Source organism: Enterococcus sp. (assembly GCF_032555305.1).
Classification (GTDB): domain Bacteria; phylum Bacillota; class Bacilli; order Lactobacillales; family Enterococcaceae; genus Enterococcus_A.
Genome location: NZ_JAWGOQ010000002.1, coordinates 230,685 through 284,691 on the forward strand (window position 1 = coordinate 230,685; position 54,007 = coordinate 284,691).

Consider the following 54,007-nt stretch of genomic DNA (forward strand, 5'->3'; position numbering starts at 1 on the left):
AAGAAAAACGGCACTATGAAACTGCCAATGCTCAACGTCCAGTTCCACAACTGCTTACGTTCTTTCGGCATATGACTGCGGAACTCAAAAGAAACACCACGAATAATCAAGCCGAATAAAATGATAAACAAAATCAGATAGTACCCGCTGAACAATGACGCATACCAATACGGGAATGATGCGAACATCGCCCCGCCGGCTGTCAGCAACCAAACTTCATTGCCATCCCAAACGGGTCCAATTGTCTGAACAATCTGATCTTTTTCATGCTCATCATGAGCTAATGTCTGTACGGACATCCCAACACCGAAGTCAAAGCCTTCTAAAAAGAAGAAACCGGAAAACAAGACGCCGATCAATAGGAACCATAATAATTGTAAGCTACTCATGAGTGAATGCCCCCCTGTCGAAAGGATCAACGGAATCATTTTCTTTTGAAATCTGATCCAATTCAGGTCCTATGTTTAATTGCCGTTTCACTAGATAGATCATCGTTACCGCTAAGCCTGAGAACAATAGGAAGTAAATGATGTTTGAAGTTAACAATGAAGCAACCGAAACATTTGGCGAAACACTGTCTTCAATCGTAAATAGACCATACACTGTCCAAGGATAGCGTCCTAATTCAGTCACCAGCCACCCAGCTGTATTTGCCAAAAACGGTGCGAAGGTACAAAGTGCCATCACCCAAAGCATCCAGCGTTTCTCATACAAGACTGGTTTCTTTTTCCGAGTAAAGAACAAGCCAAGAACCGCTACCAAGAGCATTAACATACCGAAGCCTGCCATGATCCGGAAATTCCAGAACAAAACATTCACTGGCGGATAGTAATTCCGTTCGCCATATTTTTTGACTAATTCTTTATTGACGGTATCCATCCCTTTAATCGAGCCAGACGGTTTATTATAAGAAAGAATACTTAACATATACGGAATTTGTACACCAAAGACCTGCTTATGCTCCCGCTCATTATCCCAAGCGATCAAGGTCCAAGCTGCCGGATCACCGGTATCCTCATAGGTTCCTTCCATCGCCGCAAACTTCATTGGTTGACCTTCAATCAAGGCCTTCATTTGCGCATCACCTGCACCTAGAACCATGATTGAACCAAATAAAGTAATTACAAGTCCCATACGCATCGACTTCATAAAGAATTCTCGCATTGGTTTGTCTTTGCGTTTTAACAATTGGAACGCCGCAAGTCCTGCCGCGATCATTCCGCCCATGGTAATTGCTGCTGCCAGCACATGGCCAAATTCATACAGCACTTTGGGATTAGTGATAACCGCGCCAAAATCTGTCATCTCTGCCCGCCCATTACGAATAGCGTAGCCGACTGGGTGCTGCATAAAACTATTTGCCGCTAAAATCCAGAAAGCTGATAGCATCGAAGCAATCGTCACTAACCAAATAAAGAGCACATGGACCTTTGGCTTCACACGATCCCACGTAAACATCCAGAGTCCTAAGAATGTCGACTCCATAAAGAAAGCTAATAATGCCTCAATTGCTAATGGCGCGCCAAAAATATCTCCGACGAACCGTGAATAATCTGACCAGTTCATCCCAAATTGAAACTCTTGGATGATCCCAGTCACGACGCCCACCGCAAAACTCAATAGGAATATCTTTCCCCAGAATTTCGCCAGCTGCAGGTATTTTTCATTTTTCGTTTTAACATATAACGTTTCCATAATGGCAACAACCAATACCATCCCAATCGAGAATGGCACAAAGAAAAAGTGAAAAACCGTCGTCATAGCGAACTGAAAACGGGCCAACGTCACTATATCCATTTTAATTCCTCCCCTACTATTGTGAATAACAAAACTAAAATAAATCTCTTTCTGTAATAACTATAATCCTTAAGAAATAAATTGCCAAATGTTCAGCTTAAGCGCTTTTTATTCACGAAAGTTGATGAAAGAGGAAAATAACTATTTAGAAGAAAATAATTGATGATTTTTGCGAATAATACAAGTGTTGTTGTTTTTCTTGAAAAAAGAATCACTTAATCAGCCCTGTATGACACATTTTTCTAGGAAGAATTCGAAAGATAAGCAAAAAGACCACCATCACAGGTGATCTTTTCTACTAATTTTTCTGTTCATTTCCATAATAGACTTCTAAATGCTGAGGCAATACTTTGAATGACAGTGGCAGTGCCGGTCCTTCATCGCCGTCGACACTAGGATGCAGCTCGACTTCTTCTTTCACTGTCAGACGTCCTTCCGTAAATGGTGTGTAACCGATGTTTTCAGTCGATTGATCCACACCCTTAATGATATCAGGCAGGCTTTTCAATCGATCTGTAATACTTTGATCCTTCAAATATAGCAGATACAAATTGCCATCATTATTTTTAGCCTCAGGCACGATATGAGTAAATCCGCCAATTGTCCTTGTTAAAACTATGACAACTGCACTGCTTTCTATCTCGGTCTTTTCTCCATCGATCTTTAAGGTGAAGTGATAATTTTCATCGTTGAAGACCTCTTTAACACCATTCACAAAATAGGCTAACTTGCCGAACTTGGTCTTCTCTTCTACATCCACATCGCTGATGGCTTCGGGAATACTTCCGACCGAGACGATATTCATGAAATAATCATCGTTGATCTTGCCAATATCCAGTGATGTCTTTCGTTCAGGGTTAAATGATGCGATTGCTTCTTCTGGGGCCATCGAAATATTTAGCGAACGTCCTAAATCATTCACTGTGCCTAATGGGAAAAAACCGAAATTCGGTCGATAATCTTGTTCGGCTAAACCGCTGATGGCTTCATTGACTGTACCATCGCCACCCATCGCAAAGACACTATGCGCTTTTTCTTCTGCTGCTTTTCGTGCAAAATTCGTTGCATCGCCTTCTTTTTCGGTTTCTTTTACTTCGACTTCGTCAAAAAATTGTTCCAATTTTTCTCTTGCTTGACTAGTATATTTTTTCGCTTCTTCATTCCCAGAACTGGGATTGACAATCAATACTGCTTTTTTCATTGTTTCGCTCTCCCCTTTTCGCTTTTCTGGAAAAATACGTTTAAGTATCCGTTTTCTATTTCTTTTTCAGTATAACAGGGAAAGGCGGAATATTTGTTGGAGATGCTTTACACAGAATATTCAACTGATTTCAAAACAAAACTGGCCTTCCCTTCCAGAAATGACCATAGTTAAAACAATAATCCAACAAAAAATGTCACAAAAACAAAACATTTCAGAACTTATTTAAGAAACGAAAGCGAAATATATTGACAAAACCCTAGGGATCATTGTTATCCTATTAATGAAAAACATTATAATTAAGCAAACATCAGAGAGGAGTCCTAATGAAAGTCCAAAAACAAATAATAGAATACATTACCAAACGGGGAGAAAGATTAGCTAATGAAATTGATTTAATCGTGTGCTACGGTTCTTATGTGACAGGAAATGCTACCGCACTTTCTGATGTTGATTTGTTCTACATTCCTCGCACAGATAATCATGAACTGTCGGAGACATTCATTCTGAATGGTGTCGGCTACGATATTTTTCCTTTATCTTGGGATATTCTGCAAGATATCGCCGACTTCCACAATCATCTATCCCCTTTACTAGGTGATTCAATCATTCTTTTCAGCCATTCGGATGAAGAGCGGCAGCGCTATGAGGAACTAAAGGAACGAATGGAACGAAATATGAATGATGAAGACTTAATGAAGAATCGTGCGATTAAAAGATTGAAAAAGGCAGTGTTGTACAATTCACAAATCCAGCAAGCCACTGATTTGAGCTTGGCACGAGAATTAGCAGTTAAACATTTAAATACGCTAACAACCTGTATCGCCTATCAAAATCAAACGTATTTCCATAAAGGTCTCAAAGCACAATATCAAGAATTGCAGATGTTCACTCGACTACCGGAAGATTTTTTGGCTCTTTATCAGGAAGTTCCACAAGCACAAAATTTGTCCGCACTTCAGTCTGCTACTGGTAAACTATTCTCAACAGCTACTGCTTTTTCTTATCAGCCAACCGATTACTACATCAAACCGGATTCACCCAAAGAAATGAGCGCAGCCACACCCGACTACCATCAAGCAGCCACTTGGTACGAGGAGGTTTGTTCAAGCTTCAATAAGATATATGCCTGCGAACTATCAGGCAATTATATCTTAGCCTTCTTGACCGCTGGCAGTTTGCAGAGCTCATTGAAGGAAGATTTATCGATTAGTATCGCAACGAAAGAACTACTAAGTGTATTCGATTGGAAGAATCTGGCGCCATTATGCCAACGTGCCCGTGAGATCGAACGAGATATCACCATCAGCTTTATTACTGCTGGCATCACCTTGCATCGTTATAAGACGATTGATGAGCTATATCAATACCATGGATTATTAATGAAATGAAAAAACTGTAATCTCTCGTTTTCGCGAAAGATTACAGTTTTTAATCTAGTCATTTAAATTATAACGTAATTTCATGTGTTCTGAACCGGAAATGACCATGTCGCCGAATAGTTTGGTTTGACGTTTAAAGGATTCGTCAGCCAATTTTTCGTTAGCTTCTTCTAAGAATTTTTGGACGTCTGATTGGTCTCCAACGACTTTATCTGTTTCATTTTGGATGACATGATAAGCGGACATGGCTTCTAATTCAAAGGTGTTACGGAAATCAACGTAGAAATTGTAATCCGTATCGCCTAAAAGCGCGGTCGCACAGCTTAACCAGTACATATTGTTCATATCGAACGTTCCTGTCGCGTCTTTGTAGCAAGCTGGTGTGTCGTTAACATTTGAATAGAATGGAACAACTGTGTTAAATGTGTTGGCACCATAAGCCAACCAATGAACACCGGCAATTTCAGCGGGTACATTATTGCGAATTTGCAGGATGTGTACATTATGGTTGCGGTTGATTCCGATTGGACGAATCAATGTTTTTTCTGCTTCTGTACCGTCACCGTAAGGATCGTATTTCGTATTTTCAAAGTGAGAACTCAAGACGAATTTCACGTCTTCAATCGAAATTTTGCGGTTTGCTCGACAAATGAATGGCAAGTCTTGATCCATTGGATCTTGTTCTACTTCAGGAGTAAAGTATTTTTGACCGTACCAAGCACGTGGATTGTTATAAACAGTATCCTTAATGGAAGAGCTGCCAAAAATATGACGCAGGTTGTAGCCTTCAAAATCTGGATTCAAATGGTTGTCTTCAATCAATGCTTTTAAATCAGCTGAGCAAAGCGTATCTGCTGAATCAAAATCAAAGTCGTCAATATTCATACGGTTTGGCGCAACCACATAAGCATCGTCTGGAATGCGGACCGCTGCCCAATGATGACCACCGATGGTTTCCAACCACCAAACTTCATCCTTGTCAGAAAAAGCAATACCGTTTGGTTCATATGTTCCGTATTCGTTCAATAATGCACCTAGACGTTCGACGCCTTCTTTGGCGCTATGAATGTAAGGTAAAACCAACGTAACGATATCTTCTTCGCCGATGCCGCCTTCAACATAAGGATCAAGTCCTTGAATACGTGGATTTGTCGTGATCGTTTCTGTCGCAGACATCGCAACATTTTCACTATTGATTCCCGCTGCTGGCCAAATACCATTGGTTAAAATCGAGTTTGGCATTGAGGTATAGCGCATTGGATTGTCAGGCAGCTCAACTTTCACGCCGCTAATGACTGCTTGATAGTGTTTTGGTTGATCTTCTGGTTGAACTACCACAAAACGTTGTGGGTCTAACGCTTCATGCCCATCATCGTTCCTTGAAATAATAGTTGAGCCATCAATTGATGCATTCTTTCCGACTAGTACAGTGGTACATGAACCTTTTACTCTTTTTGTCATACTTGAAACACTCTCCCTTTTCATGGTAATTCAAGTATAACGCTAATAAAAATAAACACCAAACGAAATCCTATTGAAAGATCTCCGCTAACAGTTCTCCAGTTTTTTCAGTGCCCTGTTCTTCCAAAGAACTGACGATTTTAGAACCAATCACCACACCATCGCAAACTTGCTGGAATTTTTTTACGTGTTCACTGGTTGAAATACCAAAGCCAGCTAATACAGGAATCTTACTAATCGCCTTGACCTTTGCCAAATGTTCCATTAAGTCATTGCGGAAATTTTGATCTGTTCCAGTGATTCCATTGACTGTGACAGCATAGATAAAGCCTTCCGCATCAGAAACCAATTCTTCGATACGTTCAGTCGGACTAGTCAAGGAGACCAAGGTCAGTAAGGCCATACTCCCTAGATCCGACAGCACCAAATCACGATGTTCGTATGGCAGATCAGGGATAATAAAACCTTGAACATCCGTGCCCTCTAAATCTTCAACTAATTCCTTGATCCCATAATGGAAAAAGGAATTACTATAGCCCATCAAAATCAATGGAGCTCCTGAGCGAATTTCATGCAGTTTTTCCACCAGCTTCTTCAACGTCACCTGTTGAGCAAATGCCCGTAACCCTGCCGCTTGAATCGTTGGACCATCCGCAACCGGATCAGAAAAAGGGACCCCCAATTCGATTGCCGCTGTTCCTTGATCAACCAACATCGCAATTTCTTCCTCTAATTTATCTAAGCCTTGAGCCCCGGCCATGATATAAGGGACAAATAATTTTTCGGTCTCTGCTCTGCTTTTTAAAGTCTCTGTCAATGGCTTCATTTTACTGCCTCCATTCGTTCTTTGATTTGTTGAACATCCTTGTCACCACGGCCGGAAAGGTTCATGACAATTATTTGATCTTTATTCATTGTCGGTGCCACTTTCATCACTTGAGCCAAGGCGTGTGAACTTTCCAAGGCTGGAATAATGCCTTCTAAGCGTGATAAATAATGGAAGGCTTCCACCGCTTCCTCGTCATTGATTGCGGCATATTCAGCCCGACCGATATCATGTAAGAAAGAATGCTCTGGACCTATTCCCGGATAATCTAAACCAGCCGAAATTGAGAATGCCTCTAAGACCTGACCATCATCATCCTGTAGTAAATGCATTTTGGCACCATGTAAAATCCCAACACTGCCCTTGTTGATAGATGCCGCATGTTCCTCTGTATCCAAACCATGACCCGAAGCCTCCACGCCCATCAAACGAACCTCGTCATCTTCAATAAAAGGATAGAACATACCCATCGCGTTGCTGCCGCCGCCAACACAGGCCATCACTAAGTCAGGTAATCGACCTTCTGCTTCCAAAATCTGTCTGCGAGTCTCAATCCCGATCACGCTTTGATAATCGCGAACGATCTCAGGAAACGGATGCGGACCTAACACAGAGCCCATCACATAATGAGTATCCTCCACCGTTGCAACCCAATAACGCAGTGCTTCATTCACTGCATCCTTCAGTGTTCTACTTCCAGAGGTCACGCTTTCCACCTTTGCTCCTAACAGCTCCATTCGGAAAACATTCAGAGCTTGCCGCTTCACATCAATCTCCCCCATGAAAATGGTACACTCCATGCCGAATAGTGCAGCCGCTGTTGCTGTTGCTACGCCGTGTTGCCCAGCTCCTGTTTCTGCCACAACTTTGCGTTTGCCCATTTTTTTAGCCAAGAGTACTTGGCCTAATGCGTTATTAATCTTGTGAGCCCCTGTATGATTCAAATCCTCTCGTTTCAAGTAAATCTTGGCCCCACCCAAATCGGTGGTTAAGCGTTCCGCGAAGTAAAGAGGATTTTCTCTGCCTACATATTGCTTCAAATAATAATTCAGTTCTTCTTGAAATTCCGGGTCTTTTTTCGATTCCTCATACGTTTTTTCTAATTCTTGAACGGCGTACATCAAAGTCTCAGGGACAAACTTCCCGCCGTATTCTCCGTAAAAACCTGCTTTATTGGGTTCTTGATACATGTAATCGCTCCTCATTCATATTATTGTATTCATTCCTATTCACTTAAACATGGAAATCTGCTTGACTATCTGTAAATTTAACTGCTTGGCAAAAAGCTTGAATTTTCACTAGATCTTTTTCGCCATTTGTTTCAACTCCGCTTGAAACATCTACTACACGAGGTTGAAAATAATGGATAGCTTCATTAACATTTTCTGCATTTAATCCGCCCGCAAGCCAAAGTTTTTCTTTAGGCAGATGACGCTGATCCACTAAATGCCAGTCGAAGGTACGTCCATTTCCGCCCATCAGCTTGGCAGGCGGCGCGTCTAACAAGAGATGCGGATACTGAAAAAAATAAAAGGAATCGCGATCCTTAATACTGAAAGCCCGGATGATCGGACGTGAAAGTTCGGTTAGTTTGGTATTACCGTGAATTTGAATCAGATCTAAACCCGCAATCTCAGCTGTTTCCTCGACTTCTTCCTGTAGCGGTGAAACAAAAACGCCAACCTTCTTAATACTTTGCGGAAGACCCTGCGTCAAATTGCGAACCTCTTCTGGATTTACCTTACGAGGGCTTTCCGCAAAGACAAAACCAAGATAGTTTGCACCAGACGTTACTGCTGCTTCAATCGCCGAACGATTTTTCAGTCCACAGATTTTTATTTGAGTCATTCTCTTCTCACCCGCAATTCAGAAATTTTTTCCGCCGGATTCACCGCTCTCATCAAGGTTTCTCCTACTAAAACACCGTGATAGGATTGTTTGACCTTTTCAACATCCTCAGCAGTTTTGAACCCTGATTCGCTAATATAGATTGTTTCACCTGCTGGTTGAGCCAAATTCAGACTAGTCTGCAATGAAACATTGAAGGTTTTCAAGTTGCGATTGTTGATGCCGATAATCTTAGCTCCAATTGCCTGCGCCTGTCTCAATTCATCTTCATCATGTACTTCTACCAGAACTTCTAAGCCGCGATCTTTTGCTCCTTGATAGAGTTCTGACAATCTGGCAACAGAAAGCGCCGCGACGATCAGAAGAACGATGCTTGCCCCCGCTTGCTTGGCTCGATCCAGTTGACGTTCATCAATAATAAAATCTTTACATAGAACAGGAACGTCTACGACTTGAGAGACCGCCGCCAGATCGCTGATTCGCCCCTTGAAGAACACGGGATCAGTCAAAACAGAAATAGCACTTACTCCGGCTTCTTCATAACTCTTTGCCTGCTGAAGGATATCGACGTCCTCGTTGATGACCCCTTTCGAAGGAGAAGCTCGCTTGATTTCACCGATCACATGCATTTTTTCAGGATGCTCTTTAACTATTTGATAAAAAGAGGGGCGTCGTTTCGTCTGAACGGCTTGAACAGCAGTTAAATGCTCAACCTCGCGTTCCTTTTCCAGTAAGATTCTAGTTAAAAAATCCAACTATGCCACCTCCTGTTGCTTGGTGATCAATTGCTGTAGCCGATCATAGGCCGCTCCAGAAAGGATTGATTGTTCTGCTTCTGCAATCCCATCATTCAGCGAGTTGACCCGACCACTGGCCAAGAACCCCAAGCCCGCGTTCAATAAAACAGTCTCGTAATATGCAGAGGGCACACCGCGAAGGACGGAAAGTAAAATATCCTTGTTTTTCTCGACCGAACCACCGATGATGCCTGCTAACGGCACTCGTTTGAAGCCGACTTCTTCGGGATTAAAGGAAAATTCTTTGACCTCTCCGTCTCGATACATTGCACAATGAGTCGTTCCAGCCAAGTTGGCTTCATCCATTCCACCATGTCCATGCAAGACAATCGCTCGTTCTCGGCCCAATTGCCCTAGTGTTTTTGCAGTCTCCACAATCGAATCACCCGCATATGTCCCCATCAATTGATGTTCTAAAGGGTAAGGATTAATGATTGGTCCAAGCAAATTAAAAATCGTTGGTGTCGCTAACTCTTTACGAATATGCATCACCGCGCCCATCGCTGGATGCAATGTTGGAGCGAATAGAAAAGCAATTCCTGCCTCTTTCAATAAGTAATCAATTTTCCCAGGACTGACGGTCAGTGAAATTCCTAGTGCTTCTAATACATCGGCGCTTCCGGATTTACTGGAGATACTACGATTGCCATGTTTTGCCATCGGAATTCCGCCGCCAGCTAAAACAAAGGCAGCCGTCGTGCTGATATTAAAACTATGAGAATGATCACCACCGGTTCCGCAATTATCCATCACTCCAGCTGGGGCCGCTAACATCGGTGTCCCTTTCCCTTGCATGACTTGTGCTAATCCGGTTAGTTCCGCAGCTGCGACACCTTTTACTTTCAACCCTACTAGTAATCCGCTGATCTGGCTATCCGTTAACTCCTGCTCAAAGATCGCCTTTCCAACCTGTTGCATTTCATTAACAGATAAATCGTTCCCACGATAAACTTTTTCAAATAATTCTTGCATTTAAACCCCTGCTTTCTGTAAAAAATGAGTAAGATAACTTGCACCGTTTTCCGTTCCGATCGATTCTGGATGAAATTGCAGTCCGAAGACCGGATAACGTTTGTGACGAATCGCCATGATGCAGCCCTCTGCTTCATCAGTAACTTCTAAATCCTGCGGAACATCCTCAGGATCAATCATCAGCGAATGGTAACGCATGACTTGTCTTTCTGTCTCTCCCTGCAAGCATGATTGCTTGCCGTGCATGATTGTCGGGGCACTGATAATCTTGCCGCCGAAAACTTCACCGATTGCTTGATGTCCAAGACAGATCCCTAAAATCGGCTTGCTACGATAAAAGCGTCGTATCAGCATTTCGATCATTCCCGCTTCCGCCGGTCTTCCTGGTCCTGGGGAGAGAACAATTGCCGATGCTTCTTCTGCAATGGTAAACAACTCCGGGTCATCGTTTCGTAATATCCTTAGATTGTCTGGCAAAAGCTGGACCAAATTATAGGTAAATGAATCGTAATTATCGACAAGTAAAATCATTGTCCCACCTCCATCAGTACTTTGGCTTTCTGTAGCGTCTCAAAATATTCACTGGTAGGTTCAGAATCATAAACGATTCCGGCACCTGCTTGTACATGTGCTTGTTTGTCTTTGATCACCATCGTGCGAATCGCGATTGCGAAATCAGCTTGATCGTTTTGTCCTAGAAATCCAACCGCTCCAGCATAGATCGAACGTTTGACCGTTTCCCATTGGTAGATGCGGGTCATCGCTCGAATCTTCGGTGCTCCGCTGACCGTTCCGGCTGGTAATGTCGCCTTTAGTGCGTCCATTGCGGTCAACTCTGGTTTTAACTTGCCAGTCACAACTGATACGAGATGCATCACGTATCGGTAGCGTTCAATTGTTAAATACGTCGGTACCGTTACAGAACCGCGAACAGCAACTTTGCCTAGATCATTTCTGCCAAGGTCGACTAACATCCTGTGTTCAGCGATCTCTTTCGGATCATTTTTTAACTCGTTAGCCAACGCTTCATCTTCATGTTTATCCGCCCCGCGTTTTCTAGTTCCTGCGATTGGATTGGTTGTAACCAAATCACCTTCCACTGTGACTAAGCTTTCCGGCGAACTGCCGATAACCTGCACATCTGGAAAATCAAGATAATAGAGATACGCTGATAGGTTGCTTGGCCTCAACAAACGAAAGTAATCAAAAGGATCAATCAAAAATTCAGCGGACAACCGTTGGGATGGCACGACTTGGAATAAATCTCCCTCAACAATTCGTTCTTTTGCCTTTGTTACTACTGCTTCAAATTCTGTTTGAGAAAAATTACTTGTAAATTTTAAAGGTTTCATTTCCAAAACCGACAGCTTGATTTCCTGTTGGAGCTTTTGCTCTAAATCTTTCATCCGCCTGTTCAATTGCTCCTCTGAGTCCTTGCTGTAGCTGTTACCAACGACTAGCGTGCAGGTTTGCTTCTGTCTATCATAGATCACGTAAGACTCATATAAATAAAATTGCATATCTGGCACATCCAGTTCATCTTTAGGAATCTCACCGATGTTTTCGTAACATGCTGCGACGTCATAACCGACATAACCAAGCGCCCCACCTTGAAAAATCAACTCTTCCTGATCCTCATCATCTATCCGTACATATTTCTCTAACTCTTTTAATGGATCAGTACAAGGATATCCGTCACCATTGATTTGAAACTCTCCATTTTTAAAAGTCAGATGTCTAATCGGATCAAAAGTGATGATCGCATAATCCTGCGTTTCCGATTTTCGCTCGAATAAGCAGGTTCCATGATCTCTTAAGCTGTAATAGATTGTTAATGGATTTAACTTATTATTGGATAGCTCTTTTGTTTTCTTCATCATATGACCTCATTTCCAAAATATTATTATCTGTAAAACGCACAAAAGCCCTCAAACCAAAATAAACTTTGGTCTGAGGGCGCAAGTAGCACGGTACCACCTCTTTTTTTACTGTTCGCAAACAGCAACTCTAATCGTCCATCAACGATCGTACTCTATAACGGGAGCTCCCGTCGTTCCCTACTATAATTCAAGAACGCTCCAACAAGTCCATTCACTAGGGAAAAAATGTTTCTTCTCATCAGCCGAAACTTTCTGTGATTTTTTCTATCCTAACTACTTCTCTTGTTTATGATTTTATGATTGATTGAATTTTTTGAGTAAAATCATTTCTACCGAAGACTTATATACTTTGTTTGAGAGCATAAGAAAAGCCCTCAAACCAAATAAACTTGGTTTGAGGGCGGATAATCCACGGTGCCACCTCAATGGTATGCCGAATAAGGCATTTCTCACTCAGTCGTCCAACAACGACCTTACTCTATATCGGGAGTTCCCGGAAGTTCCTACTGACAGTTCAAAACTTCGTCCAAAAGTCCATTCGCATAATAATCCCTGCTGATTCGCAGCGCCATCAGCTCTCTGAAAAGGTTCATTTATGTTACTTCTCTTTTGTAAGACTCTTATTTTTTTGAATATTACTCGTTTTTTTTCATCTTGTCAACAATTTTTGGTAAATAAATCGATTTTTCTAAATTCCTATGACTGTTCGCATTGGCAATAAATTGCTAAAATAGAGATATTGGAGGCGAAATCGATGAAGAACTTTTTTTATAAATTAATTATTTGGTTACGCCAATTTTTAACAGGAAGCTTTTACAACCATAAAAATGTTTGGGAAGCTTTTCCCGAGTTTTTCGATGCGATATTGGAGACGAGCTTTCCCGTTCCTGGTCTAAAGAAAATCATCTCCCTCACTGATAGAAATGAAAGACAGCGCTGTAATGCTATGACTCCTCAAGGATTGACTTTGACAGAAGACTATTTGTTGATATCTGCTTACTGCCATGATCATCAGCACCGTTCAATTATTTATGTTTTGGACCGCATCACAGGGGTTCGGATAAAAACGGTTATTTTGCCCGATCTGCCTCATGCTGGCGGATTGGCCTATGATCCGCTGCATAAAAAAATTTGGATCAGTAACACAGCAGGAAAACACGCTGCCGTAGCGACTATTGCTCTTGATGATATCGAGAAATATGACAAAGATCCAATAACGATCGCCTATCAACAAAAGATTGTTCTAAAGGAATTACCTCGAGCTTCCGCTTTGACTTATGATCAAGGCTATCTTTACGTTGCTCTGTTTACCTTGAACGAACGGGGAAAATTCTGCTGCTACCCAATTGATTACCAAGGAAACCTAGAAACGATTGTTGAGGACACCTTAGTGAAATCCCCTTTCGATACATTGAATATCCCGCAAAAAATTCAAGGTGTGGCTATCTACAAAAATTTGCTCCTGCTTTCTCAATCCTGGGGGAAACAGTCAGGGAAAATCTTTGTGTTTGATATCAATTCAACAGCTGATTTTTCCAATCTCGATGAAGCATTAAAAATCATTGAAACACCACCATACTTGGAACAGATATATGTCGACGGCGATCAGCTATACGCTTTATTCGAAAGTGGGGCATCTGCCTATCGCAAAAAAACTCCTTATGTAATGAAGAATGTCTTACAAGCGGATCTGAAAAAACTGCTAAATGAAACTACTAATGAAGCGTTTCTCCAATCAAAAAGTGCTTAACAAAACCCTCAAACAAGCGTTTGAGGGTTTTGTTATTTCACTGTTCCTATATAGAGATGACCCTCCGGAGCTCCTGGGGCTCCCTTACTGTTCACGAACTCAAACGGTTTGCCGCTGTGTTCAGTGGCTACTGCTAAATGACAAAGAGCGATCCCAACATCCAGCTCTGTCATCTTATACATCATACCGGGTAATCCATTGATTTTCTTCTTGCGATAGATATAGATTGCGCCATTGTTCGCGATAAAGTACCACGGCTGCCCATTCAACCCGGACGGCGCTAATCTTGCTGCTTCGAGCCGTGGATCTTTTCCCTCTGATATCTCATTTAAAGGCTTCCGTTCAAAATCTGCTAGTGTCCTCGCTTCCGGATCGGCTGGTTCTCCGAAGGCCAGCCCAATAATATAGTTGGGATTAGGTTCAGCCGGCTTCATCATCCCCACCCAGCGAGCCGCATAGCCTTTAGAATACAGAAATAAATCGACATGTTGAAACAAGAATCCGGCACAGGTGGCGCGTAATGGCTGCTCTTCGGCATAGATCAGCAGATAATGTGGAGCTTTGGGTGCGCCCATCCCCTTTATTCCCTCTGGCCCGACGATCTTATAAGTAACTCGAGTATCAGGTAAAAGCGGGCGAACTGACTTAATAAAGGATTCAATTTCTTTGAGCATGCTTTCAGGCAATGGTTTCGATTTAAAATTTCGAGTCGACTTTCTGGTAAAAATACTAGAAAATAAATCCATACTAAAAACCTCCCAACTTTTATTGTTAGTCTTACTATATGTCTAGGATAGTCTATTGGCAATAAGGAAAGCTAAAAAATAAAACACTCTTTTATTAACGTTGCAGCTGATAAATAAAAAAACGCCGAGGAAAATTCCCCAACGCTAATCAACATATTTTGAATCAGTTTTGTTCAACCATGCGTAGCCTAGTCCCATGACCAATCCCCCGCCGATAAAGTTTCCGATCAACGTGAAGAATAAGTTATGAGCGACATTTCCCGCCGTCATTTCAGCGATCGTTCCATGAGAAGCGAAGTACGCTAGAGAAAAGGCTGGGAAATTGGCGATCACGTGTTCAAAGCCTAAGAAAGCAAAGATGAAAATGATAAAGATGATTGCCATGACTTTCGCTGCATCATCTTTCATACGCAAGCTCACCAATACAGCTGTGTTTACTACAATATTAGCGAACATACCTTCCACTAAAATCTGACTTGTTGATTTAGTCAGCTTTGATGCAATCCCGGTGAACATGTAGTTATCCGGTTCTAAGTGTCCAAATGGTGCGGTCAAGGATAATAAGTAGCCGCAAAGTACGCCACCAATCAGATTGAATAAAATACAAGTAAACAATAACTTGAGAGCAAAAGATACAGACATTTTTTTCTTGTAGACACCAATCGTGGTGTACAACATATTAGATGTTCCTAATTCTGCATTCATGAATAGGATCATGACCAGTGACCAGCTAAACATAAAGGCATAAGCCATTTTTTCCAAACCTGGAATCGCTTCTTGCATACGAATGGCGATATAAAAAGCAATAGCCGTTCCTAACGCTAAAAATAAACACGCGAACATTGAACGTACTGCATAACGAGGCAAACTCGAATTAAACAAATCAATTTTTTTACTGATCGAATACTCCAGCTGAGACATTAAACTTGAATTAGATTTCACATGCTTTTCGTTTTCAGTCGCAGGTGTTTCTTCAATTTCCATAAATAAATCCGATTTCATAAGGTTCCTTCCTTCTCGGGCCAAGCCCATAATGTATTGGTATCATACAAGATTTCCATACTATTTTCAATGAAAATCTGGAAAAAAATGAAATATTGAGAAAAATTGCACAAGTTATTTAATTTTTTGACTAAAAATCGTATGATTGGGTAAATGATTAGGGGGAATGTTCAATGTCAAAACAACTTTTAAAAGCAGAAGTGGAATCCTTAGGCGGCTTGCAGCTGAAATGCACCGCTCGCGGCTTTGAATTTATGATCGATGAACCGGAAACAGTTGGTGGGACAAATGAAGCGATGAATCCATTAGAAGCCCTGCTCTGTTCCTTAGGCGCTTGCAAAATGATGGTAGTTCGGTTCTTTTATCAAGCCAAACAAATCAAGCTCAAGTCTATGCGTGTGGAAATACTAGGCGAAATCGACTCTGATCGATTAAAAGGCAAGCCTGATGTCAAGGTAGGCTTTTCCAAAATCATTACGAACTATTATATTGAAGCAGATAATACAGAAAAAGAGATCCAAAATTTCGTGGCTTTCATTGAAAAAACTTGTCCAGTGAAGGATACGATCGTCAATACTCCCGAAATGGAGCTGCATATCAATCCGTAATCAACAAACCTAACGTAAAGCCGAGGACCGATTTACTTTCAATAGTAAATCGGTCCTCGGCTTTTAACAATTTATTTTCTAACAATCCATTTTCATTTCATATTGATCACAAAAATGATTAAACCCTAGTTCCTCCAAATGCTCGATTAACGCTTGATCGGCAAACGTGATATTATGCAAACGTATATCTTGGAAACGTCGGCTGAGATTGACTATTAACTGTCCTAATCTAGTCAACTCGCCTTCCTTTCTGCCCCATTGTTTGATATGACCATTATTCTTTTGATAAAGGATAAAAGCATCACAATTTTCAGGTGTACCAGTATACATTACGAGATAATCTTCAGGAAATGCTTGGATGACCTCGCTTCTATTTTCAAATGAAGGAGTGTCATACATCAGTGATTCTAACTTTTCCAGAGGAAACTCAAGAATGGCTTGTTCACGAAAACTGCTGGTTCCCTGCGCTGATTTTCTTGCATTTCCGCGAAAGCATGCATACTCTTTGACGACCTCCAATCCCATTTTCCGATACGTGACAACGGCTGGTTCATTGGTCTGGATCACCTCTAACCCATAATAGGCGAAATCTTGTTGCCTCAACAAAACCATACAAAAATCCATCATTTTAGTATAGAGCCCCTTGCGCCGGTGCTTCGGCACAACTCCTGTCGCGGCATCAAAAGCGACTTTTTCCCCATTGTATTCACCTACCGCATTCAATAGAAGCGCCACCAGCTCTTCTTCGACAAATACTCCGCAAGACAAATCATAGCGAACATTCTCCCCTGTAAAACGATGGTTGAGCGCTTCATCTCCTAATTCCATTTTCACATAATAATCGGAGAAGGCTTTCCGCATACATGCGGTGATATCAGAAAATGGCACTTCTGACAAATCTTTGACTTCGTACATCTCATACCCCTTTCAGTACGCAAAAATAGTCGAGCATTTCACTCAACTATTTTGCTTCTTTTCAACTACTGTCATCATAGCATGTTACCGTTCCAGATGAGAACAAATGAGAAGCTTTTTCTCATCCGAAAGATTGAATCAAACAGCTTCTTTCTCAGTCATTCCCGCTGGTGTGTTACTCTTTTTTGACGCAAAGGACAAAATGATTCCCAACGCGATTGAACAGAAAGCAGCGACGATCACCCGAATGTTTTCCGGTAGTAAAAAGACGATCGTATGGACTGGAATCCAGAAAAAGATCCCGACTTTCAGCCAATTAAAGGTTACAAAACTTACCCAGTCGATTTTTTCTAGGATCTTTTTCAGCGTCACAGGTTCCTTTGCTGCCGCAGCTTCGATCCACATGTCCATCACTCGATGAAAAGTGTTCATCGCTGGAGCAAAGGTCAGGTTCATAATGCTGCTTCCGCACAGCGCTTGAACAAAGGAAACTCCTGCAAACGGCAGGAGACCGCCTGACTGTGCTGCTCCGGCTCCCCCCATGAAAACAGGGAATACCAATGTCACCATACAGCCGATAATCCCCCAAACAATTGAGCGCAATAAGACCTGCGTCGATAATTGATATACACCTGAAGCGATCCGCTTGCCAAGAATATCGCCCATCGTTGCTAAAATCGCAAACTTAATGAAACCGCCAATATAAGGATGGGTTTCACTAGCTGATAAAATTGGATCTCTAGTAAATGGAATCAAGAACAACGCCAGCAAACCCGCTAGCAGAACGCCCCAAACAATATCCCCTTTCTTCATTTCATCCTCCTCCTATCATTTGGGCGGCTGATACTCTTTATCCATCACAACGACTGCTTTAATCACTTCCCCGCTAATAGAATCTGCTTCCGCTTGATTGATATTTTCGAAATCATAGTATTTAATAAATTGGTCAAAAGGAAATTCACCACGTTTATAGAACTCGATCAAGTTTGGTAAATGATATTTGGCGATGGTATCACCAATCAGAACACCCCGAACTTTTTTATTACCGAAAACTAAATCAAAGAAGGTATTCACTTCAAAATTTTTCTGAGTTACAGCCAATGGCACGAAGGTTCCTGAATTGCTGACAGAGTGCAAAGCCTTTGTCATGACTGGGCCAACGCCGGTGGAGTCAATCACGTAGTCCAAGCCGCGTCCGTCGGTTAAATCTTTAATGTATTTTTCCGGATCTGCTTCTTTGCTGTTAAAGATGTGGCTGGCACCAAGTTCTTTCGCCTTTTCCAGACGCTGATCGTTGATATCGATGGCTACGATTGGATAACAGCCAGCAATTTTTGCCGCCATCACCGCAGCAAACCCTACCGCACCAGTACCGAAAACAGCGATGCCTTCCCCCACTTTTGGCTGTAGGACGCTTAAAACTGCGCCACTTCCGGTTCCAAGCCCGCAGCCTAACGGCCCAAGCAATCTTAAATCGACATCCTTATCTACTTTTACAACATTTGATTCTTCGGTCAAACTGTATGTTGAGAACGAAGATTGATTGAAGAAGTTGTTAACCTCGGTACCATCATCTGTATGCAGAATAAACTCTCCTCGTGGATTTTTTCCGAGATTATTGACAGTGAACCATTTTTCGCAGGAAGATGGATGACCTTCCACACAATGCTTGCATTCACCGCAATAAGCGTATGACAAAATAACATGATCTCCCGCTTCGACCGAGGTTACCGCATTACCGACTTTTTCCACGATCCCGGCTCCTTCATGTCCTAAGACATTAGGAAAATTGATACTATTGCCATTTCTTTCTCCATAATCTGAACGACACAATCCTGACGCTACAATCTTCACCAGAACATCCTTTGATCCAACTTCTGCTAGCTCCAATTCAGTGATTTCGTATGGCGCCCCTTTTTCCTTTACTAATGCCGCTTTGATTTTCATCATGTTTCCCCTTTCTTATTTAACAAGTTTTATTGTTTAACTCACGGATGCGGAATGGTAAATTCCTTTAGCTCTTCTTCACCAAGTACTACACGTTCGGCTCCTTTTGACAGTGCGATCATTTCATGTTCTCCTGGTACCGCGATGATTGGTGCAATAAAACCAACTCTTTTCCTTAGTTCGGATACGACCATTTGGGAATGCGCTACGCCACCTGTCAAGGCGATTCGATCAACAGCCCCGCTAGTGACAGTCGCTAGGCTCCCAATTCCTTTGGCAATTTGATAAATGTAGCCATCATAAACTATTTTCAACTCGTTATCGCCAACAAGAACGCGCTCCTCAATCTCTTTGGCGTTACTAGTTCCGGCATAGGATTTCAAGCCGCCTTCTCGTTTATAGAGCCTCAGCATTTCCTTTAACGAATGTTCATAGCATAACGGCATCAGATATTTCAACGGCAATCCACCCGTCCGTTCTGTTGAGAATGGTCCTTCATCATCAGAGATCAAGTCGATCATTTTGCCATTGTGATGAATGCTGATAGTATTTCCCCCGCCTAAATGCGCGACGATTAAAGTTGAATGTTGATACTCCAGCCCTTCATCCTTTGAAACTTTCATGGCTACTGCTCGCATATTCAATGCGTGACCGATGCTCTTGCGTTCGATCCCTTTCAGACCTGAAATACGGGCGACTTCTTCAAATTCATCAACCGAAACCGGATCATAGATCAAAGCGATCGTTTTTTCACTACCTTGTTCTTTGATTTCATTGGCTAGGATCGCGCCTAGATTCGATGGATGCTCAATCTGTGTGATGTTTTTCAAGTAATCGATCATGACATCATTAACTTCATAAGCCCCTGATGAGACTGGCGGTAAGCTTCCGCCACGACCAGCTATGGCATCTAATTCTTTGGGATCAATTCCTTCTTCTTCCATGAACGATAATAAGATATCCCGCCGAAACTCCATTTGATCTACGACATTGTGAAACTTTCTTAATTCTTCTGTTGAATGAGAAATCCCCTGTTCTTTGACAATCTCACCATCCACGTAATAAGAAACTTTTGTCGAAGTTGAGCCAGGATTAATTGCTAAAATTTTCATCTGCTATCACCTCTTGCTGCAATACATGGCGATTAGAATCGAATATGCTTTTTCCTCTTCTGTGGAACCACGAGAAACCATGACGATCGGTACGCTGGCTCCCATGATTAATCCAGCCATCTTTGCTCCTGCTAAAATTGTCAAACTTTTGCCTAGAACATTCATTGTAGTAATATCTGGTCCAATAACGATATCAGCATCGCCAGCGACTGGACTTTCATAATGCTTAATGTCCGCCACCTTTTTGCTTAAAGAAAGATCTAGTGAAATCGGTCCATCGATCCAACAGCTGTCAGACATCTCTGTTTGCAGCTCCTGCATAATTTCTTCTGCTTCTACACTGGACGCAATCTTTGGATTGACCTTCTCCGCAGCTGCCAGTATGCCGACTTTCGGTTTTGCTATGCCGATTTTTTTCATTACTTCGAGCCCATGCTGTATCAAGATCTTTTTGTCTTCCTTACTGGGAGCGGTGACCATCCCTCCGTCAGTCGTCAGCAATAATTTATGGTAGGCAGGAATCTCATTGAGCGCCACATGGCTCAACAAACCACTAGTGGCGATCCCCTTTTCACGATCTACCACCGCTTTTAAGAAAGTCCGTGTTTGAATATGACCCTTCATTAGAAAATCGATATCATTCTTTTTGACCATTTCCACACCGAGCGCCGCACACTCTTCTTCTGTCATAGCGGGAACAACTCGGGCAGAAAAATCATGTTTCCTGAGAATCTTTGTAATTATCTCCTCATCACCAATCAGAATAGGCTCCAAAAAATCTCGAACTTTTTGATTGAAGACTGACTGAATCGTTATCTCATCATTAGCACAAACCACACCAATTCGAATCTTTTGATCACAACTAAAATTGGCAAGTAATTCATCAAATTTTTGCATAATTTTCACCTAACCCCACGGATTGCCATCGTGTTTTGGCGGAATCGGCGACGCAATACGAGAAATATTGATTAAATGAGTGTAAGTCAAGTTTTCAGAAATAATGCTGTTTCCCCATGATCCGCAGCCAAGCGATACCGTTGGGTTCAATCCGTTTGCTGGCGAACCGCCTGCATCGATTGTTGGTTGATTTACAACTATACGGCTGACCGGCAATACTTCACCTGCATATAATTGATGTTCTTTTGTATGACTGAATAGACCAGCTGAATGTCCGGAGCCTTCTAGCAATAGATTTTCTCTAGCGAAAGCAATGGCTTCTTCAAAGGTGTCGTAGCTTTTCAGTGCTAATACTGGCGCCATTTTTTCTTTGCAGAACAGCTCTGCACTACCGACAGCATCGACCTTCACCGCAATGATCTGACTATCTGCGGCGATTTCGACACCAGCCGTATCTGCGATTACTTGCGGATCTTGTCCAATCATTGCTGGATTAGCTTTGCCGTCAATGAAGAGGGTGTCGCGTAGTTTAGCCAATTCTGCTTCATCTGTGATGACTGCGGCCTGTTTGCCTCTCAGCGCTTCGAATACTTCGTTCTCTTTTTCTTTTGGATAGAATAAGCTTTGTTGGCAAGCACACACGATTCCGTTGTCAAAGGAACGACCAATCACAGACAGTTCTGCAGCAGCCTCTATATCAAAATCACGATCCAAAATTGCTTGAACATTTCCCGGTCCTACACCATAAGCTGGGTGTCCACTGGAATAAGCAGATTTAACCAAGCCTGGTCCTCCGGTAGCAACAATCAAGTCAACAGCTTTCATTAATTCTTGTGACAATTCGATACTCGGTTCTTCGATCACCTGCAACAGATCTCGCGGCGCACCTACACTAACAAGCGCCTCACGCATCAGTTCAATGGTTTCCTTCGTAGTATTTTTCGAACGTGGATGGGGTGAAACGATCATTGCGTTCTTACCTTTAAGTGCCATCAATCCATTTCCCAGTGGCGTGATCGTTGGATTTGTTGTTGGCGTGACAGAACCAATGACGCCACGTGGATGAGCGATTTCTACCAAACCTTCTTCAGGAATCTCTCTGATCACACCTACAGAAGCCTTATCCTTTAAACATGCAAAAATGTTGGTTGCCATCCCTTGGTTTTTTCCAATTTTATGATCCAAACGACCCAATTTGGTCTCTTCAACTGCTAGCTTGGCTAATGGTTCTGCTTGTTCAAAAACTGCTTTTGAAATTACGTAAAGCATCTTATCCACTTGTGCCTGATCATATCCGCTGATTTCCTCCATTGCTCTGCGTGCCCGTTGTACCATTTCCTCGATTGCCATTTTCTCAAGCCCCTTTCATTTTTACATACACTGTTGTATGTTTCTAACAACCTCAATATACAAACAAGTGTAAGCGCTGTCAATTTCGTGAAAAAAAGAACTTGTTCGCTAAATGCTGATGCGAACAAGTTCTTCTTTTTTTTAAAGGTTTGTAAAAATAATCGAAATACTGCGGCGGATAGCTTCCGGCGTGTAATTTTTTGCTACTTGATCGGGTGTGCCTGAACCATACATCCCCTCAAAATAATTGTACAGCATACTCGAAACGGCAGCAGCGTCATTCTCATTTAAACCTTTTTTCATCAATCCTGTGAGAAAGAATTCGTAAAGCCGCGCTCGTGTTTCGCGAAAAGTTTCTAATAGTTCTGCAAATTCTGGATAGACTTCTAACGTTTTTAAAGATTGTTGCATAAATTTAAAGCCAGTTTGATTTTTTGAAGGAACAATCAATAGTTCAACGACTTTCTCTTGAAAACTTAAATCCTCAGACAACATGATTTCCCGCTTTTCAGACTTGATTTTTTCAATGGTCATTATGACAACCTCACCAAAAATTTCAGACTTGTTCTTGAAATGCCAATAAGCAGCTCCTCGGCTGACATTGGCATCTTTTGATATTTTGTCTAAAGAAGTATTCTCAAAACCAACCTCATAGAAATTTTGAAACGCGGTTTCCAGCAACCGCTGCTTTGTTAGTAGACTCTCCTGCTTCCGCTTCATTGTCATCTCTCCTGCTTTAAAAAAACATAATTCGATCAATCCGGCATGATTTTGTACTTTTTCAAATCTGCTGATTAATTTCACGATCTCTATCGCTTTGTGAAATAATTCTTTTCTGAATTCTTAAAAAACATAATAAGAATACGATTCCATTTTCACATAATTCAACTGCTTTTAAAAGTAAAAAAGCTGCCAAGTTTCTCGCTTGGCAGCCTCTTATTGGAAAAAAATTATTTCATTGGTGGAATGACCGCTAATAATCCGTTGCTTAATGTGATATAGATTGAAGAAGCTGTTGGTATTGTATCGGTCACAGCCTTCTTAGTTGGTAACGCTGTTGCAGCTAACGCTATCAAGCTTTCTCCACGGAAAAGATTGACAAAATGCTTCGTCGACATGACCTGCGGAATCCGCGGACTATTTACGATGCTGGCGATTAATTTTGATTGAATCTGATCATTTGCATCAAAAGCAGGTTTAGTAGCTTTAGTTTCTGGTCCAACAGTCTTCTCTTTCTTTTCTTTCGCGTGATCAAATTCTGTTAAATCATACGCTTTAATAATCGCGTTTAATTTTTCAGCATATTGTTTATCCGTTGCATATCGCCCTTGTAGATGTTCGGTTGCGTCTTTGTAAGACTCTGTTTGATCTTTCCAAGTGGCTTTGTAGAAGTCTGCATTGCCTGAGATGCCTTTTTTGATCAGCTTCGCATAGTCTTCCAATGATTCTTTATATGAAGGATATTTTCTAAATTCAGAAGTGATTTGGAAGCTTGCGCCTACACTATCCTGCTCCAACGTTTGGAAGGTTACGCCTTGATCCTTGAATTTACCTTTGATTCCAAACAAGTTATAATTTGGCTCACTTGCAAGCGAGCTATTTCCTGAACCACTTTCTAAAATGGCCTGAGCGATCATGACAGATGAATAAATGCCGTTCTTCTGCCCGATCTCACGAGAAGTTTCACCGATTTTCTTGATGAATTGATCGGTCGTTTGATTTTTATTAAAAATAAATGGCTGATTGGTACTGTATTCGCCAAAGGCATTTGACAATGACCCTGTAGCTTTTGGCAAACCGGCAACATTTACGCGAAGGGCAAATGTTGGTGTAAAATCGCTGATATTACCAATTTTTACGACATCGCCTGGTTGTGGTGCATGAATGTATTGACCATTGCCGATATAAATTGCTACGTGAGTTGTCACGCTAGTTGGTGCTCCCCAAAATAGTAAATCACCAGGTTGAGCCTCACTGACTGGGATTTGTGTTCCAGCATATTGCTGATCTCCTGTCCAGCCGCCGATATTGTGTCCAGTCGCATTCGCATAGACTACATATGCTAGACCCGAACAATCAAAGGCATTCGGTCCTTTTGCGCCCCAAACATACGGTTTGCCCAAATGACGATATGCTTCTTGAACGATCGCCGTTTGAACTTCATTACTAAAGGTTGGTGCGTTTTGATTAGAGGGCACGCGAACATCAGTAGCTGCCGCAGAAGTATTTTCTTCAGGTTGACGAGCTGCTTGTTGTTCTTCGTTCGTAGCTGGTTGATTTGCTGCAGGTTTTTGAGTCGGTTGGTTTGTCGTAGTCCCTACAGTTTGATCTTTACTGTCGTTATTTTGATTACTAGCATTATTTCCAGTATTACCGCTCGGTTTTTCCGTCGGCTTTGGAGTTGGTGTCGGCGACGGCTTTTCTGTAGCCTTCACAGGTGTGACTTCTAATTGAATAGAAACATCAGAATCAGGCATTGAAAATTGTCCATTAATGTCGCTAGCTGAATAAACTACCGCTTGAGTAGTTGCATTCATAATCTTTACTTCTTTTAATTCAAATCCCTTAGCGATTGACACGGTATAATGAACGGCTGTGTTGGCAGTCAGACCATTTTCCGATGTATATTGGAAGGAAATTTGGTTGCTATTCGCGTCAGCATAAACATTATTGGCGATTGGATTTCCGTTTGCTAGCAGATTATATTGTTTCTCAGGTTCAGGAGTAGGATCTGTTGGTCCAGGATTTGGCGTCTCAGAACTTTCCGTGCTCTCTGTACTTGAGTTTTCAGTCGTTTGTTGGTTTGTTGAAGTCACAGCAGAATTAGTGGCAACAGTACTGCTCTCTTCCGCAAAAACTTGTTGTGAAGCTAAAAGAGTTGGTCCAAATAGAGTTCCCAGCGCAAATAAACTTACAATTTTATTGTACTTCACATCTATACCTCATTTCTATTTTACATATACTTTCACATATAATTATTTTCCTTAATTACTTACTATAATAACATTAATTTGATCGTCTGTCTAAAGACTAGGCCATAGTTCACAAAACCTTCAAATTCATCAAAAACCAAGAAAAATACCATCATATCTTGAGCAATTCGATTTTTTCAACCCTTGTCAAATCAGCTTTTATGACCTTAAAGAACAAATTTTTATTTTCAAATAAGAGTAAAATTCTATATATATAGTTTACCACTTAATCTATTTATTTAATATAATATTTGATAAATGAAATGTTTTTAATGATACAAAATAATATTTTACTTTATAAAAGGTACGCAAAAAAATAAAATATCTTGGACCATCAACAAAAAAGTGATAATCCAAGAATTTTTATAGTATAAATCAGAAACCTGACGAAGGACGAACCATATCCGATTTATCTTTTCTTATAATAGAAGCAGATGATTCCACAAATATTTTGACCATTGATTATTCTTCTGTTTTTTAGCAAAGAAATCCGAGCAGTCGTTTGCCATTCACTTGTTTGTCTATATCAATCACCGATTAGATTTCATGAGTACTGATTTCTTTTTTGGTCAGTTTAAAACCAACAATTCACAAAAAAGACTTGTTAAACATTGAGCAAAAGGGTCCGAACAATAATATGTTCGGACCCTTTCCCCTTTATTATTTTACTTTTGCTTTGTCCTTAACAATTTTTTGCATCAACTTAGATATTGAACGTTCATGGAAATGAGTCATTCGGACGCTTTCGCCACTTTCTGTGCGCCAAATTTTATTTTCATAAAATCCAACACTATCACGTTCTCCATCCATTAGTTCTTTTGCATAACCTAATACTAGACGAATGGCTTCACGGGTGGGCTCGTCACTTTGGAAATAGCCTGGGTAGCTCCGCAAATACTCATCAAGATCACTATTTCTTGAAGCTTTCCAGTCTTCAATAAAATCCTCTAGTGCAGTGACTACATTGCTTGTTTGAATCTTCCATAATGTTATGTCTACCTGATTCTCCATACTCATTCCTCCATTTTAGAATCCCTTTACACCATTCATTATAAAGTGTTTTCATTTTAATTAGCTGAGATATCTGCAAATTTTTTATTAAAAAACTTCAAAAAAAGACTAATCTATAAAGGTAAACCCTAAATATTTAAGGTTTACCTCTAAACTCGCCAGTGGATTTGGCTTCTTAATGTCCGTTTTTTCAGTTATACTAGTAGTAATTGATTAATAAGGATGATTGTTATGCTAACTTTTCTAATAAATAAAATTACAGCACGGTGGAAAGGAAACAAGCGAACCAGTGTCGGAATCTTGGCTGGAATTTTAGGGCTAATTTCAAATTTACTGCTCTTTCTTGCCAAATTCTTTATCGGTTCTCTCTCAGGCAGTGTCTCGATTATGGCCGATGCTATGAATAACCTTTCAGACACCGCCTCTTCATTCATCACCCTCGCCGGTTTCAAAATTGCTGGAAAACCGGCTGATGAAGATCACCCTTATGGTCATGAGCGCTTTGAGTATATCAGCGGGTTTGTCATTTCGATTTTAGTCACCTATGTTGGGATTCGTTTTTTAGACAGCTCTTTTGTCAAGATTCTTCATCCCAGCAGCGTCTTGCTTTCGTCAATCGTCTATATCGTATTGATTTTGTCTATCTTAATGAAGTTTTGGCAATCCTTTATGTATCGACGATTGGGACGTGAAATTGATTCGGATACGTTAAAAGCTACTGCTCAGGATAGTATTAATGATGTGTATACTACAATCGCTGTACTAATCTCCGCTATTATCGAATGGTTCAGCGGCTGGCGGATTGATGGATATATTGGATTTCTGATTGCCCTATATATTATTTACTCAGGTGTCAAAATGATCATGGGATTCATCAATGATTTAATGGGGGTTCGCCCACGAGAAGAAGAGGTTCTAGCTATTCGCAAACATTTAGATAATTATCCGGATATTATCGGCTATCATGATTTGCTGATCCACAGTTACGGTCCAAACAGCGTTTTTGCCTCTGTCCATATAGAAGTCAATCAAGATTGGAGCTTGCCTCATGCTCATGAGGTGATTGATGCGATTGAGTATGAGGTGAAGCAAAACTTAGGTGTTGACCTGGTTTGTCACCTTGATCCCTATCCTATTGACGATCCCGACTTTAAGCGCATCGCTCCAGAGCTAAAAAAGATTTTGAAGGAAATCCATCAGCACTTACGTTTTCATGACCTGCGCGTCGATAAGACCACGACTCCAGAGACCATCTATTTTGACTTAGTGGTTCCTGAAGATCTAAAAAAAATCACGAATACTCAGTTGCAGGATCAGATCAGTGAACGGTTCATCAGCCAGAACGAGCCCGCGAAACTGAGCATCACCTTCGATCGAACCTATTTATTGTAAACGAAGAAGCATTGGTCAATGACCAATGCTTCTTTTAGCTTTTCCGTTCGACTAATTGGTAATAGCTGCGGGCGGTTAAGCGATAAACGACAAAATATAGGATTGCGAAAATGATTGTAACAATCACACAAACAAGCAGAAACAGCTTCCAGTTTACTAAACCGAACAGAATGAGTAATTTTCGAATCAATGGAAATGCAAATCCTAGATGGATAACGGCTACTACTAATGGGAAAGAGAAGACCATCAGAACCTGACTGCGAATCACCTTTTTAACCTCCTGATGACTCATCCCTACTTTTTGCAATATTTCAAAGCGTTCTCGATCATCGATTCCCTCAGAGATTTGTTTGTAGTAGATGATTAGAGCCGTTGCCAAGATAAAGGTTGCTCCGAAAATGATTCCCAAAAAGAAGAAGCCGCCGGTAAACACTTTATTCTCAGACACAAAGGTGTATTTATCATTGAAAGTAAACTGCCCGTCTCCTACTTGCTGGCTCAGTTGATTGCGCAAGGTTTGAGCAAACTCAATTTGATGTTCTTTGCTCTTCAGATCTGTATTGAACATGAAGTTGTACTCTGGATAATTCGCTGCTGTCTCGGCCTTTTTCGGAAACCAATTTGTCAGACACTGTTCGAGGACGGCTTGATTTGCCAAAACAACTACGAAAGAATCCGTCAGTTCAACCTGCTGATTGATCCCTGGAAACTGATTAATCCGCTTCTTAATGTTAAATTTCTGATTTTCAATTTTTAGAAAATCCTCTTTGATGTCTCCACTAACTGGATAGAAGTAAATTTCATTGTCCTTCAGTTTTATTGCTTCATCTGTATGCTTTTTATACTCTTGCGCAGTCATAAAGTTTATTAAGGTGACTGTTGCTGATTTTGAGTTGTAATAATCCTCTTTGCTGGTCAACTGATAGTTGCCGTTTTTTGGTTGAAACATGATGCTTTTAGTTGACGTCAGGTAAACCTGATTCGTGATTGGTGCTTGGTTCTTTGCACTAACTGTCTCGATTGCATCCTTTACCTTCTCTGGTTGCTGAGCAGTCGAAATCATTACATCCCGTGGGTAGCGTGTTTTTTCAACATCCTTTTGACCAAAGAACAGGCTGCCTGTAGTCGCCACCGTTACTAAAACCATCGTTGAAAGAATACAGATACTAGCCAAGCCTGCCGCATTTTGCTTCATTCGATGCATCATGCTTGAGATTGAAATAAAATGATTGGTCATATAATAGAACCGTTCATTTCTTTTTAAAAGCTTCAGCAACGCAATGCTCCCAGCAATAAACAAGCAATAGGTTCCGAGAATGACTAAAATAATCGCGACGAAGAACAGCGTTAAGGCATTCAACGGAGAATCGATCGTAATAGCGATTCCATAGCCAGCCCCTAGAAAAGCTAGGCCCAAAATAGCAACGATCCAACGTGCCTTTGGTTCCTGCTCTCCCTTCTTACTTCCATGGAGGAGCGAGATGGGGTTGGTCCTTTTGATTTGCCAGCAATTGATTAGCAGCAGCAAGAAGAATATTCCTAGAAATAGCATGGCTACAAATCCAAGACTCTCAGGAAAGAGTTGGAAAACAAACGCATTCCCAACACTAATTAACCGATGCAGGATTAAGAAAGCTAATTTTGATAAAACGACTCCCGTAATCAACCCTGTGATCAGGACGATCAGAAAGCTGAGAAAGGTTTCCCAGATCATTAATTGATACAGCTCACGTTTTCCTAAACCCAGAATATTGTAGAGGCCTAGTTCTTTTTTTCGCTGCTTGAGTAAAAAACTATTCGTATAAAATGAAAAGATCACAGTAAAAATCATAATAACGATATGACCTAAACCAAACATCGCACTGGCTGAACCACCACCAGGCAAAGAGCGCATGCCTTCATTATTTACAATTACCTGTGTCATTGTATTGATAGCAACTAAAAACAGCATTGAAATAAGAAATGGCAGATATCCGCGATGATTTTTCTTTAAATTTGTCGAGGCTAATTTTAAATAAAACATTTTTAAGCCTCCTTCGATAACAAGGCTGTCAAGGTCTCATTGATGGTTTCAAGGAATTCGTAGTTGTCCTTGTTGCCGCGATAGAGCTGATGATAGACTTGTCCATCTTTGATAAAAAGAACACGATTGGCATGACTGGCTGCAATTGAGCTGTGAGTCACCATTAAAATTGTTTGCCCATTGTAATTCAAGCGCTGGAAAATTTGCAGCAGCTGTTCTGAGGTCTTTGAATCCAGTGCTCCTGTCGGTTCATCCGCTAACAATAAATCTGGATTGGTAATGATCGCACGCGCAACGGCCACCCGTTGTTTCTGTCCGCCTGACAATTCGTAAGGATATTTCTCTAATAATTTTTCGATTCCTAAAGCCTTCACGACTGGTTTCAACTCACTCATCAATTCCTTAACTGGTGTGCGAGATAGTACTAACGGCAGTAAAATGTTATCCTTCACTGAGAATGTATCCAACAAATTGAAATCCTGAAATACAAAGCCCAAATGGTCTCGCCGGAAAGCCGCGGCATTTTTTTCCTTGATGGTATTCAAATCCATCCCATCTAATAGAATCGTTCCAGAAGATGGTTTATCCAATGTTGCAATCAAATTTAATAAGGTACTCTTGCCTGATCCTGACTCTCCCATGATCGCCACATAATCACCCTTGTCGACAGATAAATCGATACTTCTCAAGGCTTCAACAGGCATTCCCTTGAACTGGGTCTGATAGACCTTTTTAATCTTCTCAACCTTCAATAGCTCATTCATTGTGAAATTCCTCCTAGTTCATTTTCAGTAGTTTCGCTACCAGTAGTATCTGGTTAGCCCTCTACTAAATCATAGGTTTCTGCCTGCAAAAACTCTACTTACGAAAATAAATCCAAACTTACAATCATGTAAGTTCGGATTTATTCAAATGCGGCAATCTCGGTTGGGAAGACAATGGTAACCTTCGTTCCCTTTCTTACCTCTGATTCTATATATATGCGGCAGCCTAATTTTTCTGCAGCTTGTTGACTGAGATAAAGTCCAAGTCCACTAGCTCTTTGCTGCTCACGACCGTTCATTCCGGTGTAGCCCTTTTCAAAAACCCGTGGCAGATCCTCCGCACGAATCCCTATACCACTGTCTTCAATCGTTAACTGGTTTTCTGTAAAGAAAATCCGGATCACACCATTTTCGGTGTATTTGATCGCGTTAAAAATGATCTGCTCTAAAATAAAGACCAGCCATTTCTGATCTGAATAGACCACACCAGTCAGGTTCTCAAGCTGCAGGCTAAGATTTTTTTGAGAGAAAAATGTCGCGTATTTCTTTACGACGGATTTGATAATCTTATCGATCGCCAGCTGTTGAAAGACTAAATCTGCCTGATCCAAATTTTGACGCATATAGTTCAGGATCATTTGCAGATAGTCATTAATTTTAAATACTTCATTTTTCATTGTTCGAGGATCTAGCTGTCCTGATTGGATCAGCAGATCCAACGCTGCCACAGGTGTCTTGATTTGATGCAGCCATAATCCGAAATCATCTAAGATCTCTTTTTGCTTCTGCTGGAGCACTTCTTGCTGCTGGTTCTTGTTTTCTAAGACTAAACGCAAAACCTCTTGATACGTTTTTTCAGTCATCGTTTCAGCTCTAGGAAGAAAAATAAGGCTACTAAGCTGCAGGTCCTTCGTTGCTAAAAGTGCTAATTGTTTTTGCTTTCGGAAATAGCGATAGTATGAAACGAATGAATAGACCACTAAAGTGAAAACTGTAAATAGAAAACTGTCCCAAAAAGGTGAAAACTGTAATTCATACAGATAAAAAGTTAAGGCGATCAATCCCCAGAAAATGACATACATTCCATAGATGACTCGCCGCTCATAGAGAAAGCTCATTAATACTCTCATTCTTTTTCCTCAATCAAATACCCTTTGTTCTTCACTGTTTGAATCAGGCTCTCGATGCCGAAGTCTTTCAATTTTTTTCGTAAACGAGTTAGGTTGACGGCCAAGGTGTTGTTATCAATAAAATCATCGCTTTGCCACAAAGTCTCAATAATTTGTTCTCGTGGTACGATTTGTCCGCGGGTAGCGAACAGAACACTTAAAATGCGGGATTCATTAGGAGTCAATGGCAAATGATCTTTCATTGACTGAATCTGGTTAATCGCTGGAACGAATTGATAGTCTCCGAAAGAATAAGTCAATTGATGTCCATATTTATAGCTGCGACGCAACAATGCTTGGATTTTTGCTAGCAGAATTGTCAGTTCAAAGGGCTTTTCAATAAATTCGTCGGCTCCCATATTCAAAGCCATTACTTGATTCATTTGGTCCTTCGCTGAGGATAAGAAGATGATCGGTACTTCCGAAACCTTGCGAATTTCCTGACACCAATAGAACCCGTTGAAATACGGCAAAGAGATATCTAAAATCACTAAATCCGGTTGAGCATTCTGGTATTCTTCAAAAACATGTTGAAAATCGGCTGCAACATCACAAGTCAGTCCCCACTGAGTAAGATGCTGTTGAATCACTGAAACGATCGTGGCGTCATCTTCTACAAGAAAAATTTTATTGGTCATTAATAGTTCCTTCTACTTTTTCTTTTTATTATACTAGAAGTTCACAGTATTTCAGAAGCTATCTTGAAAAAAATAAAAGATTTTCGCAACTGGCTGCCATTTAATAAAAAAAGAGCCTTCTGATTTACAGAAGACTCCCTTTGTTAAAAAGCGCGGTACACATATTGATTTTTAGGAGCACTCACGGATTGAGCGCTGCTGACTGCAACTGAAGGTATTTGACGATCAAAGGGTTCGAAGAAATCCAAAGTGATCGTCCCTTCAATGTGCAACCATTGATTATTTTTTACTGCAACATTGGAGGGCAATTTGGTCATTAAACCAAACACACCCGAATCGGCAACACAATGAATAATTCCGAAGCGGAACAAAAAATCATATTTTTGATTATTTTTATTTGTTTCATATACAAAGCCATTAAAGGCGATCTTTTTCCCGACAAAAGAATTTGGATAATTATAGATCAATTCCATCACTTCCAAATAATTCTCATCGGTAATTTCCAATTTTTGATCCGTCTCATATTTCGTCATTAATTTGGTCATTTGATCTGTGTAATCACTCTTATTGTAATAAATGCTTGTATCAGGCTTCAAATATTGCGTTGTCATCTCGGGATCACCCACCGATTCTTTGCTGACAGGGAAACTAAAGCCCTTCGCTTCAACAATCGTCGTATCCAGACTGATCGTCGGAAATAGCGTGCCCACTACTAGCGGTAAGACTAATAATAAGTAGGCGATTCCGCGTTGATAAGACTTTGTCAACCCATGATCATGTCCATCGTGATGCTCGTGGACTTCACCCTTTTCTCCGCCAGCCCAAATTTTCAGTTGAACCAATGCCAATACCAACGATAAGGCCATCGTCAAGAAGACTAGATAACGGTAATGGACATTGATATATTGATCCAATTTACCGGAAACCTGCAGATACATCATTAACTCGAAATAGCCAGATAAAATCAAAAAGCGTATCATTTGTCTCTCCCCTTATATCACCAGTGCATAGACCGTTACGACCACACTGATTAATGCGATCAGCTGCAAGATAAATTTCCCATGAAAACTGCGTCTCATCATCAGATTTTTGATGTCGACCATCGGACCAAAAACGAGAAACGCCACGATCGCATTCGTTCCGAACAAACTTAGTAATGATGATCCGACAAAGGCATCTGCTTCAGAACAAAGAGACATGGTGAACGCCAATACCAGCATGACTACGATTCCGATGATTTTCGAAGAAGTTAGCTGCAGCATGAATTGCGTTGGTAAAAAAACTTGCATTCCGCTGGCTATCAATGCTCCGATAATTAAATAGCGACCGGTATCGAAAAACTCATCAATCCCATGCACTAAAACTGACCAGATATTCTGACCGAAGGATTTTCTTGACCCTTCATTGTGTACGTGAGCCGAATGATTCGGTAATTCTGCCTTTAAAATCGGCGAACGATTGAAATACGCGATCCATGATCCAATGATCAATGCCACGATAAAGCTACCTAAAGCTCTCAAAAAGGCAAATCTCGTACTGTTTCCAAAAGCAATATAGGTTGAGAAAAGTACAATCGGATTGATAATCGGTGCAGTCACCATAAAAGCAAACGCTGTATGCTCAGGCACTCCTTTGCGCATGAATTGAGTAACAATCGGTACAATACCGCATTCACAAGAAGGGAAAAAGAAGCCCAGAAAAGAGCCGACGAGAATTGCTAAAAATTTATTTTTAGGTAGGATTTTTTGTACTCGTTCTGGCGTTAAAAATACCTGTAAGGCACCAGAAATGATACATCCTAATAAAACGAAAGGAATCGCTTCGATGACAATCGACAAGAAGATCGTCCCCATCTGCAATACCGAATGTGGTAGAAAATTAAACATGTGTTTCCTCCAAATTTTTCACTGTTTTAAGATATACTCTTTTTCTTCAAAAGACACAAGATAATTTCTATTCACAAACTTTTTTTAACACTTTTTTTAGAGTTTATAACCCTGATATACAAAAAAAGCCTGCTCACAAGGAGCAGGCAGTAACTGATTATTTTACAGCGTCTTTTAATTGTTTACCAGCTTTAAATGCAGGTGATTTACTTGCTGCGATGGTGATTTCTTCACCTGTTTGAGGGTTACGACCTTTACGAGCTGCACGTTCGCGTACTTCAAAGTTACCGAAGCCGATCACTTGTACTTTTTCGCCATCTTTCAATGATGATTGGATTCCGTCAAATAAAGCATCTACAGCCGCTGTTGCGTCTTTCTTTGTCAATCCAGTTTTTTCTGCTACTTGTTCAACTAAACTTTGTTTATTGATCATAATGTATAGCCTCCACTATCTTTTTTAATGTATTCCAAAGACAATTCTATTCGTTATTGGGCAGAAAGGCAACAGTTTACTCTCTTTTTCTCTTTTTTTCATTTTTTTATTTTTTATTTATTAGAAATTAAAAAATAAAAAAATTATTCAAAGATTTTTAAAATAATTTGTATTTTTCCTTATTAAAATGGTATCCTAATTTATAATAATTTATATTCATAATTAGTTAAATAACATATATAACAAACAATTAAGGTATTCGAGCTTGTTTTATCAATCGTTTGAGATTATATTAAATAAAAAAATATTCAAGGGGTTTTTATTTATGAATCTTAGAGGGTTAATGAAAAAGGAGACTGCCAGACGGTTACGTCTGATTGAAGAGCTTTATTTTGCGAAGGATATGCTTCCTTCGGAGTATTTGATGGACATCTTGGATTGCTCACTTCCGGCACTAATTAGTGATATTCGTTTCCTTAATGAGGAGAAATTACCAATAAATATTATAAAAACGAAAGGTCTCTATTCAATTGAGTTTGATTTTTATGCCACGATAGATGTTTTGTACTCATACATTTTGCGTGGCAGCCTAGAATTCCAAGTTCTTCAGAGTCTTTTTTTTGAAAAAAGTCGCGGCATTCAACCCGCAGCTGATCGCTTGAATTGCAGCTTTTCAAATATGCAGCGCTATTTAAAAGCGGTCAAGGATGAAATGGTTCACTGGGACATCACCGTGGATCATCGCCCATTATGCGTCACTGGTGATGAAACATCGATACGGCATTTCTATTACCTATTTTTTAAAGAATCGCGGATGCCCTTTGCTGATTATGGCTTCTCTCAGGGATTGATTGATTCTGTTGACCAATTGATTCGTCGTATTCTTGAAGAAAATCAAATCACAAACAATATGAATGTTCATTTTCAACTAATGCATAGCTTCTTGATTGGATTACAGCGGCAAAAACAAGGTCATGCTATGAAAAATCTCGCATTCGAGAGCGGATTGATTATTCCTGATGCGGAGGATCTTAAGCGATTAAGTGTCTTGATTCGCCGGGAAACATCAATGGAATTTACTAATCTTCAATTGAGAGAGTGTTTATGGCCGTTATTTTCTCATCAGTTGATTTTGAACCGTCAGCAGCAATCGTTAGCACACAAAAGAAACAAACGATTAGCGAATTTCTATGAAGCCCATCATTTCCTATTGGAACAAATCAGTGACTTGCTGGCAAGACCTCTTTCACAAATAGAAGTCGTTGAGACCTTGCGTATATTGGGAAATGAGCTGTTCTGCTACTATCCAGATAAACGTTCGATCGAGATTTTGCATGAAACTGATGAAACAATGGTGAAGCTGATTAATAAAAAATACAGTCGAGAAATAAGAAAGCTCCAGAAAGTTGTGAGTAAATTTTTAAAGCCGCAAAAGCGGGACAGTTTTATACCGATATATCTAAGCTGTTTAGTTACAACAATAGATGATTTACTCCAACGTTTAGTTGATGCAGATCAACCAATCAAGGTTCTCCTGCTATCGGACACTTCGACAACTCACGAACGTTTCTGGCATTCTGTCTTTCCAGATTTCATCAAGGGATCCGTCCAGTATGATTATTTCGAAACGCCATTTATCTTACAGGATCAACTAACTGCATTAACGCAACAATACGATTTGATAGTTACGAACGTAACGATGACAGGTCTGGTATCCTCCTGTCCATTGATCGCGATCAATGCCTTTCCGACAGCGAAAGATTTTGATCGAATCCAACAATTTATTAACGATTTTGAACCACTTCCATCACGAAAGGAACTTTATAATGAACTTACGCCGTCTACTTAAGCGAGATAGCCAGCGCCAATTACTTTTAATTGAAACACTCTATTACTCGCAGCATCCTCGCTCAAGCGAAGAATTAGCAAAAATTACTGATTGTACGATTCCCGCGTTGCTGAATGACATACGCTCCATTAATACACAGAGTGATTATTACAAGGTGATACGAGAAAACAGTCTTTATCGATTAGAGCTAAAGGATAATGCAACGATTGATGTCCTTTATTCAACATTACTTGGCAATTCGATGGCCTTTAGAATCCTAGAGATGATTTTTTTTGAGGAATGCTTCACCTTACAGGAGCTTTCACGAAAATTGTTTTGCAGCATGACCACGGTCCAATCCGCAATGAAGGATCTGCAGGAAGCTTTGGGACAATGGAAATTGAGCATTCAGCGTCGCCCGTTTCGTTTGACCGGAAATGAAACAGCGATCCGTCATTTGTTTTTCTTGTATTTTACCGAAAAAAAGATCGAACGGGAAAACACACGTTTCAGCATGGAATTTTTCCGCTTTGGCGATGAAGTTGTTCGTTCAATGATCGCGGAGAATAATTTGACTGTCTCTCTTGCACAATACAACCGCTTGAGCCTGTGCTTCTTTGTTAGCCTTGTACGAATATCAAGAGGACATCGCATCACAACACGAACGCTTAAATCCAGTGCCATTCTGCCGCCAGATCAAAAAGCTATCAACAATTTTGGGCCTTATCTGCGCAAAGAATTACGGATTCTCTATTCTGAAGATATCATGAAGGATAGTTTTTGGCTGCTTTACTCCGATCTGTTCATCCTAGGTGAAGAGCAAAGAGAAAAGGTCATCAAAACAAATTATTCATTGGCCTATCATTACGAAACACACTATGATTTGGCAGAAAAACTGAGTACCATGTTGGTCACTCCCTTAACCGAACAACAAAAGGATCAGATGGCTACCATCTTGATTAATCAACACCTCTTCCATGCGAAAACCAAGGAGTTCATTAGTGTAGTGCAGGATCGAAAAAAGGATTGTCTGCGGTTATTAGAAACTTTCCATGCTCATTGCGTCCATCAGCTGCGTAGTTTAGTAATTGAGTTCACAGAAAACTATCAGCTTTTTGGTACGCCAGAGTTTATTGACAACTATATTTATCAGATCGTCGCTACTGTACCTAGTTGTTTAAACGGGATGAAGCAGTCAGAAAAGCCCGTCAATCTGCTAGTCGTATCTACCGATTCGAGAATGCAGGAAAGTTTATTAACAGAACTGCTGCGCTTCTCGCTTCGAGGAAATTATGTGATCCACCAAATGAATGTTGATCAATTACATAGTAAAAGCTACTTAGAGGTTTTTGAAGAGTATGATATTGTTATCAGTACTTCTACCTTCGATGTGCCGGATTGTCAAACACCGATCATCGCTGTCGAACTTTGTCCAAGTATCCACTCACTTAATAAAATCCAATATCTGGTGGATCAAACCAACAAGCGAAATAATCAGCTAATACGAAGTTAAGTTTCATCACTAGACAGTACTTGCTTTTCCAGAAGAAAAGAGCCGATTTTCTTTTAGGTGACCTAAATTGCTTTGATACTATGAAAACTTAGCTGGCACATCAAAAATGGACTTGAGTCATTTACTCAAGTCCATTTTTTGCTGCGATCAAACGATCTAATTCCTTGTCCATTGAAGCCTTCTCCGCTGTTAAACTGTTGATCATCCGCTGGTACTTCTCTTTTCCGTTCTTCTTGCGCAGCACATTCAATTGAATCGCAGAAAAAAGAATAACAATCAATGACAAAATGACGATGACAGCAAAAATTACTCCTAAATCGATTCGAAATAATGTATATAACAGCACGACTAACCCAACGATAATTTCCAGGATACTGAGCTTTGCTCTACGTCCTCCGCCAAAAATGATCCTTCTCAGCATTGGACCATGTAATAATTCTTCATAACGAGTCAAGCGCGCTTCTAGGAAGCTGACCTGCTCCTTTAATTGATCAATTCGTTGTTTATCTGGCATAGTAACTTCGCTCCTTAATATCTTATCCCTATTATCCCTAGTATTCACCTTTTTCGCAAATATTTTATGTCTCATTATAGAAATAATAATTTTTATCAGGCACACCTCATCAATAAGAACCTGCTAAGCAAATAGCACTCACCATTAAAATTTGTAAAGGATTTCATTTGGTCATAATCATTCATCGATGTGAAACACTTTGCAAATTCTTAGTTGAAATTGTTCTGAAGTCCTGTACAATTATTTTGTAAGCGAATCCACTTCGTATACGAATCGTTAAGAAGGAGTGTGTCAAATGATTATTGGAATTCCTAAAGAAATCAAGAACAACGAAAACCGAGTAGCTCTTCCCCCCTCTGGAGTATTTGATCTAACCAACCGTGGGCATCAAGTATTAGTCGAAAAGGACGCCGGCAAAGGTTCAGCCATTACAGACGAGGAATATGCTGCGGCTGGAGCGACGATCATCGAGAAGGCCGCTGACGTCTGGGCTGCTGAAATGGTCATGAAAGTCAAAGAGCCACTTCCCGAAGAATATCAGTATTTCCGCAAAGGATTATTATTGTTCACCTATCTGCATCTAGCTGCCAATAGACCACTGACTGAAGCTTTAGTAAACAGCGGTGTCAATGCCATCGCATATGAAAATGTCCAACCAGCAGACAATACCTTACCATTGCTTGCTCCAATGAGTGAAATCGCTGGTCGAATGGCTGCTCAGATCGGAGCAAACTATTTAGAACGCGTTAACGGCGGAAAAGGTATCTTATTATCAGGGGTTCCCGGCGTACGCCGCGGCAATGTTGTCGTGATCGGCGGCGGTGTCGTTGGATTGAATGCGGCAAAACTAGCATTAGGCTTAGGGGCTAACGTAACTCTATTAGATGTTAGTGTTCCTCGTTTGAAAGAACTAGATATCATCTTCGGCAACAGTGTACAAACAATGATGTCAAACAGCTATAATATCCAGGATGCGATGAAAACAGCAGACCTTGTCATTGGAGCTGTGCTGATTCCGGGTCATAAAGCACCAACTTTAGTAACAAAAGAGATGGTGGCACAAATGCCGGATCATGGTGTAATTGTCGATGTTGCGATCGACCAAGGCGGTATTTTCGAAACGGAAGATCGTGTGACAACCCACGACGATCCAACATATGTGGCAGAAGGAGTCGTTCACTACGCAGTTGCCAATATGCCAGGTGCCGTTCCGCAAACAGCAACATATGCTTTGAGCAATAGTACGATGGCTTATGCTAATCTGTTAGCAAACAATCCGCTAGAAGAAATCTTGAAGAGCAACCTAGCACTTCGCCGCGGTGTGAATACTTACAACGGCAAACTTACAATTGAAGCTGTAGCCAATGATTTGTGCATGGATTATACGCCAATCGACGGTTTGCTAAACGAAGAATTAATGATGAATTCATAAAACAGGAGGAACCTGCCAGCATGATGCTGGCAGGTTTTTTTGCAGGTTCCACTTTTGCTTGTATTGATTGATCATCCTCTGGAAGAACTTCGAGCTATTAAACAAATCGTGGGAACTGTTATAATAGAAAAGATTCTATTATAACAGGAGGTTTATTATGCTTTTTTCAGAAATTTCATATCAAAGACCTGATTTAACTCACTATAAAGAAAAGCTTACCCAAACTACTCAACAGTTTGTTGAAGCGGAAGATTACTCAGCTGCTAAAGCGGCTCTAGAAAAGCTTAATCACCTGCGCGGCGAGATGGCAAAAAATATGAAATTAGCTTATATCCGTCATTCAATCGATACTAAAGACCCTTTTTATCGCGATGAGAATGATTTTTGGGATCATCATGCACCGCTAGTCGACCAAATCCACAATCATTTTTACGAAAGCTTGCTGAGCTCCCCTTTTCGCAAACAGTTAGAAACGGATTTTCCTGCGACTCTTTTTCTTTTCGCAGAAGATCAGCTCCGTCTTTTAGACGATTCTGTTATCGAGTTGAAGCAGCAGGAGAATGAAGCCATCAGCCAATATTCGCAATTAATTGCTTCTGCTGAATTGGATTTCGAGGGGAAGAAGCGTACACTGTCCGAGTTATCCGCCTTCTTTACCGTTCCAGATCGAAAGACCCGTAAAACCGCTCAAGCAGTCTACGAAAGCTTCTTTGTTGCTCACGAACAGGAATTTGATGATATCTATGATCAGCTGGTGAAGGTGCGTCATCAACAAGCGCAAAAATTAGGATTCAAAAATTATGTTGAATATGGCGATCGATTGATGAATCGCTGGAGCTATGACCGGAAGCAACTTCATGATTTTCGTCGATTCATTGTCGAAAAAGTCGTTCCAATCAATCAAAAGCTTTATCAACGCCAGAAAGAACGTCTTGGTATCGATGCTCTTTTACATTATGACCTGCCATTAGTTTACCCAAACGGCAACCCTCGTCCACAGGGAAATCGCGACACTTTGGTCCGAAGCGCTCAAGCGATGTACCATGAACTTTCCAACGAAACTGGAAGCTTCTTCGACTTGATGATACAGCAGGAATTAATGGATCTAGCCAGTCGTCCAGGAAAACAAAGCGGCGGTTATTGCGAATTCATTGATGAAGTACAGATGCCCTTCATCTTTGCGAATTTCAACGGCACTTCTGATGATGTCGATGTCCTGACTCACGAAACAGGACATGCCTTCCAGAGTTATTTGTCCCGCTGGATCACGGAGCCTGAACTTGTTTTTCCGACTTCTGACACAGCGGAGATCCATTCTATGAGTATGGAATTCTTAACTTGGCCATGGATGGATAAGTTTTTCGGGAGTGACAGCGAGAAGTACAAGTTCGCACATTTGAGCAGCGCCCTGCAATTTCTTCCTTATGGTGCTTTAGTCGATCATTTCCAAGAAGAAGTCTATTTGCACCCAGAATGGACTGTTGCCGATCGAAAGCATTGCTGGCGCGAGCTAGAGCAGAGCTATTGTCCTGAGCGTAATTATCAGGAATCCGAAGCTTTAGAACGTGGGATTTACTGGTATCGCCAAGGGCATATATTTGAAGTTCCATTCTATTACATTGATTATACCTTGGCCCAAGTCTGTGCTCTGCAATTTTGGCAGCGGAAAATTGTTAAGGATGATCCGATGACTTGGGACGATTATTTGGCGATCTGCCGAATTGGCGGAAGTAAGACCTTTTTAGAAACAGTAGAATTAGGCAACCTTGCCTCCCCTTTTGACCGCGAAAAAATGACTGATTTATTAGCAGCTGTGGATCACTATCTGGCTGATATTTCAGAAGCAGAATTACTTGAATAAAAAAATCCTACTGAAAAATTTTTCAGTAGGATTTTTTGCTACACATTATTCTTTTTAAAGAATAATGCTGTAAATAGTAAGATGCATGCACCGCCAAGAATGGTCAAGAAAGAGCCTTTTTTGACATTCGTTTTCGGCAGCTCTGCTTGTGTCTTTTGGCTCACCGCAACTGGAGCTGTTTGATCGGCTAACTGAACCGTCGCTTGAGTTCCCGTAATAACTTCACTCGTTTCACTTATAGCAACTGCCGGACTTACCGTTCCTACAGTTCCCATAGTTCCCTGGTTGCCATCTCCAGTCGGATTTGGCTCATCAGGCATTTCTACATCTTTCGGGATAGACGGATCATAAAATCCCGGTGTATCTCGCATGATAAAGGGTAACTTGAAGGAATAATTAAACACAGCATCCGTTTCATAATCCTGATTATAGCGGACGTCAAAACCAAAAACATTTTTGTAGGTAAATGCTAGCCAATGGCTCATATCTAAATTGGTGGTATTGATGTTGTCAATCTCACCGATTTTGATATGGTCTCCATTGATCTTATAATAAAGCTGATTGTTCTTCGTCACATAGAAATGCTGAATATTATTTTTGTTAAAAAGATCAACACTTTGCTCCAAATCAATATCCGTAAAATTGAAGAAGCCAGATAGTTTGACCGGAGCTGTCGTCAGGTTATCAAAGAAGGAATAGTTCAGCAGCACATCCCTAATTCCCCGCATGGTGATCCCATTGTCTTTGTTGATGTGGAGAACCTGTTTACCAGCAAGTGCTGTCCAACCATTAACCGTGACCTTCATGTCGATCACCTTCCCCTTATAGGTACCGACATTTTTATAGGTGACAGTGATCACACCAGGTTTTTCGCTATCTAGATCGAAGGTAAACGTGTACCCATCACTAATATAATTTACGGTACCGCCAACGAGAACCTCTTTCACATTCGCAAAATTTGGCATGAACTCGTATTCCGCTGGAACTTTCGCATTTTCATCGGTTATGGCTTTTTCATGATCCACGATTTTACCATCGTTATTCTCTTTCAACACTGGGGCAGCTGCCTTTGTCGTTTTCACTTCATTTATCGACTCTGCTGCTTTTTCTTCATCTGATTCAGGTGTTTTTGTCGTATCGGGAACAGCGACTCCCAACTCTTCAGACTCTGGTTTTTCCTCAGCGACATCTTCGGTTAACACTTCTGGTATTTCTGCGTCATCTACTTCTACTGGATTGGCTGGTACTTCTAACTCCGTTGTTTCTGTCACTTCTGGTACAGCCAATTCTGTTGATCCTGATGAAATTGGTTCTGTTTCAACAACCTCAGACTCAATCAGCGGCGTGTTTGTTTGCGTAGGATCAGCTACCACAATAGCAGGTGCTATCTCATCATTACTTGGACTCTCAACAAATTCTGTTGAAATATTTGATACTGCCTGCTCTTTCGTTTCGTCAGCCCAAGCAGTGCTTGGTATCAAAGAACAGCCTAAAATTGCCACTGAAAACAAATAAATACCTTTTTTCACCATAAAACAACCTCCTTTTGATAAATACCAACAATAATTATAACATTTATTATTGATTATGAATCATCTTTTTTATATTAGCGATTTATATCAATAAATTATTAGAATCAGTTGTTTTATTTATCGCTACCAACCATCAAAAGACTCCTTGGAAAATAATTCCAAGGAGTTTCGTCAAGCTATACTTTTTTCTTATTCTTGAATAGCGCGATAAAAAGTACGATACAGGCACTGCCTAGTAACGCAAAAATCGAATTGTTTTGTACATTTGTCTGAGGTAAAACTGCTTGTTTCAAAGGTTCTGCTTCTTTTACTTTTATTTCAGCTGGAGTGATATTTTGAGGTTGTACTTTTTCTGCAACCCTTTGTGTCATTATCTCGGTTTTTACTTTTCCAGGTTCCGCAGTTTTGGTTGTTGTCACAGTGGCTTTTTCAGATGATGTTTCTTCTTGTACAGGTAGTTCCTCAATAACTTCCGATTTTTCAGGTTCAGAGGTGATTGGTGTTTCTTCAATTACGATTGGTGCTTGATACGTATAGTTAAAGATAGCTCCTGAATCATAGTCTTGGTTGTAGCGTACATCAAAATTGGACACATTTTTATAGGTATACGTTAACCAGTGATTCATGTCTAGATCATTGGTCTTTTTTCGATTGATCTCACCAACTTTGGTATAACCGTTGTGAGTTTTAAAGTATAATTGGTTGCCTTGCGTAACATAAAAGTTTTGAACATTATTATGATCAAACAGGTCGATGCTTTGAAGCAAATCGATGTCTGTAAAATTGAAGAAGCCAGAAACGTTCACAGCAGAAGCGGTTAGATTGTCAAGAAACGAGTAATTCAAACGTACGTCGCTGATTCCACTCATGGTGATTCCATTCTTTTTATGAATGCGGAGTTGATTATATAAACTACCGGAGAAAGCAGTCCATTCTTTGACGGTCACCTTCATATCGATCACCTTGCCATTGTAAGTTCCGACATTCTTATAGACTACAGTGATCGAGTTAGGCGTCTCCTGACTCAAATCAAAAGCAAAATAATTTGTCCGGTCCTGGTAACTGCCAGCAGAAGTCACCACGATATCCTCCAAATGATCAAAGTTCGGCATGAAATTATACTCAGCAGGTATTTTAGCCTGCTCATCGGTGATCGCCTTTTCATGGTCGACGATTTTTCCATCATTGTCATCTTTCAGCACAGGAACAGCTGCTTTTGTTGACACTGGCTGCATCGTTGAAGTTGAGCCAACTGCTGGCTGAGGAGTTGCTTTTTCTATAGCATCATCTGAGGTTGCTTTCTCAACTGACTCAGCCACGGGCATTTCAGCTTGCTCCGTTCCCTCTTGATTATTTTCAATATTCTCTGGAGTTAATCCTTCTTCTTCGACAGCTTCCTCCAATTCAGGCTTATTCTCTGCCTCAGGCTCTTGTGATTCCAAAATTGGCTGTTCCGAAACATCGGTGGGGCTTTCAATTAATTCCGTTGTTACCACGGGTGTTGTTGGCTCAGTAGTTTCATCCGCCCAGGCACTGCTGGGCACAAACGTTACCCCCAAGAGCGCTACCGAAAACAAATAGACACTTTTTCTAAACATAAAACGTCCTCCTTTTAATTAATACCAACATTTATTATAACACATTAAAGGATAATTTGTTTTATAAATCTTACAAGTGACAATCGCCCCAAAAGCCGATATACGCCTTTATTATAATGTTTCAATATTATTAAATTTAAAAAAATAAAGAAAATCAATAATTTTAAAATAACATATTGTAAAATAATAATAATGAACTTATTTAGAAATAAACATTCTAGCTACAGGAAATATTTCTAATCTGACTACCGTATTGTCAGATTTCCTAAAAATTCTTAACTAGTCGTCAAAAAGCCCGCTCATATGTTGGTGCTATGAGCGAGCCGTTTTCTTTGTATTTCGTATCAAAAGGATTGTCGTCCTACTGATCTTTTTTCTTTTTAACTATAAATAAACCAGATAGGAAAACCAATCCCGCACCACCAAGTGTCGTGAAAATGGAGGCCTTCTTTTCGTTTGTTTGTGGCAGTGCTACTTGTTTTTCTTGAACAAGCTGTCTAGCTTCCGCAACGGTTTGCGGCTTTGCTATTTTATCTGCAAGTTTTGTTGCGATAAAAACAGGTTTTTGTTCTATTAATTGAACCAGCTTAGCTTTTTCTTTGACCGATACTTTAACTGGAGAAATTGGCTTATCCTTAACTGGTGTTATCGAGTCTGCTTTTAGCTCTTCCGGCTCTTTTGTTTCCCTTGAATTATCCGGTGCTTGCGGATCGACTGTCGGTTTCTCTTCTATTACTACAGGCGCTTGGTAGGTATAGGTAAAAACGGCTCCTGTTTCATATTCTTGATTGTAACGCACATCGAAGCTAGAGATGTTTTTATAGGTATAGGTCAACCAATGATCCATGTCGCTCAAATTCGAGTTATTTCCCGTAATATCACCGATCTTAATGTACCCGTTATGAACCTTATAATAAAGGACATTGTCTTTTGTCACATAAAAGTTTTGTACATTAGCGTTGTCAAAGATGTCAATGCTTTGCTTCAAATCGATATCTGTAAAGTTGAAAAAACCAGATAAGCTCGCCGGCTTACCAGTCAGTCGGTCAAGAAATGCATAATTTAAACGAATATCACTGATACCACGCATCGTAATTCCTTGGGTTTTATGGATAGACACTTGAGTTCTAGAAGGATTACCTGCAAAGACATTCCAATCTATAACCGTAACTTTCATGTCAATAACTTTGCCATTGTAGGTTCCAACGTTTTTATAGGTCACTGTTATCGTATTGAATTTTGCATTCTTAAGATTGAAATCGAAGGCGGAAGCTCCTTCATTGAAATCATTTGTTCCTCCAACTTCGATTCCTTCAAGATTTTCAAAATTCGGCATGAAATTATACTCTGAAGAAATCTTAGCGGCTTCATCGGTACTGGCTTTTCCGTGATCAACGATTTTCCCATCATGATCATCTTTTAAGGGCACATTCGCCGCGCGGGCGGTTTTAGCTTCAGGCGTTGCTGCTTGGATTGTTGATTCCGCGGAATCAACTTTTGCATTTTCTGCAGTCGTTTGTAGTGTTTGTTCTGCCGTCGCTAAATCGGTCTGCGCTTCTTCAGCTGACTCAATTGGATTAATTACCTCGGGTTCTTCACTTGGAGCACTTTCTAGTGGTATTTCGGGAACAGTCTCTGGCAAAACTTCATTGGTTGTTGTAGTCTCTTGAGTTTGATTTTGAACATCTGGAGCAATGGCTGTTTCTGCTGATTCGGTTTGTTCTGGTAATTTGACCGCATCAGCTGCTTCAGGTGGATTATTTTCTTGACTTTCTACAAATTCAGTGATGACTTTGGGTGTTTCAACTGCGGGCGTTTCTCCAGCGAATACTGAACTCGGACAAAGAGATGCTCCCAGCAAAGCAACTGAGAATAAACAAACACTTTTCTTCACGATTAAAAAGCCTCCTTCTCTCGCATAATTATCTTTATTATAACACCCGGAGCAGAGATACGAAGATTCTAAATGTCAAATAAAACCAGAGAAAACGGATTATATACACTTATTCATTAGCTTTTTACTCTAAGATCAAATGTCCGAAAATAAGAAATCAAGTTCTATAAATAACCGTTATTTAAGTGCCCCTTTTATATATGGACGTGTTCCATTAGAAATTATACCGACCTCCAAGCTAAAATAATCAAGATAATTATTAATTGAAATAGATAATTAAAGCTTGTACTTCTCAAACGATAAAAAATAAATCCAGAAATTGAATCGACGATCATAATTAACTGATAATCGTTTTTTCAAGAAATGACTGATATATCTTTTTTGCGATATTTTTATCTCTAGTTTTCTTACAAAAAAATCCCCATAAATGAGGATTTGATCTATTTCGGAATAACCATCTTACGATCATCCCCCATGGTATGAATTGCAATTGGACGTTGATAAAAGTCATTCAAGACGCTTTCTGTTAATAGTTCATCCCGTTGACCTTGCTTAAAGATTTTGCCATCGCGAATCATCAAAACATGATTCAACAGCGGCAAGATTTCCTCCGTGTGATGAGTCACATACAACAAGCTGGGTGCCTCTGCAGCCTGCTTCATTTGTTTGATTCGTTCTAATAAATCTTCGCGAGCAAATAAATCGAGCCCATTACACGGTTCGTCAAGAATCAAGAGCTCGGGTTTTGCCATCAAAGCTCTCGCAATCAAGACGATCTGCTTTTCACCTTGAGATAAGACTTGATAGACTTTACCGATTAACTTCTTCGCACCAAGAGAAATCAACAACTGTTTTGCTTCCTCCATATCTGTATCTGAAAAATTTTGATAGATACCGATACTAGCGAATTTCCCAGACAATACGATGTACTCCGCTTGCTCATCTCGATGAATCCGCTCCTGCAGAGACTGACTCACCCAACCGATTCGCTTCGTTAAATCCGGGATTGAGGTGCGACCGAAGACCTCACCTAAAACAGTCAACTTCCCACTGGTCGGCCATAAATTTCCTGAGATCATATTCAGCATTAAGCTCTTCCCGGCGCCATTCAATCCCAAGACTGCCCAATCTTCTCCTGCATTAATACGCCAATCGATATCCTGAAGCAAAGTGTTCTTTTGGCGAATAAACTGGACTTGTTCAAAAGATAAAATTTCCATACTTTCTCCTCCATACTTTTCCCTTTTGATAATCTTATCAAAATCTCACTGAAAAGATACTTAAAATGATATAATTTTAGCGAATATCATGAAAGGGGTTTTAACAATGAAATATGAACTATCAGACAGCGCATTCGCTCCAATTGCGAAAGTACAGTTAAGCAAAGGAGAAAAAATCCGCATCGAACCCGGCGCCATGGTCTATGAAATCGGTGAGATTGAATTAGAAGGTCAAATGAACACCAACGGCAAGAAAGGAATTGGCGGTGCGTTGAGCGCTCTAGGTCGCTCTGTAACTAGCGGCGAAAGCTTCTTTATCAGCACCGCTACTGCGCACTCGAACGATGCGATGATCGCCATTGCCCCTGCTGTTCCGGGCAAAATTTTTTCACTGGATGTCGGTGCTGAGCACTGGCGCTTGAACACGGGAGCATTTCTTGCCAGTGAAGAAAACGTCAATTATCAAATGAAACGGCAAAAGCTTTCCGGTGCCTTATTGGGCGGAACTGGCGGATTATTTGTTATGGAAACTACTGGCAGCGGACAAAATCTTGGTATCGGCTTTTGGTGATGTAGAGAAAATTGATCTGGACGGTCATAATCCGGTAATCATTGACAACCAACATGTCATTGCTTGGACTAGTTCTTTAGATTACAACATTCGTGTTGCTTCTGGCACCTTTGGCTTCAAGACTGGCGAAGGTGTGGTCAATGAGTTTCACGGACGTGGTTCAGTTTATATCCAAACGCGAAATCTTGAAAGTTTTGCCAATCACATCGATACTTTTATACCTAAATCTTAAAGATGCCCAGACAGGATTGTAAGTGAGGGAAAGAACAGGTAGAATATGGAGGATACTGTTGCAGAAAGCTGGTTTATATGACTGATAAAAACACTTACGAAAACGAGCTCCATGAAACGCCTTCGCGGATGGCTCGTTATCATACAGAGGCGGCAGCCCCGCCTAAAGAACGCAAAAAGAAAATTGCGCAAAGACCGGTCGACGAACCGATCAAAGCCGACGAAACGGCGCCCGTTAAACCGAAAAAGCAAGCCAGTGCGCAAGAGAAGATGGTTCAGAGCACCGCTTGGTTAACTGTCGGAAATATCTTCTCCCGATTACTAGGCGCAGTCTATGTGATTCCATGGATTGCCTGGATGCAGCCTCATGGACTGGAAGCCAATTACTTATACACTAAGGGCTATAACGTCTATGCACTGTTCTTAATGATCTCTACCGCAGGAATCCCGGCGGCAGTAGCGAAACAAACTGCCCGCTACAATTCCATGAATGAGTACGGATTAAGTAAAAAATTGTTATTTTACACGATGCGGCTGATGACCATCGGCGGTGTGATTTGTGCGGCTATCATGTTCTTAGGCGCCCCTTACCTGTCACAGGGAAATGCAGATCTAGTGCCGGTGATGCGGTCACTAAGTGTAGTTTTGCTGATTTTCCCTGCCATGAGCGTGATCCGCGGCTTCTTCCAAGGAAACAACAACATGAAGCCTTACGCGATTTCTCAGATCATCGAACAAATCGCGCGTGTCTGCTATATGTTGGCTTCCGCTTTCATTATTATGCAGGTCAACAATGGCAGCTATAAAACCGCTGTGGTACATTCGACCTTTGCGGCTTTTATCGGTGTAGCCTTCGCAATGGGTGTTTTGTTATTCTCACTACTTAAGGAACGCGCGTCTTTTCGTGAATTGATCCGAGAGAGCAATAATGAAATTACTTTCTCAGGACGGCAATTAGTTATTCAAATGATCCAGCAGGCGATTCCATTTATCATAGTGGGTAGTGCCATCAGCATTTTTAAACTGATTGACCAGTATTCTTTTGAGAAGATCATGTCGATCGTAACAGATTACTCAGCGGCTAAAAATGCTGATCTCTTCGCCTTGATCTCAGCGAATCCGGATAAACTAACGATGGTCGTGATCGCCCTTGGAACCGCAATGGCAACTGCCGGTCTGCCTTTGATTACGGAGCGCTTCACAAAAAATGACCATCAAGGCTTAGCAAAACTAGTGACGAATAATATCCAATTATTATTCTTTGTGATGATGCCGGCAACTGTTGGAATGATTGTTTTGGCTTATCCATTGAATACATTATTTTACTGGCCAAATCCCCTCGGCTCCGAATTACTCGCTGCTTCCTGTGTCGTTGGTATCATGATGGGACTCTTCATGGTCTGTTCGACAATGCTGCAAGGGTTGGATGGCAATATGCAAGCTGTATGGTATTTATGTATCGGTATTTTCGTTAAAATCGTTGCTCAGTTTCCATTGACATATCTGTTTGAAGCATATGGTCCGTTGATTGCTACTTTCCTAGGCTTCTTGGTGGCAAATATGTTCCTATTAGATCGAATTCACGTCATCACGCAATTTCCGTTTAGAGAAACGATCACTTCAGTAGCAAAAGTAACTGTTATGTCATTGATCATGGGTGTCATTGCTTTTGTAGTAAAATTCGGCTGCGAATTAGTATTAAGCTCAGATTCAAAAGTTCAGTCTATGATCATTATTTTGATCGTTGCTGCTTTTGGCGGCTTGACTTATATGATCTTAGCCTTGAAAACCAGAATGGCCGACAAATTATTAGGTCCTAGAGTAGACGGCATTCGCCGCCGCTTGCGGATGCGTTAAACGCAACTAAGCCCTGCAGAAAACTGCAGGGCTTTTTACTTGGATAGAATTTTATTTTGATACTCGTCTATTACGAGCGATCAACCACACAGCAAACACCGTAATAAAGGCTCCTAAATAAATGAAGGTCGACATTTTTCGCTCTCCAGTTCTTGGTAATTGCTTACTTGACGTAACAGGATACTGCTTAGTTGTTGAGGCACTCGTTTGAAGCGGTTCAGGCTGTTGGATCGCTTTTTCAGAAATCAGCATTTTGTGAATTTTAGCGATTTCCTTTTGTGGTGGAATCTCGCCACCGAAATGATTCATTATGTCCTCCAGCATTTTTTTGCTTGGCAAGTAGCCGAATGTTATATCAACCTCCCCTGCCTTCAACGCTTCCCAATTTCCTTGGGCGTCTATTTTGATCAGTGACTCATCATAGTTAAAGACATATTTTCCATCAAAAGGAATTCCTTCATAATCTATCTTGATGCCGAACTTACCTTTATCTCCAACTTCTACATTGGTAGGTCCATTTAAGATCATCCCTTCATTGAAGATCATTTGATTATCAGTTATATACATCGGATGAATCAAAGCGATGGCGGTTTGTGGCGGTATTTCACCATCAAAATGTTTTTCTATCGCCGCCAACATTTTCTTACTAGGTAAATACCCGTAGTTTATGTTAACTTTCCCTGCTTTCAACGCTTCCCAGTTTCCTTGTTCGTCAACCTTAATCAGTGATTTATCATAGTTGAACACATATTTCCCGTCAAAAGGAATCCCTTCATAATTGACTTTGATGTCAAACTTACCTTTATCTCCGACCTCCACGGCCTTAGGACCACGCAAATCCATTCCTACATTAAAAACCATGTCAGAACTTTTTTGCTTTTCAGAAATTGTTAGTTGGAATGCTTTAGCTATCTCTTCTTGTGGTGGGATAACACCGCCAAAATGGTTCTTCAGATCATTCAGCATTTTTTCGCTAGGAATATAGCCATATACTATGTCGACCTTTCCTGCTTTCAGCGCTTCCCAATTTCCTTGCGCATCTATTTTGATCAGCGATTCATCAGAATAAAACACATATTTCCCATCAAAAGGAACTCCTTCATAATCTACCTGAATGTCAAACGTCCCTTTGTCTCCAACTTCTACGTTGGTTGGCCCTTTTAAATCCATGCCTATATTAAACACATCTAGATTGTCCGAAATCTTTATTTTAAATGTCTTAGCAATATCTTTCTGCTCAGGGATTTTTCCGCCAAAATGTTCTCTCAGATCATCCAACATTTGTTCACTTGGAACATAGCCAAATACTATGTCTACTTCTCCAGCCTTTAATGCTTCCCAATTTCCTTGAGCATCTATTTTGATCAGTGACTCATCATAGTTAAAGACATATTTTCCATCAAAAGGAATTCCTTCATAGTCTATCTGAATGTCAAACGTCCCTTTGTCTCCGGCTTTTACCTCTGTTGGACCTTCTATTGTCATCCCTTCATTGAAGACCTGCTCAACTCTCTCTTTTGAAGAACCAATTGTTTGTTCAACATTCGGCGCACTTGCTGCAACTACCTTGCAACTAAACCCAAAGGAAACGAAAATCGCTCCCGTTAAAATAAAAGAATAAATCAAACCTCGCCTCTTTTTCATCTCAGTACTCCTTTCAACTTTATATACCAACAATTACTATTATAATCGTAATCCTAATTTCAATGTAGTACTATTCATAAATGAGTGTTTTTTTGTCCTAAAATGGTTTGAACAAAAAAAACAACCCGAGAAATCAATCCACGGGGTGTTTTGCTGGAATATTTAAATATGTTGGTTCAATGTTTAAATTGGCTAAAAATCGTTTGAAATCATTGAAAGCAATCACGAGTGTCGCCGTATTTGTATTAGGATGAAATCCGATTTTTTCGGTCTGATCAATCGCATCATCAATGACCAAGCTAATCTGTCGCTCAGTATCATGAGGCAAAGCCAGCGGTGTGACAGAGCCCCTCTCCAGACCCAACAACTCAAAAAGTTCAGTTTCTGAAGCAAAGGATAACTGGTTTTCACCTAATACTTTAGCCAGTGCCTTGATATCCAGCTTTTTTTGACCGGGGCAGATGATAAAATAGTAATTTTTCGTCTTCTTGCTTTTCATCAGCAAGTTTTTCACATCCGTACCGTCAATCTCAAAATCAATCTCCGCCACTGTAAACACGGCTTTGTGATCGACACGTTCATAGGGGATATGCCATTCCCCCAGCAGTTGATAGACTTCCGTATCTGTCGCTTTTGACATACTGTCACCTGCTTTCTTTCAAGAAATTCCGCCAAGTAATGATCGTTTTATTAACATGATTCAATACTTCTAGCTCTAATTTCTTCGTATCTGTCGCCTCTTGCTCCTGAAAATCAGATAACTTTTTATAGTTTTTCTGCAATAGCTCATGTATGGGCTGATTCGCTTCCGATACGACTAAACTGTCCGTTTCAGCCTTCAATTGCTGAACCACGATCGGTGTTGTTTCCTGAAAATAGACATAGCCAAATTTACTTAAATTTGTTTTATATGATTGCAGTGTGGCTAAAGATATTTCAAGAATGGTTATCCCATCACTGGTTTTTTCAGGGATTTGAACGATTTCTTTTGGTCGTTCAGGTTTTGGTTTTCGTGTGAGCACCCATCGTGTAATAAAAAAAGTCGCCAAACAAACAACTACGTTTGACAGCAGAACCTCCGGGCGCAATAGATTTTCGATCATGTTTTTCACTTCCTCTAGGAGATGATACCATTATACCGAACTAGTTCTTATTAAGGGAATCATTTTTCTAAAATCATAGAAAAATGAGTTTTATTTTCACCGCGTATACGATCCTACTAAATTTTATCAATTAACAATTCGGCAAAACTCGAATAGTCTCTTCTTACACTCAATAAACTGTGAAAAGTTGGACTCGCAACTAGTTCTTATTAAGGGAATCATTTTTCTAAAAACACGGAAAAATGAGTTTTATTTTCACCGCGTATACGATCCTACTAAACTTTAACAATTTGTAGTCCGGCAAAACTCGAATGGTCTCCTATTACACTTAAAAAACTGTAAAAAGTTGGACTCGCAACTAGTTCATATTAAGGGAATCATTTTTCTAAAAACACAAAAAAATGAGTTTTATTTTCACTGCGTATACGAT

The 54,007-nt window shown here is 40.5% G+C and carries 46 protein-coding genes, 1 pseudogene and 2 other annotated features (1 of these 49 running past the window's edge); of the genes and pseudogenes, 10 read left to right on the forward strand and 37 right to left on the reverse strand.

Features of this window, described 5'->3' with window-relative positions:
- The 3 genes from cydB to E6139_RS02730 all read right to left on the reverse strand — a co-directional run.
- A protein-coding gene (gene cydB, locus E6139_RS02720) for a cytochrome d ubiquinol oxidase subunit II (RefSeq protein WP_316401510.1) crosses the window boundary here: on the reverse strand, positions 1-389 show its 5' end (the start). The gene continues 634 nt to the left of window position 1, outside the view; 389 of the gene's 1,023 nt are visible here — the first part of the coding sequence; the start codon lies at positions 387-389; its stop codon lies off the left edge, out of view.
- On the reverse strand, positions 382-1,797 hold the full coding sequence (locus tag E6139_RS02725) for a cytochrome ubiquinol oxidase subunit I (protein WP_316401511.1): 1,416 nt from the start codon (positions 1,795-1,797) through the stop codon (positions 382-384). The genes cydB and E6139_RS02725 overlap by 8 nt, the downstream gene beginning before the upstream one ends.
- Before the next feature lie 298 nt (positions 1,798-2,095).
- On the reverse strand, positions 2,096-2,998 hold the full coding sequence (locus E6139_RS02730; RefSeq protein ID WP_316401512.1) for a diacylglycerol kinase family lipid kinase: 903 nt from the start codon (positions 2,996-2,998) through the stop codon (positions 2,096-2,098).
- 326 nt (positions 2,999-3,324) lie between these two features.
- Between E6139_RS02730 and E6139_RS02735 the strand changes: the two genes are divergently transcribed.
- Positions 3,325-4,389, forward strand: a complete 1,065-nt coding sequence (locus E6139_RS02735) for a nucleotidyltransferase domain-containing protein (RefSeq protein ID WP_316401513.1) — start codon at positions 3,325-3,327, stop codon at positions 4,387-4,389.
- Between the two features lie 45 nt (positions 4,390-4,434).
- Here the strand turns inward: E6139_RS02735 and E6139_RS02740 are convergent, their stop codons facing one another.
- The 8 genes from E6139_RS02740 to trpE form a co-directional block, all read right to left on the reverse strand.
- Positions 4,435-5,841 (reverse strand): C69 family dipeptidase, encoded by a 1,407-nt coding sequence (locus E6139_RS02740; protein ID WP_316401514.1) that lies wholly within the window; start codon positions 5,839-5,841, stop codon positions 4,435-4,437.
- Between the two features lie 70 nt (positions 5,842-5,911).
- Complete coding sequence (gene trpA, locus E6139_RS02745) at positions 5,912-6,667, reverse strand: tryptophan synthase subunit alpha (RefSeq protein ID WP_316401515.1); 756 nt, start codon at positions 6,665-6,667, stop codon at positions 5,912-5,914.
- A complete protein-coding gene (trpB, locus tag E6139_RS02750) occupies positions 6,664-7,857 on the reverse strand; it encodes a tryptophan synthase subunit beta (protein WP_316401516.1) in 1,194 nt (397 codons plus the stop codon). The genes trpA and trpB overlap by 4 nt, the downstream gene beginning before the upstream one ends.
- Before the next feature lie 43 nt (positions 7,858-7,900).
- Positions 7,901-8,515, reverse strand: coding sequence for a phosphoribosylanthranilate isomerase (locus E6139_RS02755; protein WP_316401517.1), 615 nt, complete (start codon positions 8,513-8,515; stop codon positions 7,901-7,903).
- Entirely contained in the window at positions 8,512-9,270 is a 759-nt protein-coding gene (gene trpC / locus E6139_RS02760) for an indole-3-glycerol phosphate synthase TrpC (RefSeq protein WP_316401518.1), read from the reverse strand. Before trpC ends, E6139_RS02755 begins: the two co-directional genes overlap by 4 nt.
- Positions 9,271-10,284: an anthranilate phosphoribosyltransferase gene (gene trpD / locus E6139_RS02765; protein ID WP_316401519.1), complete on the reverse strand. Its 1,014-nt coding sequence runs from the start codon at positions 10,282-10,284 to the stop codon at positions 9,271-9,273. It lies immediately after the preceding gene.
- Positions 10,285-10,815, reverse strand: a complete 531-nt coding sequence (locus E6139_RS02770) for an aminodeoxychorismate/anthranilate synthase component II (protein WP_316401520.1) — start codon at positions 10,813-10,815, stop codon at positions 10,285-10,287.
- Complete coding sequence (trpE, locus tag E6139_RS02775; RefSeq protein ID WP_316401521.1) at positions 10,812-12,161, reverse strand: anthranilate synthase component I; 1,350 nt, start codon at positions 12,159-12,161, stop codon at positions 10,812-10,814. Before trpE ends, E6139_RS02770 begins: the two co-directional genes overlap by 4 nt.
- Positions 12,162-12,233: 72 nt before the next feature.
- Positions 12,234-12,462 (reverse strand) — a binding site (T-box leader).
- Between the two features lie 95 nt (positions 12,463-12,557).
- Positions 12,558-12,788 (reverse strand) — a binding site (T-box leader).
- A gap of 130 nt (positions 12,789-12,918) precedes the next feature.
- Between trpE and E6139_RS02780 the strand changes: the two genes are divergently transcribed.
- A complete protein-coding gene (locus E6139_RS02780) occupies positions 12,919-13,914 on the forward strand; it encodes a hypothetical protein (protein ID WP_316401522.1) in 996 nt (331 codons plus the stop codon).
- Positions 13,915-13,946: 32 nt separating this feature from the next.
- On the opposite strand, the gene E6139_RS02785 is transcribed toward E6139_RS02780, so the two are convergent.
- Together E6139_RS02785 and E6139_RS02790 are read right to left on the reverse strand one after the other, a co-directional pair.
- Entirely contained in the window at positions 13,947-14,660 is a 714-nt protein-coding gene (locus E6139_RS02785; protein ID WP_316401523.1) for a nitroreductase family protein, read from the reverse strand.
- Between the two features lie 144 nt (positions 14,661-14,804).
- Complete coding sequence (locus E6139_RS02790) at positions 14,805-15,662, reverse strand: formate/nitrite transporter family protein (RefSeq protein WP_316401524.1); 858 nt, start codon at positions 15,660-15,662, stop codon at positions 14,805-14,807.
- 173 nt (positions 15,663-15,835) lie between these two features.
- On the opposite strand from E6139_RS02790, the gene E6139_RS02795 reads away from it, so the two are divergent.
- Complete coding sequence (locus E6139_RS02795) at positions 15,836-16,270, forward strand: OsmC family protein (protein WP_316401525.1); 435 nt, start codon at positions 15,836-15,838, stop codon at positions 16,268-16,270.
- A 78-nt stretch (positions 16,271-16,348) separates the two neighbouring features.
- Here E6139_RS02795 and E6139_RS02800 read toward each other — a convergent pair whose 3' ends face one another.
- From E6139_RS02800 to E6139_RS02840, 9 genes are all read right to left on the reverse strand, one after another.
- The gene (locus E6139_RS02800; RefSeq protein ID WP_316401526.1) at positions 16,349-17,185 is read right to left on the reverse strand and encodes a GNAT family N-acetyltransferase; all 837 of its coding nucleotides are present in this window, start codon (positions 17,183-17,185) and stop codon (positions 16,349-16,351) included.
- A gap of 138 nt (positions 17,186-17,323) precedes the next feature.
- Positions 17,324-17,998, reverse strand: coding sequence for a hypothetical protein (locus tag E6139_RS02805; RefSeq protein ID WP_316401527.1), 675 nt, complete (start codon positions 17,996-17,998; stop codon positions 17,324-17,326).
- 15 nt (positions 17,999-18,013) lie between these two features.
- Entirely contained in the window at positions 18,014-19,132 is a 1,119-nt protein-coding gene (locus E6139_RS02810; RefSeq protein WP_316401564.1) for an NAD(P)-dependent alcohol dehydrogenase, read from the reverse strand.
- Positions 19,133-19,173: 41 nt separating this feature from the next.
- On the reverse strand, positions 19,174-20,244 hold the full coding sequence (buk, locus tag E6139_RS02815; protein ID WP_316401528.1) for a butyrate kinase: 1,071 nt from the start codon (positions 20,242-20,244) through the stop codon (positions 19,174-19,176).
- A gap of 6 nt (positions 20,245-20,250) precedes the next feature.
- Complete coding sequence (locus tag E6139_RS02820; protein ID WP_316401529.1) at positions 20,251-21,141, reverse strand: phosphate acyltransferase; 891 nt, start codon at positions 21,139-21,141, stop codon at positions 20,251-20,253.
- 9 nt (positions 21,142-21,150) lie between these two features.
- Positions 21,151-22,491: an aldehyde dehydrogenase family protein gene (locus tag E6139_RS02825; RefSeq protein WP_316401530.1), complete on the reverse strand. Its 1,341-nt coding sequence runs from the start codon at positions 22,489-22,491 to the stop codon at positions 21,151-21,153.
- 141 nt (positions 22,492-22,632) lie between these two features.
- Positions 22,633-23,211 (reverse strand): TetR/AcrR family transcriptional regulator, encoded by a 579-nt coding sequence (locus E6139_RS02830; protein WP_316401531.1) that lies wholly within the window; start codon positions 23,209-23,211, stop codon positions 22,633-22,635.
- Positions 23,212-23,441: 230 nt separating this feature from the next.
- A complete protein-coding gene (locus E6139_RS02835; protein ID WP_316401532.1) occupies positions 23,442-25,424 on the reverse strand; it encodes a glucosaminidase domain-containing protein in 1,983 nt (660 codons plus the stop codon).
- 699 nt (positions 25,425-26,123) lie between these two features.
- Positions 26,124-26,474, reverse strand: a complete 351-nt coding sequence (locus E6139_RS02840) for a hypothetical protein (RefSeq protein ID WP_316401533.1) — start codon at positions 26,472-26,474, stop codon at positions 26,124-26,126.
- A 231-nt stretch (positions 26,475-26,705) separates the two neighbouring features.
- On the opposite strand from E6139_RS02840, the gene E6139_RS02845 reads away from it, so the two are divergent.
- A complete protein-coding gene (locus tag E6139_RS02845; protein WP_316401534.1) occupies positions 26,706-27,866 on the forward strand; it encodes a cation diffusion facilitator family transporter in 1,161 nt (386 codons plus the stop codon).
- A gap of 34 nt (positions 27,867-27,900) precedes the next feature.
- Here E6139_RS02845 and E6139_RS02850 read toward each other — a convergent pair whose 3' ends face one another.
- The 7 genes from E6139_RS02850 to E6139_RS02880 form a co-directional block, all read right to left on the reverse strand.
- Positions 27,901-29,889, reverse strand: a complete 1,989-nt coding sequence (locus E6139_RS02850) for an ABC transporter permease (RefSeq protein ID WP_316401535.1) — start codon at positions 29,887-29,889, stop codon at positions 27,901-27,903.
- 2 nt (positions 29,890-29,891) lie between these two features.
- Positions 29,892-30,653 carry an ABC transporter ATP-binding protein gene (locus E6139_RS02855; RefSeq protein ID WP_316401536.1) on the reverse strand — a complete coding sequence of 254 codons (762 nt, stop codon included), beginning with the start codon at positions 30,651-30,653 and terminating at the stop codon, positions 29,892-29,894.
- Positions 30,654-30,793: 140 nt separating this feature from the next.
- Entirely contained in the window at positions 30,794-31,783 is a 990-nt protein-coding gene (locus E6139_RS02860; RefSeq protein ID WP_316401537.1) for a sensor histidine kinase, read from the reverse strand.
- The gene (locus E6139_RS02865; RefSeq protein ID WP_316401538.1) at positions 31,780-32,460 is read right to left on the reverse strand and encodes a response regulator transcription factor; all 681 of its coding nucleotides are present in this window, start codon (positions 32,458-32,460) and stop codon (positions 31,780-31,782) included. Before E6139_RS02865 ends, E6139_RS02860 begins: the two co-directional genes overlap by 4 nt.
- A gap of 143 nt (positions 32,461-32,603) precedes the next feature.
- Positions 32,604-33,440 (reverse strand): TIGR03943 family putative permease subunit, encoded by an 837-nt coding sequence (locus E6139_RS02870; protein WP_316401539.1) that lies wholly within the window; start codon positions 33,438-33,440, stop codon positions 32,604-32,606.
- Positions 33,441-33,452: 12 nt separating this feature from the next.
- Positions 33,453-34,346, reverse strand: coding sequence for a permease (locus E6139_RS02875; RefSeq protein ID WP_316401540.1), 894 nt, complete (start codon positions 34,344-34,346; stop codon positions 33,453-33,455).
- Positions 34,347-34,503: 157 nt separating this feature from the next.
- The gene (locus E6139_RS02880) at positions 34,504-34,779 is read right to left on the reverse strand and encodes an HU family DNA-binding protein (protein ID WP_316401541.1); all 276 of its coding nucleotides are present in this window, start codon (positions 34,777-34,779) and stop codon (positions 34,504-34,506) included.
- 325 nt (positions 34,780-35,104) lie between these two features.
- Here E6139_RS02880 and E6139_RS02885 point away from each other — a divergent pair, with 325 nt between their 5' ends.
- Together E6139_RS02885 and E6139_RS02890 are read left to right on the forward strand one after the other, a co-directional pair.
- Positions 35,105-36,628 carry a helix-turn-helix domain-containing protein gene (locus tag E6139_RS02885; protein ID WP_316401542.1) on the forward strand — a complete coding sequence of 508 codons (1,524 nt, stop codon included), beginning with the start codon at positions 35,105-35,107 and terminating at the stop codon, positions 36,626-36,628.
- Entirely contained in the window at positions 36,606-38,120 is a 1,515-nt protein-coding gene (locus E6139_RS02890; RefSeq protein WP_316401543.1) for a helix-turn-helix domain-containing protein, read from the forward strand. Before E6139_RS02885 ends, E6139_RS02890 begins: the two co-directional genes overlap by 23 nt.
- 121 nt (positions 38,121-38,241) lie before the next feature.
- On the opposite strand, the gene E6139_RS02895 is transcribed toward E6139_RS02890, so the two are convergent.
- Complete coding sequence (locus tag E6139_RS02895; protein WP_316401544.1) at positions 38,242-38,634, reverse strand: hypothetical protein; 393 nt, start codon at positions 38,632-38,634, stop codon at positions 38,242-38,244.
- 295 nt (positions 38,635-38,929) lie between these two features.
- Here E6139_RS02895 and ald point away from each other — a divergent pair, with 295 nt between their 5' ends.
- Both ald and E6139_RS02905 read left to right on the forward strand, forming a co-directional pair.
- Entirely contained in the window at positions 38,930-40,066 is a 1,137-nt protein-coding gene (gene ald / locus E6139_RS02900; RefSeq protein WP_316401545.1) for an alanine dehydrogenase, read from the forward strand.
- A 157-nt stretch (positions 40,067-40,223) separates the two neighbouring features.
- Positions 40,224-41,927, forward strand: a complete 1,704-nt coding sequence (locus tag E6139_RS02905) for a M3 family oligoendopeptidase (RefSeq protein WP_316401546.1) — start codon at positions 40,224-40,226, stop codon at positions 41,925-41,927.
- Positions 41,928-41,965: 38 nt separating this feature from the next.
- On the opposite strand, the gene E6139_RS02910 is transcribed toward E6139_RS02905, so the two are convergent.
- From E6139_RS02910 to E6139_RS02925, 4 genes are all read right to left on the reverse strand, one after another.
- Positions 41,966-43,459 (reverse strand): LPXTG cell wall anchor domain-containing protein, encoded by a 1,494-nt coding sequence (locus E6139_RS02910; protein ID WP_316401547.1) that lies wholly within the window; start codon positions 43,457-43,459, stop codon positions 41,966-41,968.
- Between the two features lie 176 nt (positions 43,460-43,635).
- Positions 43,636-45,057, reverse strand: coding sequence for an LPXTG cell wall anchor domain-containing protein (locus E6139_RS02915; protein ID WP_316401549.1), 1,422 nt, complete (start codon positions 45,055-45,057; stop codon positions 43,636-43,638).
- A 361-nt stretch (positions 45,058-45,418) separates the two neighbouring features.
- Positions 45,419-46,951, reverse strand: a complete 1,533-nt coding sequence (locus tag E6139_RS02920; RefSeq protein WP_316401550.1) for an LPXTG cell wall anchor domain-containing protein — start codon at positions 46,949-46,951, stop codon at positions 45,419-45,421.
- Between the two features lie 440 nt (positions 46,952-47,391).
- Complete coding sequence (locus E6139_RS02925; RefSeq protein ID WP_316401552.1) at positions 47,392-48,171, reverse strand: ABC transporter ATP-binding protein; 780 nt, start codon at positions 48,169-48,171, stop codon at positions 47,392-47,394.
- A gap of 106 nt (positions 48,172-48,277) precedes the next feature.
- On the opposite strand from E6139_RS02925, the pseudogene E6139_RS02930 reads away from it, so the two are divergent.
- Positions 48,278-48,974 (forward strand): annotated as a pseudogene (locus E6139_RS02930) (TIGR00266 family protein).
- A 77-nt stretch (positions 48,975-49,051) separates the two neighbouring features.
- On the forward strand, positions 49,052-50,830 hold the full coding sequence (locus E6139_RS02935; protein WP_316401553.1) for a polysaccharide biosynthesis protein: 1,779 nt from the start codon (positions 49,052-49,054) through the stop codon (positions 50,828-50,830).
- A 51-nt stretch (positions 50,831-50,881) separates the two neighbouring features.
- Here the strand turns inward: E6139_RS02935 and E6139_RS02940 are convergent, their stop codons facing one another.
- The 3 genes from E6139_RS02940 to E6139_RS02950 form a co-directional block, all read right to left on the reverse strand.
- A complete protein-coding gene (locus E6139_RS02940; RefSeq protein ID WP_316401554.1) occupies positions 50,882-52,474 on the reverse strand; it encodes an LPXTG cell wall anchor domain-containing protein in 1,593 nt (530 codons plus the stop codon).
- A gap of 133 nt (positions 52,475-52,607) precedes the next feature.
- Positions 52,608-53,114 carry a prolyl-tRNA synthetase associated domain-containing protein gene (locus tag E6139_RS02945; protein WP_316401555.1) on the reverse strand — a complete coding sequence of 169 codons (507 nt, stop codon included), beginning with the start codon at positions 53,112-53,114 and terminating at the stop codon, positions 52,608-52,610.
- 4 nt (positions 53,115-53,118) lie between these two features.
- Positions 53,119-53,577, reverse strand: coding sequence for a hypothetical protein (locus E6139_RS02950; RefSeq protein WP_316401556.1), 459 nt, complete (start codon positions 53,575-53,577; stop codon positions 53,119-53,121).
- Positions 53,578-54,007 lie beyond the last annotated feature (430 nt).

What these genes read in the sequence shown, in the direction of transcription:
- E6139_RS02905 (WP_316401546.1), top strand. Translation starts at nt 40,224, where the DNA reads ATGCTTTTTTCAGAAATTTCATATCAAAGACCTGATTTAACTCACTAT.
- E6139_RS02800 (WP_316401526.1), bottom strand. Translation starts at nt 17,185, where the DNA reads ATGTACGAAGTCAAAGATTTGTCAGAAGTGCCATTTTCTGATATCACC.
- E6139_RS02875 (WP_316401540.1), bottom strand. Translation starts at nt 34,346, where the DNA reads ATGTTTAATTTTCTACCACATTCGGTATTGCAGATGGGGACGATCTTC.
- trpB (WP_316401516.1), bottom strand. Translation starts at nt 7,857, where the DNA reads ATGTATCAAGAACCCAATAAAGCAGGTTTTTACGGAGAATACGGCGGG.
- E6139_RS02950 (WP_316401556.1), bottom strand. Translation starts at nt 53,577, where the DNA reads ATGATCGAAAATCTATTGCGCCCGGAGGTTCTGCTGTCAAACGTAGTT.
- E6139_RS02880 (WP_316401541.1), bottom strand. Translation starts at nt 34,779, where the DNA reads ATGATCAATAAACAAAGTTTAGTTGAACAAGTAGCAGAAAAAACTGGA.
- E6139_RS02730 (WP_316401512.1), bottom strand. Translation starts at nt 2,998, where the DNA reads ATGAAAAAAGCAGTATTGATTGTCAATCCCAGTTCTGGGAATGAAGAA.
- E6139_RS02820 (WP_316401529.1), bottom strand. Translation starts at nt 21,141, where the DNA reads ATGCAAAAATTTGATGAATTACTTGCCAATTTTAGTTGTGATCAAAAG.
- E6139_RS02740 (WP_316401514.1), bottom strand. Translation starts at nt 5,841, where the DNA reads ATGACAAAAAGAGTAAAAGGTTCATGTACCACTGTACTAGTCGGAAAG.
- E6139_RS02890 (WP_316401543.1), top strand. Translation starts at nt 36,606, where the DNA reads ATGAACTTACGCCGTCTACTTAAGCGAGATAGCCAGCGCCAATTACTT.
- E6139_RS02840 (WP_316401533.1), bottom strand. Translation starts at nt 26,474, where the DNA reads ATGGAGAATCAGGTAGACATAACATTATGGAAGATTCAAACAAGCAAT.
- E6139_RS02845 (WP_316401534.1), top strand. Translation starts at nt 26,706, where the DNA reads ATGCTAACTTTTCTAATAAATAAAATTACAGCACGGTGGAAAGGAAAC.
- E6139_RS02910 (WP_316401547.1), bottom strand. Translation starts at nt 43,459, where the DNA reads ATGGTGAAAAAAGGTATTTATTTGTTTTCAGTGGCAATTTTAGGCTGT.
- E6139_RS02935 (WP_316401553.1), top strand. Translation starts at nt 49,052, where the DNA reads ATGACTGATAAAAACACTTACGAAAACGAGCTCCATGAAACGCCTTCG.
- E6139_RS02790 (WP_316401524.1), bottom strand. Translation starts at nt 15,662, where the DNA reads ATGAAATCGGATTTATTTATGGAAATTGAAGAAACACCTGCGACTGAA.
- E6139_RS02795 (WP_316401525.1), top strand. Translation starts at nt 15,836, where the DNA reads ATGTCAAAACAACTTTTAAAAGCAGAAGTGGAATCCTTAGGCGGCTTG.
- E6139_RS02945 (WP_316401555.1), bottom strand. Translation starts at nt 53,114, where the DNA reads ATGTCAAAAGCGACAGATACGGAAGTCTATCAACTGCTGGGGGAATGG.
- E6139_RS02825 (WP_316401530.1), bottom strand. Translation starts at nt 22,491, where the DNA reads ATGGCAATCGAGGAAATGGTACAACGGGCACGCAGAGCAATGGAGGAA.
- E6139_RS02735 (WP_316401513.1), top strand. Translation starts at nt 3,325, where the DNA reads ATGAAAGTCCAAAAACAAATAATAGAATACATTACCAAACGGGGAGAA.
- E6139_RS02870 (WP_316401539.1), bottom strand. Translation starts at nt 33,440, where the DNA reads ATGATACGCTTTTTGATTTTATCTGGCTATTTCGAGTTAATGATGTAT.
- E6139_RS02770 (WP_316401520.1), bottom strand. Translation starts at nt 10,815, where the DNA reads ATGATTTTACTTGTCGATAATTACGATTCATTTACCTATAATTTGGTC.
- E6139_RS02925 (WP_316401552.1), bottom strand. Translation starts at nt 48,171, where the DNA reads ATGGAAATTTTATCTTTTGAACAAGTCCAGTTTATTCGCCAAAAGAAC.
- ald (WP_316401545.1), top strand. Translation starts at nt 38,930, where the DNA reads ATGATTATTGGAATTCCTAAAGAAATCAAGAACAACGAAAACCGAGTA.
- E6139_RS02915 (WP_316401549.1), bottom strand. Translation starts at nt 45,057, where the DNA reads ATGTTTAGAAAAAGTGTCTATTTGTTTTCGGTAGCGCTCTTGGGGGTA.
- E6139_RS02865 (WP_316401538.1), bottom strand. Translation starts at nt 32,460, where the DNA reads ATGACCAATAAAATTTTTCTTGTAGAAGATGACGCCACGATCGTTTCA.
- E6139_RS02885 (WP_316401542.1), top strand. Translation starts at nt 35,105, where the DNA reads ATGAATCTTAGAGGGTTAATGAAAAAGGAGACTGCCAGACGGTTACGT.
- E6139_RS02830 (WP_316401531.1), bottom strand. Translation starts at nt 23,211, where the DNA reads ATGAAGCGGAAGCAGGAGAGTCTACTAACAAAGCAGCGGTTGCTGGAA.
- E6139_RS02940 (WP_316401554.1), bottom strand. Translation starts at nt 52,474, where the DNA reads ATGAAAAAGAGGCGAGGTTTGATTTATTCTTTTATTTTAACGGGAGCG.
- E6139_RS02755 (WP_316401517.1), bottom strand. Translation starts at nt 8,515, where the DNA reads ATGACTCAAATAAAAATCTGTGGACTGAAAAATCGTTCGGCGATTGAA.
- trpA (WP_316401515.1), bottom strand. Translation starts at nt 6,667, where the DNA reads ATGAAGCCATTGACAGAGACTTTAAAAAGCAGAGCAGAGACCGAAAAA.
- E6139_RS02855 (WP_316401536.1), bottom strand. Translation starts at nt 30,653, where the DNA reads ATGAATGAGCTATTGAAGGTTGAGAAGATTAAAAAGGTCTATCAGACC.
- E6139_RS02805 (WP_316401527.1), bottom strand. Translation starts at nt 17,998, where the DNA reads ATGAAGAAAGGGGATATTGTTTGGGGCGTTCTGCTAGCGGGTTTGCTG.
- E6139_RS02785 (WP_316401523.1), bottom strand. Translation starts at nt 14,660, where the DNA reads ATGGATTTATTTTCTAGTATTTTTACCAGAAAGTCGACTCGAAATTTT.
- E6139_RS02895 (WP_316401544.1), bottom strand. Translation starts at nt 38,634, where the DNA reads ATGCCAGATAAACAACGAATTGATCAATTAAAGGAGCAGGTCAGCTTC.
- E6139_RS02860 (WP_316401537.1), bottom strand. Translation starts at nt 31,783, where the DNA reads ATGAGAGTATTAATGAGCTTTCTCTATGAGCGGCGAGTCATCTATGGA.
- E6139_RS02725 (WP_316401511.1), bottom strand. Translation starts at nt 1,797, where the DNA reads ATGGATATAGTGACGTTGGCCCGTTTTCAGTTCGCTATGACGACGGTT.
- E6139_RS02810 (WP_316401564.1), bottom strand. Translation starts at nt 19,132, where the DNA reads ATGAAAATCAAAGCGGCATTAGTAAAGGAAAAAGGGGCGCCATACGAA.
- trpD (WP_316401519.1), bottom strand. Translation starts at nt 10,284, where the DNA reads ATGCAAGAATTATTTGAAAAAGTTTATCGTGGGAACGATTTATCTGTT.
- buk (WP_316401528.1), bottom strand. Translation starts at nt 20,244, where the DNA reads ATGAAAATTTTAGCAATTAATCCTGGCTCAACTTCGACAAAAGTTTCT.
- E6139_RS02780 (WP_316401522.1), top strand. Translation starts at nt 12,919, where the DNA reads ATGAAGAACTTTTTTTATAAATTAATTATTTGGTTACGCCAATTTTTA.
- E6139_RS02850 (WP_316401535.1), bottom strand. Translation starts at nt 29,889, where the DNA reads ATGTTTTATTTAAAATTAGCCTCGACAAATTTAAAGAAAAATCATCGC.
- trpE (WP_316401521.1), bottom strand. Translation starts at nt 12,161, where the DNA reads ATGAAGAAAACAAAAGAGCTATCCAATAATAAGTTAAATCCATTAACA.